The organism is Winogradskyella psychrotolerans (genome assembly GCF_018860545.1).
Taxonomy (GTDB): Bacteria; Bacteroidota; Bacteroidia; order Flavobacteriales; family Flavobacteriaceae; genus Winogradskyella; species Winogradskyella psychrotolerans_A.
This window is the reverse complement of the sequence record NZ_JAHKPN010000026.1, coordinates 115,343-173,013: the sequence shown is the minus strand read 5'-3', so window position 1 is coordinate 173,013 and position 57,671 is coordinate 115,343. Positions and strand designations below refer to the sequence as shown.

The 57,671-nt window shown below is 34.5% G+C and carries 47 protein-coding genes (2 of these 47 running past the window's edge); 22 read left to right on the top strand and 25 right to left on the bottom strand.

Going from position 1 to position 57,671, the window contains the following annotated elements; translation table 11 throughout:
* From KO515_RS10210 to KO515_RS10180, 7 genes are all read left to right on the top strand, one after another.
* A protein-coding gene (locus tag KO515_RS10210) for a TetR/AcrR family transcriptional regulator (protein WP_215936257.1) crosses the window boundary here: on the top strand, window positions 1-570 show its 3' portion. The gene continues 27 nt to the left of window position 1, outside the view; only the last 570 of its 597 coding nucleotides appear in the window; its start codon lies off the left edge, out of view; its stop codon occupies window positions 568-570.
* Window positions 571-597: 27 nt separating this feature from the next.
* Window positions 598-1,095 carry a hypothetical protein gene (locus KO515_RS10205; protein ID WP_215936256.1) on the top strand — a complete coding sequence of 166 codons (498 nt, stop codon included), beginning with the start codon at window positions 598-600 and terminating at the stop codon, window positions 1,093-1,095.
* A gap of 523 nt (window positions 1,096-1,618) precedes the next feature.
* Window positions 1,619-1,852 (top strand): hypothetical protein, encoded by a 234-nt coding sequence (locus KO515_RS10200; protein WP_215936255.1) that lies wholly within the window; start codon window positions 1,619-1,621, stop codon window positions 1,850-1,852.
* An 18-nt stretch (window positions 1,853-1,870) separates the two neighbouring features.
* Window positions 1,871-2,437, top strand: a complete 567-nt coding sequence (locus tag KO515_RS10195) for a helix-turn-helix domain-containing protein (protein ID WP_252723838.1) — start codon at window positions 1,871-1,873, stop codon at window positions 2,435-2,437.
* A gap of 497 nt (window positions 2,438-2,934) precedes the next feature.
* A complete protein-coding gene (locus KO515_RS10190) occupies window positions 2,935-4,842 on the top strand; it encodes a S9 family peptidase (RefSeq protein ID WP_215936253.1) in 1,908 nt (635 codons plus the stop codon).
* A gap of 57 nt (window positions 4,843-4,899) precedes the next feature.
* Window positions 4,900-5,325 (top strand): hypothetical protein, encoded by a 426-nt coding sequence (locus KO515_RS10185; RefSeq protein WP_215936252.1) that lies wholly within the window; start codon window positions 4,900-4,902, stop codon window positions 5,323-5,325.
* A 61-nt stretch (window positions 5,326-5,386) separates the two neighbouring features.
* The gene (locus KO515_RS10180; protein WP_215936251.1) at window positions 5,387-6,667 is read left to right on the top strand and encodes an APC family permease; all 1,281 of its coding nucleotides are present in this window, start codon (window positions 5,387-5,389) and stop codon (window positions 6,665-6,667) included.
* Here KO515_RS10180 and KO515_RS10175 read toward each other — a convergent pair.
* The 5 genes from KO515_RS10175 to KO515_RS10155 form a co-directional block, all read right to left on the bottom strand.
* Window positions 6,664-7,341: a peptidoglycan DD-metalloendopeptidase family protein gene (locus KO515_RS10175; protein ID WP_215936250.1), complete on the bottom strand. Its 678-nt coding sequence runs from the start codon at window positions 7,339-7,341 to the stop codon at window positions 6,664-6,666. The genes KO515_RS10180 and KO515_RS10175 overlap by 4 nt on opposite strands.
* Window positions 7,338-8,837: a serine hydrolase domain-containing protein gene (locus KO515_RS10170; protein WP_215936249.1), complete on the bottom strand. Its 1,500-nt coding sequence runs from the start codon at window positions 8,835-8,837 to the stop codon at window positions 7,338-7,340. The genes KO515_RS10175 and KO515_RS10170 overlap by 4 nt, the downstream gene beginning before the upstream one ends.
* 48 nt (window positions 8,838-8,885) lie before the next feature.
* Window positions 8,886-10,376 carry a hypothetical protein gene (locus KO515_RS10165; protein ID WP_215936248.1) on the bottom strand — a complete coding sequence of 497 codons (1,491 nt, stop codon included), beginning with the start codon at window positions 10,374-10,376 and terminating at the stop codon, window positions 8,886-8,888.
* A gap of 142 nt (window positions 10,377-10,518) precedes the next feature.
* Entirely contained in the window at window positions 10,519-11,088 is a 570-nt protein-coding gene (locus tag KO515_RS10160) for a hypothetical protein (RefSeq protein ID WP_215936247.1), read from the bottom strand.
* Window positions 11,072-11,569, bottom strand: coding sequence for a sigma-70 family RNA polymerase sigma factor (locus KO515_RS10155; protein ID WP_252723836.1), 498 nt, complete (start codon window positions 11,567-11,569; stop codon window positions 11,072-11,074). Before KO515_RS10155 ends, KO515_RS10160 begins: the two co-directional genes overlap by 17 nt.
* A gap of 270 nt (window positions 11,570-11,839) precedes the next feature.
* On the opposite strand from KO515_RS10155, the gene KO515_RS10150 reads away from it, so the two are divergent.
* The 5 genes from KO515_RS10150 (at window position 11,840) to KO515_RS10130 (ending at window position 16,522) form a co-directional block, all read left to right on the top strand.
* Window positions 11,840-12,409 carry a DUF2911 domain-containing protein gene (locus KO515_RS10150; RefSeq protein WP_215936246.1) on the top strand — a complete coding sequence of 190 codons (570 nt, stop codon included), beginning with the start codon at window positions 11,840-11,842 and terminating at the stop codon, window positions 12,407-12,409.
* A 467-nt stretch (window positions 12,410-12,876) separates the two neighbouring features.
* Window positions 12,877-13,467 (top strand): hypothetical protein, encoded by a 591-nt coding sequence (locus KO515_RS10145; RefSeq protein WP_215936245.1) that lies wholly within the window; start codon window positions 12,877-12,879, stop codon window positions 13,465-13,467.
* A gap of 101 nt (window positions 13,468-13,568) precedes the next feature.
* A complete protein-coding gene (locus tag KO515_RS10140; RefSeq protein ID WP_215936244.1) occupies window positions 13,569-14,294 on the top strand; it encodes a glycosyltransferase in 726 nt (241 codons plus the stop codon).
* A gap of 1 nt (window position 14,295) precedes the next feature.
* Window positions 14,296-14,919 (top strand): lipid-A-disaccharide synthase N-terminal domain-containing protein, encoded by a 624-nt coding sequence (locus tag KO515_RS10135; RefSeq protein ID WP_215936243.1) that lies wholly within the window; start codon window positions 14,296-14,298, stop codon window positions 14,917-14,919.
* Window positions 14,912-16,522, top strand: coding sequence for an ArnT family glycosyltransferase (locus KO515_RS10130; protein ID WP_215936242.1), 1,611 nt, complete (start codon window positions 14,912-14,914; stop codon window positions 16,520-16,522). The genes KO515_RS10135 and KO515_RS10130 overlap by 8 nt, the downstream gene beginning before the upstream one ends.
* Here the strand turns inward: KO515_RS10130 and KO515_RS10125 are convergent.
* From KO515_RS10125 to KO515_RS10085, 9 genes are all read right to left on the bottom strand, one after another.
* Window positions 16,509-17,078, bottom strand: coding sequence for a phosphatase PAP2 family protein (locus KO515_RS10125; RefSeq protein ID WP_215936241.1), 570 nt, complete (start codon window positions 17,076-17,078; stop codon window positions 16,509-16,511). The genes KO515_RS10130 and KO515_RS10125 overlap by 14 nt on opposite strands.
* Window positions 17,078-17,305: a hypothetical protein gene (locus KO515_RS10120; RefSeq protein WP_020896762.1), complete on the bottom strand. Its 228-nt coding sequence runs from the start codon at window positions 17,303-17,305 to the stop codon at window positions 17,078-17,080. The genes KO515_RS10125 and KO515_RS10120 overlap by 1 nt, the downstream gene beginning before the upstream one ends.
* 118 nt (window positions 17,306-17,423) lie before the next feature.
* Window positions 17,424-18,803: an MATE family efflux transporter gene (locus KO515_RS10115; protein WP_215936240.1), complete on the bottom strand. Its 1,380-nt coding sequence runs from the start codon at window positions 18,801-18,803 to the stop codon at window positions 17,424-17,426.
* A 108-nt stretch (window positions 18,804-18,911) separates the two neighbouring features.
* On the bottom strand, window positions 18,912-19,421 hold the full coding sequence (locus KO515_RS10110) for a DUF3124 domain-containing protein (RefSeq protein WP_215936239.1): 510 nt from the start codon (window positions 19,419-19,421) through the stop codon (window positions 18,912-18,914).
* A 132-nt stretch (window positions 19,422-19,553) separates the two neighbouring features.
* The gene (locus tag KO515_RS10105) at window positions 19,554-21,020 is read right to left on the bottom strand and encodes a potassium/proton antiporter (RefSeq protein WP_215936238.1); all 1,467 of its coding nucleotides are present in this window, start codon (window positions 21,018-21,020) and stop codon (window positions 19,554-19,556) included.
* A 182-nt stretch (window positions 21,021-21,202) separates the two neighbouring features.
* The gene (locus tag KO515_RS10100) at window positions 21,203-22,144 is read right to left on the bottom strand and encodes an NAD(P)H-dependent flavin oxidoreductase (protein WP_215936237.1); all 942 of its coding nucleotides are present in this window, start codon (window positions 22,142-22,144) and stop codon (window positions 21,203-21,205) included.
* Window positions 22,144-23,757 (bottom strand): S8 family serine peptidase, encoded by a 1,614-nt coding sequence (locus KO515_RS10095; RefSeq protein ID WP_215936236.1) that lies wholly within the window; start codon window positions 23,755-23,757, stop codon window positions 22,144-22,146. Before KO515_RS10095 ends, KO515_RS10100 begins: the two co-directional genes overlap by 1 nt.
* A 113-nt stretch (window positions 23,758-23,870) precedes the next feature.
* On the bottom strand, window positions 23,871-25,058 hold the full coding sequence (gene mnmA / locus KO515_RS10090; RefSeq protein ID WP_215936235.1) for a tRNA 2-thiouridine(34) synthase MnmA: 1,188 nt from the start codon (window positions 25,056-25,058) through the stop codon (window positions 23,871-23,873).
* A gap of 213 nt (window positions 25,059-25,271) precedes the next feature.
* Complete coding sequence (locus KO515_RS10085) at window positions 25,272-25,982, bottom strand: toxin-antitoxin system YwqK family antitoxin (RefSeq protein ID WP_215936234.1); 711 nt, start codon at window positions 25,980-25,982, stop codon at window positions 25,272-25,274.
* Window positions 25,983-26,046: 64 nt separating this feature from the next.
* Between KO515_RS10085 and KO515_RS10080 the strand changes: the two genes are divergently transcribed.
* Window positions 26,047-27,045, top strand: coding sequence for a fasciclin domain-containing protein (locus KO515_RS10080; protein WP_215936233.1), 999 nt, complete (start codon window positions 26,047-26,049; stop codon window positions 27,043-27,045).
* Between the two features lie 46 nt (window positions 27,046-27,091).
* On the opposite strand, the gene KO515_RS10075 is transcribed toward KO515_RS10080, so the two are convergent.
* The 10 genes from KO515_RS10075 to bshC all read right to left on the bottom strand — a co-directional run bounded on the left by KO515_RS10075 (window position 27,092) and on the right by bshC (window position 44,729).
* A complete protein-coding gene (locus KO515_RS10075) occupies window positions 27,092-27,535 on the bottom strand; it encodes a GNAT family N-acetyltransferase (RefSeq protein WP_215936232.1) in 444 nt (147 codons plus the stop codon).
* Between the two features lie 83 nt (window positions 27,536-27,618).
* Window positions 27,619-29,529, bottom strand: coding sequence for a membrane protein insertase YidC (gene yidC / locus KO515_RS10070; protein ID WP_215936231.1), 1,911 nt, complete (start codon window positions 29,527-29,529; stop codon window positions 27,619-27,621).
* A 121-nt stretch (window positions 29,530-29,650) separates the two neighbouring features.
* Window positions 29,651-31,270: a CTP synthase gene (locus KO515_RS10065; protein ID WP_215936230.1), complete on the bottom strand. Its 1,620-nt coding sequence runs from the start codon at window positions 31,268-31,270 to the stop codon at window positions 29,651-29,653.
* 374 nt (window positions 31,271-31,644) lie between these two features.
* Entirely contained in the window at window positions 31,645-31,872 is a 228-nt protein-coding gene (locus KO515_RS10060) for a DUF3820 family protein (RefSeq protein WP_179319423.1), read from the bottom strand.
* A gap of 74 nt (window positions 31,873-31,946) precedes the next feature.
* Window positions 31,947-32,489 (bottom strand): DUF922 domain-containing protein, encoded by a 543-nt coding sequence (locus KO515_RS10055; RefSeq protein ID WP_252723835.1) that lies wholly within the window; start codon window positions 32,487-32,489, stop codon window positions 31,947-31,949.
* Window positions 32,490-32,589: 100 nt separating this feature from the next.
* Complete coding sequence (locus tag KO515_RS10050) at window positions 32,590-34,497, bottom strand: LysM peptidoglycan-binding domain-containing protein (protein ID WP_215936229.1); 1,908 nt, start codon at window positions 34,495-34,497, stop codon at window positions 32,590-32,592.
* Between the two features lie 47 nt (window positions 34,498-34,544).
* Entirely contained in the window at window positions 34,545-36,080 is a 1,536-nt protein-coding gene (gene guaA, locus KO515_RS10045; protein WP_215936228.1) for a glutamine-hydrolyzing GMP synthase, read from the bottom strand.
* A gap of 269 nt (window positions 36,081-36,349) precedes the next feature.
* Window positions 36,350-41,482, bottom strand: a complete 5,133-nt coding sequence (locus tag KO515_RS10040) for an RICIN domain-containing protein (RefSeq protein ID WP_215936227.1) — start codon at window positions 41,480-41,482, stop codon at window positions 36,350-36,352.
* A gap of 262 nt (window positions 41,483-41,744) precedes the next feature.
* Window positions 41,745-43,115: a pyridoxal phosphate-dependent decarboxylase family protein gene (locus KO515_RS10035; RefSeq protein WP_215936226.1), complete on the bottom strand. Its 1,371-nt coding sequence runs from the start codon at window positions 43,113-43,115 to the stop codon at window positions 41,745-41,747.
* A 3-nt stretch (window positions 43,116-43,118) separates the two neighbouring features.
* Window positions 43,119-44,729, bottom strand: coding sequence for a bacillithiol biosynthesis cysteine-adding enzyme BshC (gene bshC, locus KO515_RS10030; RefSeq protein WP_215936225.1), 1,611 nt, complete (start codon window positions 44,727-44,729; stop codon window positions 43,119-43,121).
* Between the two features lie 277 nt (window positions 44,730-45,006).
* Between bshC and KO515_RS10025 the strand changes: the two genes are divergently transcribed.
* From KO515_RS10025 to KO515_RS10015, 3 genes are all read left to right on the top strand, one after another.
* On the top strand, window positions 45,007-47,490 hold the full coding sequence (locus tag KO515_RS10025; RefSeq protein ID WP_215936224.1) for a M14 family metallopeptidase: 2,484 nt from the start codon (window positions 45,007-45,009) through the stop codon (window positions 47,488-47,490).
* A 91-nt stretch (window positions 47,491-47,581) separates the two neighbouring features.
* Window positions 47,582-50,440 (top strand): M16 family metallopeptidase, encoded by a 2,859-nt coding sequence (locus tag KO515_RS10020; protein WP_215936223.1) that lies wholly within the window; start codon window positions 47,582-47,584, stop codon window positions 50,438-50,440.
* Window positions 50,441-50,511: 71 nt separating this feature from the next.
* Window positions 50,512-51,162, top strand: a complete 651-nt coding sequence (locus tag KO515_RS10015) for a peroxiredoxin-like family protein (protein WP_215936222.1) — start codon at window positions 50,512-50,514, stop codon at window positions 51,160-51,162.
* 122 nt (window positions 51,163-51,284) lie between these two features.
* On the opposite strand, the gene KO515_RS10010 is transcribed toward KO515_RS10015, so the two are convergent.
* Window positions 51,285-51,665: a Fur family transcriptional regulator gene (locus KO515_RS10010; protein WP_215936221.1), complete on the bottom strand. Its 381-nt coding sequence runs from the start codon at window positions 51,663-51,665 to the stop codon at window positions 51,285-51,287.
* 158 nt (window positions 51,666-51,823) lie between these two features.
* Between KO515_RS10010 and KO515_RS10005 the strand changes: the two genes are divergently transcribed.
* The 6 genes from KO515_RS10005 to KO515_RS09980 form a co-directional block, all read left to right on the top strand.
* Complete coding sequence (locus KO515_RS10005) at window positions 51,824-53,050, top strand: GTP-binding protein (protein WP_252723834.1); 1,227 nt, start codon at window positions 51,824-51,826, stop codon at window positions 53,048-53,050.
* Window positions 53,051-53,095: 45 nt separating this feature from the next.
* Window positions 53,096-53,446: a MerC domain-containing protein gene (locus KO515_RS10000; protein ID WP_215936220.1), complete on the top strand. Its 351-nt coding sequence runs from the start codon at window positions 53,096-53,098 to the stop codon at window positions 53,444-53,446.
* Window positions 53,447-53,456: 10 nt separating this feature from the next.
* Entirely contained in the window at window positions 53,457-54,125 is a 669-nt protein-coding gene (gene folE / locus KO515_RS09995; RefSeq protein WP_215936219.1) for a GTP cyclohydrolase I FolE, read from the top strand.
* Window positions 54,126-54,230: 105 nt separating this feature from the next.
* Window positions 54,231-54,605, top strand: a complete 375-nt coding sequence (locus KO515_RS09990; protein WP_215936218.1) for a VOC family protein — start codon at window positions 54,231-54,233, stop codon at window positions 54,603-54,605.
* Window positions 54,606-54,687: 82 nt separating this feature from the next.
* Window positions 54,688-56,979 (top strand): TonB-dependent receptor family protein, encoded by a 2,292-nt coding sequence (locus KO515_RS09985; protein WP_215936217.1) that lies wholly within the window; start codon window positions 54,688-54,690, stop codon window positions 56,977-56,979.
* A 54-nt stretch (window positions 56,980-57,033) separates the two neighbouring features.
* Window positions 57,034-57,671, top strand: the 5' portion of a protein-coding gene (locus tag KO515_RS09980) for an aldo/keto reductase (protein WP_215936216.1). The gene runs 205 nt beyond the window's last position; 638 of the gene's 843 nt are visible here — the first part of the coding sequence; it begins with the start codon at window positions 57,034-57,036; the stop codon falls past the right edge of the window.

The following is a 57,671-nucleotide window of genomic DNA, read 5'->3' as shown; positions in this document are numbered from 1 at the left end:
AGAGTAAAGCAAAAACAAGAAACCCGGGAAAAAATACTATCCAGCACCCAAGAGCTTATGAATTATGGTGAAAAATTCACACTTGAAGATGTGGCTGAAAAAGCAGGGGTTTCAAGGGCAACGATATATCGATATTACTCTAATATTGACCTATTGTCTGCCGAAGCAGGAATAGACATCAACACAAAAAGCCCGAAAACCATATATGAAAATTTACAGGGTTTGGAAATAAAGGATAAACTCTTGGGTGTACAAGAATACTATAATAATCTTGCTCTTGACAACGAAAATGCATTTAGGAATTACTTAAGTATTGTACTTACTTCTGATTCTCAACATAACAAAAGAGGCGCAAGAAGGAGTAAAACGCTTAAAATGGTGTTGGAAGAAACTAACCTAACAAAAACGGAAATCAAAAATATTCAAAACTTATTTACTGTTCTAATGGGGGTTGAACCACTTATTGTAACGAAAGATGTTTGCGGATTAAACAATGAGCAATCTAAAAAACTATTAAAATGGGGAATGGAACTTCTTCTAAAAGGAATTTCAATTGACCGAAGTGAATAAAGCCAGTTGACAACAACGTATAACATTTTGAAAAAAACTTTCGTAATCATATTGACCCTAATTGGATTTTTTGTTTTTGGACAAGATAACAAAATGACTGAAATTGATAAACAATCAAAATCAATCAATTCTGACACTGAATTAATCGAATCAAATTTTGACTTGACTAACGAAACTAAATTAAAAGTTTGGTATAAAGAAAATCGAATATTTAAAATAGTCCAAGAAATGAATGTTGATTATGGAGAAATAAAATCGGAAATCTATTTAGTCGCAAATAAGCCAATTAAAATAATTGAATATGAAAACACGTATTTCTTTCTTACTGATTCTATTGCAAAAATAAAAGGTTACAGTATTGACATCGAAGAGAATTTTCGAGCTGTTTCATACATAACCAACTGGAAAAAAAAACAAAGAGAATTAATAATTTCTGGAGAACCATCTGAGAAAAAAAATATCTCTTACGAACTGGAAAAATATGCTAGAATTATCAGAAAAGCTGAACAGTTAATCAATGAATAAAAAAACGTGCTACAACACCGCATATAACGTAGTGCTAGTCCTAGCCTACTTACCAAAATCCTCTCAGAAGTTCTATCTGTCAAATATTTACCAACACATATAAACCGAAACAACACCGTCATGTCGAGTGTGCCGACTTTTTTGTCGGCATGTATCGAGAAGCATCACAATCAAGCATCAATCTATTTACAATGATCGTATACAGCACTTAGAGAACTTCAAAAACCACCCAACGCCAACAACCACCATCTAAAATGCTCAGCAACCGCTTAGTTTTTTTTATAGCATTACGGAAAACAGTAACCATAAGTCTCATAACTACCTTATTTTTATCAAAATGTACGTAAAGTCACGTACTAAACTTTGCAAAGTATTGCGTAGTTTTATAAACTAAGAATGGAGTGCTATAGTTTTTGTTATCTGGAATTAAAAAAGGGATAACGTGAGTGGCTGTACTTTTATAACAAGTTGTGCGTCAGCAAATAAACAAAACTAAATAAAAAAAAGATTAAATTTTAATATTATGAAAACGATATTAGCCACATTGACTTTCACATTTTTAACAACTATTTCAATCGCTCAAAATACTTCAGAAACACCAATACAAAATATTTCTACAGATAGTAGTGTTGTTTATAGATTATTTTCAACTAAAAACATTTATAATTTCATCCTACTCGACCAAATAGACGGAAGAACTTGGCAAGTACAATGGTCAATCGATAAAGAAGATAGGATGGTTATTCGAATCTATTAAAATTAACAATTGGCAAATATGCCAATTATTAATTTATTTTTATATTTGCTTAATAATATTAAAAAGTGGCGGCAACACGATAAATACGGTAATATAATTATGATACAAGCAAAATTTGCAGATGACTTTACTATCGAAGTTACTGCTCAAGACGGAGAGAAGTTTATTTGGAAAACTCTTTTTTCAACACCTAAGCAAAATCAACAATACTATGCAGAAAGATTAGCTTATTATTTAGAAAAATATTTCAATGATAATATTGGAGATGATACAGGTATGGGAATGCAATATTGGATTTGGATACAAATGACTTATTACGAAGGACTAACAATTAATGGAGGAAAAGGAGATAGAGAAGATGAAAGAATTTTCCTAAACCAAGAAAGAATTAGAATTGGAGCTAGAATTCGGGAATTACGAAAAGAAAAAAATATTGAAGCAAAAAAGCTTTCTCAACTAGCTAATATCGATGCTGCAAACCTTAGCCGTATTGAACAAGGTCGTTATTCTGTTGGTATAGATGTACTTTCTAAAATTGCTCTTGCTCTTAATTCTAAAATTGAATTGATTGATTACATTGAATAACAAAAACAGGTATAAAAAATGCCGAACCGCTAACATCGTATAAAAATAATTGCGATTTAGTGCTTAATCAAAGGTCGTTGCGTGTTTGTAATGTTTGATTTTCCTTCGCAAAATCAAACATTACAAACTCGTAACAATTCTTATACATAAATGTGTGTGAGATAAGCTAAAAAAATAAGCTATATTCAATAACCTATCGCAGCAAATCCAAATAGCGTTACACCAAAACTCAACCCATGGTCATGCAAAAAACGCACATCCAAAAATACAGGTTATAGCGTGGTTATAGCGTGCTTATAATATGGTTAAAGCACGGTTAAAGCGAGTCATACCAAGGCCTAGAGGCATTTTACTCCAAATTACCAATAATCCACCGCAATTAAGACGGAAATACACCCCATCAACCTACTGCAAAAATACAGAAGACTGACACTACCGTTCCATGCAATGGAAAAATCTTCTTAACTTTACACTTGCAAATAATTGAATGAGCCATTATGAAAAACACCCTCTTTATTTTCACATTAATCCTGACAAGCAACCTAATGATCGCACAAAAAACAATGACCCCAGAATTATTATGGCAAGTAGAACGCCTTAGTGTTATGGGTTTAGATAGCGAAGGAACGACCCTATTTTTTAAGGTAAAAACACCAAACATTGAAGACAATAGTTACGATTCCAAGTACTTTAAAATGCCTGTAGATGGTGGTGCTAGCGTTGAAATAAAAGAGGAAGACGTCAAAGCAACCGACAAAAATACCTCTGCAGATGGCAACTTTCAGTTATTTAATAACGAGGTTCATATCGAAAACATAAAGGGAACTGACGCTTATAAGCATCTAGATAAGTCTGATGTGTATATATTTTCAGACTTAGACATTCGCCATTGGGATACTTGGAGCGATGGCAGTTTCAACCATTTATTTTATAAAAAAGTCGGTGCAGAGGATACCTCAGCCATAGACATTATGCCTAACGAACCTTATCACACCCCTCAAAAACCGTTTGGTGGTGATGAAGATTATATCTGGTCGCCAGACAGTAAAGCCATTTACTATGTCAGTAAAAAGCTAAAAGGCAAAGCCTATGCTACCAGCACCAATACAGACATTTACAAATACACCTTAGCCACAAAAACCACGGAGAACATTACAGAAGATAACAAAGGCTACGATACCAATCCGGCGTTTGCTTCAACGGGTGCATTGGCGTGGTTACAAATGAAAACCGATGGCTACGAAAGCGATAAAAACGACATCATCGTTTTAAACAATGGCATACAACAAAACCTAACCCAACAATGGGATGGCACCGTCAGAAGCTTTCTATGGAGTAACGATGGCAACACGGTCTATTTCACAGCACCTGTAGACGGCACCATTCAACTTTTCAAAGTGAATTATCCTGGTAAAAAACGTATCGCTCCGGTAGTAGAACAACTTTCGGAAGGACAGTTTGATGTGACTAGTATTATCGCTCAAAAAGACAAGACGTTATTGGTAACCAGAACCGACATGAACCATGCGGCTGATATTTATAATTTCAACCTAAAAAAGAAAAGCTTTACCCAACTCACCAACATCAACAAGGATTTATACAATAGTGTCGATTTACCCAAAGTCGAAAAACGTTACGTCACCACAACCGATGGCCAACAAATGTTGGTTTGGGTGATTCTACCTCCTAATTTTGATGCGACAAAAAAATACCCAACCTTATTATATGCGCAAGGTGGACCACAATCTCCCTTATCTCAGTTTTATTCGTACCGTTGGAATTTCCAACTCATGGCGTCACAAGGCTATATTGTCGTAGCACCTAACCGCCGTGGCATGCCAGGCCATGGTGTAAAATGGAATGAAGATATTAGTAAAGATTGGGGAGGCCAAGTGATGGACGATTACCTGTCTGCTATTGATGATATCGCCAAAGAACCCTATGTAGACAACGACCGATTGGGTGCTATTGGTGCTAGTTTTGGTGGCTATTCTGTGTTTTATTTAGCCGGAATTCACAACAACCGCTTTAAAACCTTTATTTCTCAAGATGGTGTTTTTGATACCAGATCGATGTATGGCACCACCGAAGAATTATTCTTCGTGAATCATGATTTTGGAGGAGCGTATTGGGACCAAGATAATAAAAAGGCACAAAAGGCTTATAATGAATTTAATCCGGTGAACAAGGTTGCAGAATGGAATACGCCAATGTTAATCATCCAAGGTGGAAAAGATTACAGAGTGCCAATTGAACAAGGCTTAAGCGCTTACCAAGCGGCACAACTATTAGGATTGAAAAGCAAATTATTATATTTCCCTGAAGAGAACCACTGGGTATTAAATCCTCAAAATGCACTCGTATGGCAACACGAATTTTTTAAGTGGTTAAAAGAAACCCTATAATAATTCATACCTTTAAATACACATAGCATTTATAATAACCACTAATCAATTGGAATAATGAGACATGTATTAGCCACCATTATTGGCTTTATCGCAGCATCACTAAGTGTTTACCTCATCGAAAATCTAATCGGTCATAACCTATTTCCACTACCAGATGGCGCAGACCCATTAAATATGGACTGGCTAAGCAACAACATGAATAAGATTCCTGTGGGCATGAAAATATGTGTCGTCATCGCCCATTTCGTTGGTGTGTATATTGGAATGCTTGTAGCGGCCAAAATATCTAAAACCAGTATGGTGCCAAGTTACATCGTTGGAGCGCTAATGCTTGCGGCTACATTCTTTAATATCGTGATGTTGCCAAAAGAACTATGGTTTACACTTTCAGATGGTGTATTTGCGATTGTGGGCTTCTATTTAGGGCATGTATTCGCCTCTAAAACGATAAACAAACCTAACGCCATTGATAAAACCTAAAGCCATTAGTGTATTCATAATTTTTAAATCCTCCTTCTAATAACGAATCAGTTTTATTACTATGGCAGACAAAATAAGTTTAAAAGACGCGATTTCTATTGGTATAGGTGGTATGGTTGGTGGTGGTATTTTTGCCGTTCTCGGATTAGCCGTTTCTATCGCACATGGCGGAACACCTGTCGCCTTTTTATGTGCTGGACTTCTAGCATTAATCACGTCGTATAGTTATGTGAAACTATCTCAAAAATATCCGGATCGTGGAGGCACTGTAAAGTTTATTAACCAAGGCTTTGGAGTGTCTATTTTTAGTGGAGCCATTAATAACTTGCTTTGGGTGAGTTATATTATTATGCTTTCGCTTTACGCTTCTGCTTTTGGGTCGTATGCACCTAATCTATTCGCCATTACCTCAAACACTACAATCGATTTTCATATTTATGCCAGTGCTATTATCATCCTCGCCACAGCGATAAATTATTATAGTATTGCGGTTGTTGGGAAAATAGAATCGTATGCCGTCATCATAAAACTAATTATTTTAATTGGGTTTATTGGTATTGGTGCTTACGGCCTTATTGGAAACCCTAACCTATCACAACTGGCCATTTCTAATTGGGAATCTCCCGTACAATTATTTGCAGCAGGCATGGTGATTTTTGTCGCTTATGAAGGTTTTGAACTCATTGCGAATGCAGCTCCAGATATTATAAATCCCGAAAAGAACATCCCAAAAGCCTACTATTACTCTGTAATCTTTGTCATTGTACTCTATATAATCATCGCTATTGTGACGGTGGGCTCATTGCCTTTTAACACCATTGCCACCGCAGAAGATTATGTTTTGGCCGAAGCCGCAAAACCTATGCTTGGTAAAATCGGTTTCACCATTATAACTATTGCGGCCTTAATCTCTACATTCTCCGCGATAAATGCCTCTTTATATGGAGGCAGTCGTGTGAATTTTGAAATTGCCGAAGATGATGAATTGCCACATCATTTTACCTCTAAACTCTGGAATCAGCCGATAGGTTTATTAATAACCGCAATCGCTACATTAGTGCTTGTCAATATCCTTGACTTAGAAAGTATTTCAACGGCTGGAAGCGTTGGGTTTATTCTCATTTTTGGAATTGTCAATTGGGTAGGTTTTAAGTGCACCAAAGACACAGGTAGTAATAAAATCATTCCGATAAGTGGCTGTATATTGTGCCTGATCGCCTTAGTGATTTTAATTAATCAACAATACCAATCGAATCTTACAGGAGTGTTGGTCTCTCTTGGAATTATTGGGTTGTGCTTTATTGTTGAATGGATTTATAAAACTTCTGAAAAGAAAGCTTAATATAGCTTCAATAGCAAATTAGGATCAGGACAGTTGTTTTTATAAAAGGCTAAATCGAGTTGATTACTCACTCCAGGATAATCACCACTAAAATCTTGAATATCATGTATGATCTGAAAGTGTAAATGCGGAGGATAATCTCCATTAACCTTAGCCATGCCGAGTGTTCCAATTTGCGCACCTTGGGTCACTTCTACTCCAACCTCTAAATCTTCAATGGATGCTATACTTAAATGGCCATACAAAGTATAAAACTCACCCCCTTCACTATGATGCTTTAAAATGATAGTCGGTCCATAATCACCATGATTCGTATTGTTTTTAAAACTGTGAATGGTTCCTGCTAAAGGTGCAAAAATGGGTGTATCAGCCTCAATCCATAAATCTAATCCTAAGTGAATATTGCGTTCGGTTTCTGGATTTGTTTGATTAAAATATGTACTCCGTTGGTAAATTCCTCGTTTTTCAAGATAACCACCATAAGCTATTTTAGCCTTATTAGCTATCATATACCTCCAAATATAACGTTCTAAATCTTCCGCATCTGAAACATTAACAGCTTGTAATTCTGAATTATCAACGGATAAATCCAAAGGCATATAGGATGCTTTTGGAATAGAAGGATCCACTAAAGGATGAGCTTCAAGTTGGGTTAGCAAATCTAATATGGTCATGGTTGTAATGCGGCTTCTAATTTTTCAGATTTATCCTTTGCATAGGTTAAGGTACTATCCATTTCGAAACATTTTTTGAAATTCTTCAACGCATGTATAGAGTCGCCTTTTAACAATAAGGCATCACCATAACTATCGTATGGATTTGCCGAAGTGGGATGTTCTTCAATATTTAATTTAAAAATAGCCAATGCTGCATCTAGTTCATCTTCGTTTAATAATTGATAGCCTAACACATTTAAATCTCCTTCAGACACCGAATAATTAAGGGTATCCATTTTATGAGCATGGTAGTAGCGCATTGCCGTGTTTGAATCCTCTGTTAAAATACGCTTTGCCATTCCTGCAGCTAGTGCTGTTTTTGGCATTTCGTAAGGTTGTCCGGCTCTAATATTTGAAATCCCATTTATAATGGTTCCAAAGTCATTGGTTGTATTGTTGGTTAATATTATAAAACCACTTTTTGTATCGAGTTCATTATATAAAAACGTTACAAAACCAACCCAACCACCAGAGTGAAAGACTGTTTTTGGTTTGGATGGATCCTGCTCTAAAAACCAACCAAAACCATAGTTGGTAAGATCTCCATTATTTAAAATACCTGGCGTCCAAGCGTCATCTAAATAGGCTTTTGGAATTATAGTATGGTTAGCTAAGGCCATATTCCATTTGTATAAATCTTCTAAGGTTGAATAAATTCCTCCATCACCTCTAACATCGTTTACAATATGGTAATCATTTGACACTAAATCGTTCTGGTTTAATGCCAATTGGTAACCAAATACACGATTAGGCATTGTGGAATCAGCTTCTATTTGATAGCTGTACAAGGTTGTGTTTGTCATGCCCACAGGATCTGTAATCTGTTCTTTTAAAAACGCTTTAAAGTGTTGACCCGATATTTTTTCTACAATCGATGCTAAAACCAAATAACCTGTATTACTGTACTCCCATTTATCTCCAGGTTGAAAATCTAACTCCGGATTCACACGGTAAAACTCAGTTAATATCTCATTATTACCTAAAATGTACTTTTTAGTCGAATCTTCCTTTACAAAATTCTCAGCAATCAAACGCTCGTAATCTGTAAGTCCTGAAGTATGATGCAATAATTGACGAACGGTAATATGATCATAAGGAAAGTCGGTTAATATAGTATTTACCTTTTGATCATACTCCAATTTACCTGCTTCTTTTAATTTCATAATAGCCATACCAGTAAATTGTTTGCTTACGGATGCCAGTCTAAACTGTGAGTTTAAATTCAACGAATCTATTGGGTCTATAGACCGTAATCCGTTAGAACTTTGATATATAATAGCACCATCTTTATACACTAGAATATTACCTATAGCAATGCCCTTCGCTTTTAATTTTGAAATAAATGCATCATAGTTATTGACTTCTGAGTTAACTTTAGTGTTAGAATCTGTTTTACAACAAAAAAAGCATGCTGTAAAAAAGCACACTATAGCAAATTGAGTGATGGATCTCATAATTTATGTTTAAAGTCGTTAGTTCTCTATAAAAATACGGATTTAAGATTAATTAATAATCACATTACTAAATTTAGCATTGACCACAATATTTCGATTAGAATTCTGACCATCAGGATAATGACGAATTGTTTTTTGTTCAGTCGTTTTGTTATTATACTTTGAACGGTTGCCTTTAAAGTACAGCGTATAATCTATAGCTTGTGGCAAGTTGATTAGTGCATCGCTATTTTCTAATACTAAATTAAGATTCTTAAAGGTGGCACTTAAATTAGAAATCGTTAAATCACCGAAACTGCCATCAATAATAGCAGTATCATTCAAATTCCCAACGGTTATATTAGACGATTTCGAATTGAGCACTAAATTTTGAGCGGTTTTAATCTGAGCTTTATCTACAAAATTGAGATTTAAAGTTCCTAGGTTCCAGGTATTCACCATGACTGGCGAATAAGAGACATTGATGGAAGTCTCGCTTCCATCAATGTGTTCTGCTACTAAAAATGAATGCGAAATATCGCCTTTCATATTGTGTATTGTAGAGGTTATTTTCAGTTCACCGTGTCTAATATTGGTTTTTAGTTGGGCTTTTTTAGGGATTTTAATTTTAATCACCTTTTTTGTTTTACTCTTGTTTCCCGATTCTAAACGCTTTACATAAACAGAAGAACTTCTATCCGCCATATGTTCGTATTGTTTGGCAAGCGCTTCTTGCCTTTTCTCTAAAGACTCACCTCTTTTTTCCATAGCTTCGGCCCGTTGTTCCATTTGTTTCTCTAAACGCTCTCCCCAAGCTTCCATTTTTTCTTCCCATTCCTTTCCAAATTTTTCACCAAATTCCTCTCCCCATTTTTCCATATCCTTACCGTAGGTCTCTCCAAATTTCTCTCCCCATTTTTCCATATCTTTTGCCCATTTGCCTTCAAAACGCTTCCCGTATTCTTCTCCCCATTTTTCCATTTTCTCCTGATATCCTGAGTCTCCAAACTTACGTGCCCAGTCTTCCATCTTTTTCTGAAATTCTTTACCACCTTGCTTTTCATACTTTTTGCTCCATTCAGCTAAATAGTCCTCACCATCCTTTTGATATGCTTCGTAATCAAAATCTATTGTTGTAATGTTTTTGGGCAACTTTGGCAGTTTTGGCATTACAGGCATGGCTGGCATTTCTGGCATGGCTGGCATTTCTACTAATGCCGGCATCATTGGTAGTTCTGGCATCACGGGCACTGCTGGTAATTCAATTAACTGGTACTCCAGTTCTTGTAATACGTCGGCATAATCTTCATGAGGATATGATACCGAATTCAGACCTCCTGTAGAGGAAATAACAACCTTATCATTAGAACCTTCAACTTTAAGTTGCCATACTTTTAATGCGTTTTTTAATTCCTCGTCAGATAATTTATCTCCCTCAATATAAGCTTCAACTTCAACGACATCTTTATTCCAGGTGTCTATCTCTATCTCTACATAGCTGGTGTATAATTCTACAACCACAGCCTTATTCACTTTGATGGATTGTGATGTTTTACTCATCTTTTTCTGTGCATAACAAAACGTGGTTATTAGACACATAACTAAAATTCTAATGGTGTTCATAATGTTTGATTTTTTTAGATGTACCCAGCAAAGCCGCGTAACATCTGTTCGTTTTTTGATTAATTGATTGATTGATTCTTTATAAAGTTTCTTGTGTCACGGAATCGTCTTTAAATTCCAATAATTTTTCTTTAAGGCGCATTACTAAATTGAGTCTAAACTTCAGATTATTGATAAGTGCATCTAAAGTGGCGGCATTGGGGCCGTTGTTGTTTAACTCTAACGTTAAGGTTTTATATTCATCATTTAACTCTTTCAGCCTTCCGACGTAGCCATCAAATAATTCTTTATTTTCTGGGGTGAGTTGCACTTTAGATAGCTCCAGATTAATACTTGCCAAATAGTAATCTTCCACCTTTTTTAAGTCTGGTGACACATCTCCCAAAGTTTTAATTGGGGCATCAACAACTTTAGTTGGCTCAACTGTTTCTGAAGGAGTTTGAAAATAGCGATACCCTCCGTAACTTAACCCTAACAATACAATGACACTCGCTGCTATATTTAAAAACCCGAATCTATTAGTTTGTTTTTTCTCTATAGGAAACTCATTTTCTAATTTTTCAAGAAAACGTGCTTCATGACCTTCAGACATTGTTGCTTGCTGATCCTTTGGGTCTTGTTTACATAAATTTCTAAGATCTTGTCCCATTTCTTTTCAGTTTTAATGCATCTTTTAATTTTTGCTTTCCTCGCGATAGTTGTGTTCGAGAAGCAATCTCTGTAATATTTAAAATTTCAGAAATCTCTTTATGATCGTAGCCTTCCATTAAATACAGCAACACAACAAACTTGTATTTTTCTGGCAGTGCCTCTATCGCTATTTTAACGTCATCCATTGAAATCCCTTCGTCAACTGTCCAGTCTTTATCATTGTTGTCTTCAATAACATTTAAATGATAGGCTTCTAATTCTACGATACGTTGTTTTTTCGACTTTACAACATCAATACATGTATTAATAACGATACGTTTCAGCCATGCTCCAAAGCTTACTTCCGCTTTGTATTGTTCTAATTTAGAAAACGCTTTAATAAACGCTTCTTGTACAACATCCTCGGCCTCCATCGTATCATTAACAAATCTGAGTGCTACGGTTAGCATGCCATTACAGTATTGATTGTACAATTGCATCTGCGCTTGTCTATCATTCTGCCTACATTTTTCAACAATATGAATTTGAAACGTGCTGATTTTGGTTTTAGTTTTTTGATTGGTTACACCTTAAAGACGACATAAAATTTGAAGTGTTGCAAGAATCTTCAAATTATTTTCAATTTTATAAGATTTCCATAAAATTCAACGTTTGACATCTATAAAGTTATGGATTTCAATTATCTTTAAATATGGAATGCATAAGTTTGCATTTTAATTTTAACCTATTTTATTTTAAGAGTCTCAACTATGTTAAAACGCCTCCTTATCATCTTATCTATTTTAGCTTTAGGCTTGCTATTATATTCCGTATTTGTTGAAGATATTTTTTCACCTCCGTTAAGTCCAAAAGATACTGCTGAAATATCTCTCAATGATTTAACGCTTAAAGTAGAATATAACAGACCTTCAAAACGAGATCGTGAAATTTTTGGTGCACTAGTCCCATTTGACAAAGTATGGCGAACAGGAGCTAACGAAGCAACGACTTTTGAAACCAACCAAGATTTATTAATTGACGGTATCGTATTAAAAAAAGGAAAATATACCATTTGGACAGTCCCAATGAAAGACTCATGGAAAGTGATGTTTAACTCCAAACAATATGATTGGGGTGTTAATGAAAAAATGGAACCTATGTGGGATCCAAATTACGATGCACTCGAATTTCAAGTACCTTCAGAGGAACTAGACGTTACCGTAGAACGCTTTACTATTGCTTTTGATAATAAAACCGGGCATTTAAAATTAACCATGGCTTGGGATAACACATTAATTGAAGTGCCTATTGACGTAAAAGAAGCAAAATCACAGACATAAATTGACTGTATTATAGTGTAGAGACATCAACCGTACAACGCTGCTTTGCATAAAAAAGGCGTAGAATTTCCAAATCATTTTAGTTTTAATGTCGCCAAAACCATCTATAAAAATTGCAAAAACAGCCCACCTTGAGGGTTTCGTTTTTGGTATCACCTCGGGACATATAACAGATTTGAGTAACGCTATATGTTTATAGAACGTAATTATAAGATCTAGACTAGGATTGAAGATTACAACAAAACCCAAAAAGCCAATCATATTATGATAGAGACTGAACTAAGGAAAATAAATTCGGGGTATTACAAAACACAGAAACCATTTAAAATCCAATACCTAAAGTGCTTCAAGCATTAAAACAGAATGAACTCGACAAATTAAATGAGTTGAAGCAGGAAATACAAGTTCAAATGCAGTGGCTGAATTCTTATTTTATCTTTAGCATAGAACATCTAAATCACTAAAAAATGAAACAAACAGAACTAATTATTGGAGTAGGAATTTTATTATTAATGACTCTAAGACTATTGGTTATATACCCGTATGCTTCCCTGTTAATTACGCAACTCACTTTAGTATTGTCGATTCTGTATTTTTTTTTCAGCGTTGGGCTATTAAATCAAATTGGATTTAGAAATTTATTTAAAACAGAATCCTATAAAGGCATTAGCACGTTACGAATCATAGGAACCGTAGGGACAGGGTTGGTTTTATCAATAATGACGATTAGTATTTTATTTAAGTTTCAAAGATGGCCTTATGGTAGCATCAATTTATTGATAGGATTAATTAGCCTTTTTCCTATAGTTGGAGTTGTTTTAATTAAATTTATTAATACTAAAACCAAGCTTTACAAATCACTTTTAATACGGCTTACTCTAATTTTTGGTATAGGTTTGCTATTATTCTTGACAAAATCTGAAACTATTTTAGAGATGACCTATAGCGATTTCCCTGACTATGTAGAGGCCATGAAGAATGAGATGAAAGATCCAGAGAATATAGAATTGCAGCGAATTGCTAATGAAGAACGACTTAAGATGGAATCGGAGAATTAGACTTCATTCTTTAAGAATTACCAAACCATACACATTACATCACAATACCTTGTTGTCGTTTAAAAAAACAATACTTTTGTATCGCTAAAGTAATTAACCTCATGACGTACCAATTTACCATTATAGTTCCCGTTTATAATGAAGAGGATAACTTAGAACGTGTTGAATCGGAACTATTAAAATATCTTAAAATCGCTAAGGTTACAACCTCTATACTCTTTGTAAATGATGGTTCTAGTGACAATAGTCAATCTTTAATTGAAACTATTTGTAATCGTAATGACGCTTTTGAATATATCTTATTTAAAGAAAACAGAGGGTTAAGCGCCGCTATAAAAGCTGGTTTTGATCATGTAGATTCAGAATTAGTTGGATATATCGATTCCGATTTACAAACTGCACCTGAAGATTTTAATAGTCTTTTAGAGCATATTGATTCTTATGAATTGGTGACTGGTGTACGCTCTAACAGAAAAGATTCATTTGTTAAAAATATGTCCTCAAAAATTGCAAATGGTATACGACGTGCCTTTACTCATGACGGTATGGATGATACGGGCTGTCCACTTAAAGTGATTAAAACGGACTATGCTAAACGCATTCCTATGTTTAGAGGATTACATCGGTTTTTACCTGCAATGATTATGTTGCAAAATGGAAGCGTTACACAAATACCAGTTCAACATTTTCCGAGGATCGCTGGCACGGCAAAATTTGGTCTATGGAATCGGCTGCTTGGTCCTTTAATGGATTGTTTTGCGTATTTATGGATGAAGAAAAAATACATCAACTACGACATAGAAAAATCTAGTAAACAACATCTATAATTTGAAAGACTGGATTATTTATAGTATCGGATTTTTAGCTCAGATCTTGTTTTCTTCTCGGCTCATTATTCAATGGATAACTTCCGAAAAGCAACGCAAAGTTATCACTCCTAAAACATTCTGGACACTGAGCTTAATTGCTTCTTTTCTATTATTTATTTATGGTTATTTGCGTCTAGACTTTGCTATAATGTTAGGTCAGAGTTTAACATATTTCATTTACATCAGAAACTTGCAATTACAAGGACAATGGCAAAAATTCCCGAAAATTGTACAGTATTTGCTATTTATTGCACCCATTTTAATTGTTGTATTTTATTATAACAATAATAAGATAGACCTAGAATTGCTCTTTAAAAATGCAGATATCCCTTCTTGGTTATTAATCTTAGGCATTGTAGCTCAAGTAATTTTTACGTTGCGATTTGTATACCAATGGATACATTCTGAGCGTAACAAAGAGTCAACGTTACCCCTAGGTTTTTGGGTGTTGAGTTTAATTGGAGCCGGTTTAATCTTAACGTATGCCATAATCAGAGAAGATCCGGTATTGTTTGTTGGGCATTTATTTGGATTAATTATATACGCTCGTAATGCTTATTTAATTCGACAGACTAATGATTAAAATTCTTGAGAAATATCCTATAATTAGCCTTTTACTTTTTGTAATTGTAATGCTCGGTTTTACCATTGATGCTATACCAGTAACCATTATGGAAGCACGAAATTTTATTTCGGCTAGAGAAATGCTTACCGATGACCATTGGATTTTAACCACTATGAATGGTGAAGCTCGCTATCAAAAACCTCCTTTACCGACATGGATAACCGCTATTTTTGGGTATGTATTTGGTATGACATCTGTTTTGGCTTTACGTTGGCCTACGCTCCTTTTTGTGGCAAGCATTGGTATTTTAATCTACCTTTTTTCTAAAAAATTAGAGCTCACTAAATCCCATAGTCTTATAAATGGATTTATTGCATTAAGCTCTTTTTATATCATTGGCATTACCTTTGAAGCACCTTGGGATATTTATGCACATGGCTTTATGCTTATGGCGCTTTACCAATTGTATTTAATGTTTCAGATTAAAAAAACAGCTGTATTCCAAAGTTTATTATTTGTGTTGTTTTTAGCCGCTTCTGTATTATCAAAAGGTCCAGTTTCACTATACGTCCTATTCTTACCATTTGTACTCGCCTATGGCTTCACGTTTAAATTTAAAGGTGGAACGCTTCACTTTTTAAAATTATTCAGTCTTTTAGTTTTCGGAATTATTTTAGGAGGCTGGTGGTACTTCCATGTTCGTATTGCAGACCCTGAAACATTTACAGCTATTGCAGAACGTGAAACTTCTAACTGGCATAGTTATAATGTAAGGCCTTTTTACTATTACTGGAGTTTCTTTATTCAAACTGGCCTGTGGACAATTCCTGCATTTATTAGTTTATTGTATCCGTATCTAAAAACAAGAGTAATCCATCTCAAAGCCTATCGTTTCAGCTTATTTTGGACCTTATTTGCGGTCATCTTATTATCGCTAATTCCTGAAAAAAAATCGCGCTATTTGATGCCTGTATTAATTCCTTTGGCATTAAATATTGGCTTTTATATTGAATATTTAGTTCGTGAATTCAAAAATTTAAAAGCTAAGAAAGAAACCTTACCAGTATATTTTCAATTTGGTTTAATAGGAACAATTGCCTTATTGTTTTGGATTGTAGGCTTTTTCTTAGCTCCTTCGTTTACCACAAGTTCTTGGTTACGATTTATAATTGCCAGCATTGTATTGGCAGGTATTGGTTTCTATATCTATAAGAATTTGAAAGCCAAAAACATTAAAACGGCGTTTTACTTAGTGATTGCATTCATGCTTAGTATTGGTCTTTTAGTCTTGCCACTGGCTCAGTTACAATCACAAGAGAATTATAAGCCGCTTTCAGAATTGGCCTCCGATTCCCTTCCACTCTACTCCTTAGATGGTATTGCTCCCGAATCTATTTATAATTATGGTCATAAAATTCCACGCATTACAACTGATGACGGCATCATAATTCCTGAAGAAAAACAATTTAGATTATTAACTATATCATCAAAACCTGAAGATATTGCCGAGTTAGCAAAGCTGTATAATATTGAGTTTATTGCGACTTACGATATGAATTTTTCAGATCGCGATCACAAATCGAGATTAGTTAATCAACTCTATAAGCTTACTTTGAAATAAACCTTTTAATGAGATAGCGGTTTAGTTTATAAAATCCGAAGCCTGCAATAGCTCCAAAGGTTAAGCCACAAATAATATCTAATGGATAGTGGACGCCAATATAAATGCGACTGTAAGCAACAATTAAGCTCCATATAATTAGAACATAGATCAAATTCTTAAAATAAGGTCTTAATAGTAAGCCTGCAAAAATTGCGGTAGACATTGAGTTTGAGGCATGGCCTGAGAAGAAGCCATATTTACCACAGCGTGGCGCTACATATCGCGCTATTTCCCTAATCCCTTCTGCCCTACAAGGTCGAGGACGTTGAAACGTGTCTTTAAAAAGGTTGGTCATTTGATCAGTAAACGCTATCATTCCAGCAATTACAAATACCATTAACAGCAACGCTTTCCACCCAAATTTCTTATAAATGATAAATAACAGAGCAGCATATAGCGGTATGGATGATAACTTATTGGTGATGACTAACCACAACCCATCCCACGTTTCGGATCCTAAATTATTAAGGTATAAAAAAAGATTTTTATCGTACTCTATAAGGTGTTCTAGCATTAATCGTCGTATCTCGCAATTTCTCTATCGTAAAAATCTGTAGCCTGCTGAATGTAATTTTCAGTTTCTGTTTCTAGTTCCTTTTCATCGTGCTGATCAAACTCTTCAAACCATTCTACTTCATCATCTTCTAGATTAATGATAAAACGCGGAAATTCTGTATGAATTATAAATATAGCATTAGGGTAGTCTGTATTATCTCCTAGTATGAATTTTGGTAATTCCATTTGTATTGAATTTTGTATTTGAAAATGAAAAGCTTTTCAACTAAGTTGCAAATATATAGATTTTGACTAAGTTCTTCGACTAATTTTGTATATCAAAACAAGCTACAAAAGCTAATAACTAATTCGTTGATTTTGCAATTAACTGCTTCGTCAGTAAATGAAACCTAATAAAAAGTAAAATTGCTGCAACAGTTAATCCTGCAATAAGTCCGATCCAAATACCTAAGCTTCCATAAACCTCTTCTTTACCTAAATAATAACTCATAGGAAATCCAACAACCCAATATGAAATGAAGGTAATTAGCGTCGGCATTTTAACGTCTTGTAAACCACGTAAAGCACCTAAAGCGATTACTTGAAGACTATCACTAATCTGAAAAACAGCTGCTGCTAAAAGCAAGGTTGCAGCAATACTTACCACTTCAGCGGTATCAATAGCATTTTCAGGGTCATCTAAATCCACATATAAATCGGGCAAAAACTGATGAAACACCACAAAAAATAAAGCGAAAATTACAGCAAAAATAAAGCCGACAAAAAATATAGATTCTGCAATACGCCTTAAAGCCTTAAAATCTTTTAAACCTTTCTGATTACCGACTCTTACCATAGCGGCAACACTTAATCCTGTGGCCACCATAAACGTCATTGACGATAAATTAAGTGCTATTTGATTTGCTGCTTGTGCATTGGCTCCTAAAGTACCACTCAACCAAATGGCTGCCGTAAAAATACCAACCTCAAAAAACATTTGCATCGCACTAGGTAATCCCAAATTACTTAACTTTTTTATGGGGTATTTTTTGAGTTGAAAGAATTTTATATTAGTGACATAAGCTTTCGATGATTCACGCTTTGCCAATAGCCACCATAAATAGCCAACCATCACAAAACGAGATACCAACGTACCAACTGCAGCACCTACAATTCCCATTTCGGGAAACCCAAACTTTCCAAAAATCAATACATAGTTAATGGCTACATTAAGTAAATTGGCAACAATTGTAGCATACATTGGATATTTGGTTAACGATAACCCATCACTAAACTGCTTAAAGGCCTGAAAAACAATCAACGGAACTAAAGAAAATGCTACCAAATCTAAATAAGGAATCGCTAAATCCACCACTTCTTCCGGCTGGTCCATTATATACATTAAAGGCTTCGCAAATAATAAAATACCAAATAATACCAAGCCCAAAACTGTACAAAGAAAAAGACCGTGCTTAAAAACCGATTTCCCCTTTTCAAAATTTCTCTCAGTATCTGCTTCTGCTACTAAGGGTGTAATGGCTGTAGAAAAACCAATACCTATAGACATCGCAATAAAAATAAAACTATTGCCTAGAGAGACTGCGGCTAATTCTGCAGCCCCTAATTGCCCCACCATAATATTATCTACAAAACTTACAAAAGTATGACCAAGCATACCCAACATCACTGGAGATGCAAGCTTCAGATTGTATCTAAATTCTTTAGTATAATTGCTTAAAACCATAGCGCAAAAGTACTACTTCCTTTTAGTTTTAAGAATGAAATGTTTATTAATAATATTAGAATTTAGAGCTTAAAATAAACCTGTTTAAACCCCTAAAATTGAAGGCACTTAATCAATCCGTTTCGCATGTGTTAAAAACGATAACCCTTGCTGACCAGATGTAGACGTCATCACCCCTTCAAAAATAGGCTCAGGAGAGTCTTGAGGTGTTTCCCAATTGAATATAAAATTACCACCTGTACCGCCTGCAATATCCACCTCATTTATAACAATGTCTATGGTTTCCATAGGAGTTAAATATACCGGATTATTAATATAAGCTTTTAATAAGGATCCATGCGTGTCATAATAATTGACTTGTGATAAATACATACTGTCTTTATCACTTGTGTTTCTTATACTTATCATAGCCGTAAGATTATACGTTTTATGCTGCGAGTAACTGTATATTTGAGAATAAACAGATAAATATGATTTCCCTGAGACTAGAGAATCGGTCGATTTAACCGTTGTTTTCCTTGCATTCCAGTTAACTTTCTCATGCTCGTCGTTACCTACAGTTTCGTTACATGAGTAAAAACCAAAAAGCACTATAAATAAAACTACTATTCTTTTCATGATGTCTTAATTTGATTTGTGATTTATTTTAAACAATATAATGAAACCGTTAAACTCTTAATATTAGTGATAAATTTTAGAACTACAATAAAAATTAAACACTATTATTTATGGATCCAAGTCATTAATTTATTATGTAGGATTACCCAATATCGCATTCACTTCAGATAAGCTATCTTCATGATCTAAAAGTAGTACTAAAATATCATTCGCTTCAATAAGAGTAGATCCGCCTGGCCGCACAAATTTATTATTTCGTTTAATCATAACAATAAACGCTGACGTAGGAAAATGTAAATCAATAATTCGTTTATCGACCGCAAAACTATGGGCTGGTATTAAAATTTCTTCCATTGCAGATTTGGGAAGATTAAGAATATAACGATCATTTTCTGCAATAGGTTTTACCTTTTCTGGCAAGGCAACATTTAACCATTTTGCAAATAGAGATAGTGTCGTTCCTTGGATTAAAACAGAGGTTACCGAAATAAAAAATACGATGTTGAATATTATATTTGCTTTTTCTATTCCAGCCAATAAAGGGTACGTTGCAAACACAATCGGAACCGCACCGCGTAAACCAACCCACGAAATATAAAATCGCCTTTTCATTTTCATTTTAAAGAAGACGAGACTTATAAAAACTGCAGCCGGTCGTGCGACAAGAATAAGAAATACAGAGATGAGTAAGCCAATACCCATATAAGGAATGATTTGAGAAGGAAAAACTAACAATCCTAATGTGAGGAAAAGAACAATTTGCATTAACCATGCTATTCCATCAAACATTTTTAGAATGGTTGATTTGTGTATTAAATCTTGATTACCTAAATAAACCGCGCAGATATAAATAGCCAAAAAACCATTGCCTCCAACAAAATCCGTTGCCGAAAACGTAATGAACATTAACGCTATAACAAGAACTGGGTAAAGTCCTTCGAAACCCAATTTAATTCTATTGATAATAATTTTACTCAACTTACCAAAAGCAAAGCCAGCCAAACCTCCTAAGATCATTTGCTGAAAAAACATTAGAATCATGTTTACGACACTCTGGTCTTGATTGATAACCAAACTTAAACACGCCAACGTTAGCACGTATGCCATGGGATCATTACTCCCACTTTCTAACTCTAACGTGGGTCTTAAATTCGTTTTTAACGCGAGATTTTTTGAACGTAAAATAGAAAATACGGCGGCCGCATCTGTAGATGACACAATGGAACCTAACAATAAACTTTCATAAATTGTAAAATCTGTCACGTACCAAACAAACAGACCTAATGTTGCTGCTGTTAGAAAAACTCCTAAAGTAGATAAAACCAGTCCTTCTTTAAGAATGGGTTTTATAGCTTTAAAATTAGTATCTAAACCACCAGAGAACAATATAAAATTAAGAGAAACAATACCAATAAACTGAGCTAAATGAGGATCGTCAAAACGAATACCTCCAATACCATCGGAGCCTGCCAACATGCCTATAGCCAAAAAGAGTATTAATGTGGGAACACCAAATTTATAAGATGTCTTACCAACTACAATACTTATAAAAAGTAATAGGGAGCCTATTAAGAGGATATTCTCAGTGGTTAAATTCATACATTCCTAGCTAAAATTAGCAAGCACAAATTTAAGTGTTTTATTAAAAAAAGCAGTAAATAAACGTTTTAAAACGTAGTCATTCAATAAATTATAAACATATAACAAAAGACTTGTCATTTATAAGTTTAGACAAAACAGAAACAGTTTAATTACCACATTCACAGTTTTTTAATTAATATTTATAACGAACTGATCGTATTTTTAGCCTCCTCAAACTCACGCACCATATCCGCTACAATTTCAGCAACTGGTTTTACATCGTGAATCAAACCTGCGATTTGACCAATCTCAAGTTCTCCGTCATCTAAATCTCCTTCAAACATCCCACGTTTGGCTCTGGCTCTACCTAGTAATTCTTTGAGTTGTTCTGGAGTTGGACTTGTTTTATAAAGTTCTAGTAAGTCGTTATAAAATTTATTCTTTACTAATCGTACAGGTGCCAATTCCTTTAACGTTAATTGCGTATCACCTTCTTTAGCATCCACAACCACTTGTTTAAAGGCTTGGTGCGCTGAAGATTCCTCACTAGCTACAAATCGACTACCCACTTGTACTCCGTCGGCTCCTAAAATCATACATGCCAACATCGCTTTTCCAGTGGCAATACCTCCTGCTGCGATTAATGGAATTTCAAGTTGTTCTTTAACCATTGGAATTAAGGTTAAGGTGGTCGTTTCATCGCGTCCATTATGTCCTCCGGCTTCAAAACCTTCGGCTACAATCGCATCGACTCCAGCAGCTTGTGCTTTTAAGGCGAACTTTACACTACTGACTACATGTACCACCGTAATCCCTTTATCTTGTAACCATTTGGTCCACGTTTTCGGATTTCCAGCCGACGTAAACACCACCTTTACACCTTCTTCAACAATGATATCCATAATTTCTTGAACATTGGGATACAACATTGGAACATTAACACCAAAGGGTTGATCGGTCGCTGCTTTACATTTCTGAATATGTTCTCGCAGAACATCTGGATACATAGAGCCAGCACCAATTAATCCTAATATTCCTGAATTACTTGCGGCAGAAGCTAACTTCCAACCACTATTCCATATCATTCCTGCTTGGATAATTGGATATTTTATATTGAAAAGTGAAGTGATTCTATTTGCCATTATTGTTTTATAATTTTAAAGGTTTTTGAGATACCTGACGTTGAAAATTGAATTAGATAAATGCCTGAAGCTAAATTAGAAACATCTATAGATGTCGAAGTTTCATTTATCGATTGATTCAAAATTACTTGGCCTAATTGATTATACATTGAAACGTCTATTTGATTAACGCTTGAAGGCATTTCGATATTTAAATTAGAAGTTACTGGATTTGGATAAAATTTAAAATCTTCAAGCTGTTCTTCATTTAAAGACAACACTGTAGTTCTTGCCAAATCTAAATCTGGAATGCCATATCCTAAAAAATCATCTGGCGCATTAAATTGTGACGCTGATTGCCTCACGTAATCCATAACTTCAATGGGTAATGCATCTGGAATAGCTTGCCACAAAGAAGCAATACCTCCACAAAGAATGGGGCCACTAAACGAAGTTCCATTATTTTGAACAACGGTATTATTTTCATCAATCACAAAAGCCAAACCAGCTCTAGCAACCACATCTGGTTTTTGGTAGCCCACTTGGGCATCACTTCCTTGCGAGCTGAATGAAACGTAATCACCATCAGCATCTACACCACCAATAGATAATACATTTGGAGAATCTGCAGGAGCACCAACCGTTTGCCAATCCGTTGCACCTGAATTACCAGCGCTTACTACGACCAATATCCCTTTTTCTGCAGCAATGGAAGCTCCTTTAGAAATAAAGGTTGTTTGCCCATTCATATCTGCTGGTGTATAATCGTAATTTGAATTATCATAGGTTTGATAACCTAAAGACGTATTAATCATATCTACACCTAAACTATCGGCACGCTCAGCAGCTTCAACCCAATAACTTTCTTCTACCGGATTTTCGCTTCCTGCATCTTCTGTTCTAAAGACATAGTAAGTCGCATCTGGAGCAGTGCCGACATACTGATCTTGAATGAATCCTGCCATAGTGCTCAATACTTTAGTCCCATGATTGCTTGCTGTATAATTATAAACATCCGACGTTCGATCTACAAAATCATAACCGTCTAATAATCCTCCATTATCTCGTAAACGTTGAAAGGCTCCCATCATACTCACACCGGGAAATCCGGCATCCATCACGGCAATCGTAATGCCTTCTCCTGTAAAATCTGCAGAGTGAAGATTATCAGCATTAATCATTTCTACTTGGTTTTGTGTATCACCATATGTAAAAGCAATTGTTTCGTCTTCAGTGTCTGTTTTACTTACCATTAAAGAAGATCTTGATAGGCTATTTAAATTTTTATTAGCAAAATCAATACTTTCCACAAAAGTTAAATTACTCAAGGCATTTATATCATCTTCAGAACCTCTAACATGAACCGCATTAAACCATTTAGATTTGGCCAAAACGCTTATGCCAGTTTGAGACTTTAAGTCTGTAATATACGCTTCATTCACTGGTACATCGCGTACATCAATAGCGATGTTATGATTCTGCTTTCTATCAATTGCCTTTTGTGTAAGAATGCTAATTGGGTTTTCTACTAAAGCTGAAGCATTTGGCTTGTCTGTTAGGTAGATCCATGCGTCTTCTTGAGCGAAGCTATTAGTAATGAATATTAAAAGAAGTATTGTAATAATATTTTTCATAGGATTTTAAATCTAACGTGTTCTCGATACAATTTTCAACTATAAAAAAGTTACAAATCACTCGAACTGATGATTTCTACGTAATCTATCAGAAAAATTAATCTAAATGCAAGTTAAGAAATAACACCCGAACCTAACAATTCGTCTTCTAAATACCATGCTACAAACTGACCTTCGGTAATTGCAGATTGTTTATTTTCAAATTCTACGTACATACCTGAAGCCACTTTGTGTAAGGTTGCTTTTTCTAAAGTTTGTCTGTAACGAATTCTTGCCATAACTGACATAGTTTCGCCTTCTTTTATAGCTAAATCTTCTCTAACCCAATGCAATTCTTCGTTAGTCACAAACAATACGTTTCGGTATAAACCAGGATGTTGTTTTCCTTGACCTGTGTAAATAATATTATCATTTACGTCTGTATCAATAACAAATAAAGGTTCTACAGTACCTCCTACTCCTAAACCTTTCCGTTGCCCTTTAGTAAAATAATGTGCACCTTGATGTTTCCCAACAACTTTACCGTCTGTTAATTTGTACACTGGTTTTTTAGCCAAGAATTCCAATTCGTCTTCTTTAGTATCAAAAGAAGGAGACGCTTGATTATAAATTTCAAAACGCTCATCAACCTCAACGATATCACCTTCTTTTGGTTTTAATTGTTGTTGTAAGAATTCTGGCAATCTTACTTTCCCAATAAAACATAAGCCTTGAGAATCTTTCTTTTCAGCGGTGATTAAATCTTGTGCCTTTGCAATTTCTCTAACTTCAGGCTTTAGCAATTCTCCTATAGGGAATATTGCTTTTGCCAATTGAGATTGTGATAATTGACAAAGAAAATACGACTGATCTTTATTCGGATCTGCTCCTGCTAATAATTGATGAATTTCTTCACCATCTTTTTCAATAGTACTTTTTCTGCAATAATGACCTGTAGCCACATAATCTGCACCTAATTCTAAAGCGATATCCATAAAGACATCAAACTTTATTTCACGATTGCAAAGTACATCAGGATTTGGTGTTCTCCCTTTTTCATATTCGTTAAACATATAATCTACAATACGCTCTTTGTATTGTACACTTAAATCTACCGTTTGAAAAGGAATGCCTAATTTGTCCGCCACCAACATGGCATCATTACTATCTTCTAACCAAGGACATTCGTCTGAAATGGTCACAGAATCATCGTGCCAATTTTTCATAAACAACCCAATAACCTCGTAACCTTGTTCTTTTAAAAGATAAGCTGCTACACTAGAATCTACTCCACCTGAAAGTCCTACGATGACTCTTTTCATATTAATTACCTGCGAAAGCAGGTATCTCTTTTAATTAATAACTAGATGCTTTTTGAAAAACACCCCTAAAGTCCCCTCAAGGGAACAATTTAAACATGAATATGTAATATTCATAACGTTTTTGTTCGAAAAACTTCGGCAAAATTACAAAATAAAAAAGGCAATCCTATTAAGATTGCCATTCTGAAATTCTATGCGTTGTATAGCCTTAAACTATTCCTTTTTAGATATGACTTCTTGTGTGGTATGGTCTATTTCTTTTGTTAGCTTACCATCTTTATAATATTTCCAAATCCCCTTTTTCTGACTATTATTATAGTCACCCTCAGAGGTTATGTTTCCATTAGCATCATAGTTAATGGTTTTACCCTCTAATTCGCCTTCCTTGTAATGTGTATGCCTCAATAAGATATTTTTTTCAGAAAACCATTTAGATTCACCATCTAGTTTACCATTTTTATAGCGAGCACTTTCTGCTACATTTCCATTTTTGAAATACACGAAACGCTCTCCTTCAAGTAGACCATCATCATTATAATTTTCTTCAATCATCTTCACGTCTGCATTTTTATGGTAAAACGTCCAAGGTCCAATAAATCGTTTACCATTCATTTTACCTTCACTAATCACCTTTTTAGTAGAGGCTATAAAAGTAACCTCTGCAATGCTATCGGTTTCATTAAAGACTTTTATGGCACTTAAAACACTCTTACCACCAGACAACGTATAAAACTTGAATGAATCAATTTCTTTGCCATGCTTAAAAACTCCTTCGTAACGTTTCTCTTTGGTTTTATGGTAATTTTTAGTCCAAAACCCGTGTCGTAGTCCGTCTTTATCAAATTGATTTACCGGATTTTGCGCAAATGCAGATGTTAAAAATAGTGTTAAAATGAAAAGCGTATAAAACTTTTGTTTAATCATTATGTAAATTTGTTAAACAAACTAGTAAAAGTTTGAATGTTAAACAATATAAAAACTCAAAACAATGAAAATTATTTTAAAAAACTTCACATTACTTGCAGTATTTCTATTAACTATAGTAACAACGTCTTGTAGTGATGATGACGACAATGTAACAACACCTTCTACAACAACCGTTATAGACGTTGCGTTAGAAAACAATTTAACCTCTTTAGCTGCTGCTCTACAAGCAACTGATTTGGTAACTACATTACAAGGAGATGGACCATTTACTGTTTTTGCTCCAACAAATGAAGCTTTTGCACAATTACTCGCTGACACCGGTTTAGATCTAGACAATTTGTCTACAACTGAAGAGAATTTAGTGAGAAACATTTTATTAAACCATGTTATAATTGGTGCTACGGTAAGTTCTACAGATTTAGTCAACGCTGGATCAGGTTATACAACCACTGCTGCGACAGGTCCGAACGACGAAAATTTAAGCTTATACTATACAACGTCAAATGGAGTGATGTTGAATGGTGCATCAACCGTTACAAATGCAGACAATACAGCAACTAATGGTATTGTACATATCGTTGACGAAGTTATAGGTCTACCAACAATTGCGACGTTTGCAACAACGAATCCTGCATTATCAAATTTGGTTGCCGCTTTACAATTAGCGGACAGTGGAACACCAACAGTACCTTATATTGCTACTGTTTCAGATGCTTCAACAGGACCATTTACTGTCTTTGCACCAACTAACGATGCTTTTGCAAATTTATTGATAGAATTAGACCCTTCAGGAAATACAGCTTTAGGAGATTTAGATCCAGCAACAGTGGACGCTGTTTTAACTTATCATATTGTTAGTGGAAATGTGCAATCTAGTGGTTTACCAAACGGAACTGTTGGTACATTAGGTGGAGATATTACTGCTGATAATTCAGCATACACACTTACAGATCCAAACGGTCGTGTGAGTACTATTGTAACTAGCTTAGTAGATATTCAATCTATGAATGGTGTGGTTCATGTTATTGACACTGTTCTTCTACCATTGCAAGATAATTAATATAATGCTCATTTAATTTAGGTTGATTAATTTGTGAGGTAAAGGCTCAAACTGTAAAAGGTTTGGGCCTTTTTGATTCTAATATTTTAGTAAAATAAATACGTCGGTGGCCTTTTGGGAAATTTTTAATTTCTCCAATCACGTCGTAATTATTTTTTATATAAAAACCTTCGGCTTGAAAATCAAAAGTATCTACCATTGCAATGCTTGCTCCTCTCCTTGTAGCTTCATTTTCAAGATGATTTAATAGCTTTCTTCCTAAACCTTGATTTCTATAGTCTTCTTCTATCCAAAGTATTTTAATCTCTAAACCATTCCAGTAATTCAATCCTGCCAAAACACCACCAACAACAGCATCATCTTCATTTTTTAAACTATACTCTAAGGGAGTCCAAATGTTTGATAATGCAGCTACCTTGTCTAAATTATAAGTATTAAGACCGTCTACAATTGTTTTAATATCTGCTTTGTTACATACTTCAATTTTCATACTTTCAAATTATTGAATAAAAATAGCCTCAACAAAAATGTTGAGGCTATAGTTTACTTATTAATAATTAAGGCGAAGCTAAATTATTTCTTCTTACCTTTTTGTTGCGCTTGCTTTTGTGCCTCAGCTTGCTCCATCATTTCAGCCATTTTCTTCTGAAATTTATTTTGCTTTTTAGGTTTTGTTTTGCTGACTTCTATTTTAGCTAACACTTTATCTTCATCAATAATATAGTTTTTGATGACTAACATAATACCAATACTAATTAAGTTAGAAATAAAGTAATACAAACTTAATCCTGATGCATAATTATTGAAGAAAATCAACATTAATAAAGGTGAGAAATAAATCATATATTTCATCATTTTTTGCATATCAGGCATACCTTCTTGTGTTGGCTGTGTTGCCATTTGCTGTCCTGTTGTCATTTTCATATAAAAGAAAATAGCGATAGCTGCCAAAATTGGAAACAAAGCCACGTGATCTCCATATAGAGGGATGTGGAATGGCAAGTCTAACACAGAATCATAAGAACTTAAATCGTCTGCCCAAAGGAATCCTTTTTGTCTTAACTCAAAAGCTGTTGGGAAAAACATAAATAAGGCATAGAAGACCGGAATTTGCATTAAGCCTGGTAAACATCCACTCAATGGACTCGCTCCTGCTCGACTTTGAATAGCCATCGTTTCCTGCTGTGCCTTTAACTTATTGTCTTTGTACTTTTCTCTAACAGCATCTAATTCTGGTTTTAAGATTTTCATCTTAGCCTGAGATAAGAATTGCTTATACTGTACAAATGATAATACGATTTTTACTAGAATCGTCATTACAATAATGGCAATACCATATGGTAAAAAGCCACTAAGGAAGCCAAATAAAGGAATAAATAATACTTTATTTATCCATCCAAAAATTCCCCAACCAAATGGTATACTTTCCTCTAAACCTTTATCATATTGTTTTAGAGTAGCATTATCTGTTGGGCCATAATACAACCCAAGATTTTGATTTAACTCACCACCATTAAATGCCAATGGCATTTTTGATGTATATAATTTAGTATATAACGTATCTATTTCTTCATCCTCAACTAAATCTGACGAGGTTAACGCCACTTTCTTAAACGGACTATCGTTTGCAACAAGAATAGAACTAAAGAAATGCTGTCTGTATGATAGCCACTCCACGTCATCTGCTGATTCATCATCATCACTAGCTTGAGATAATTTATCAACTTTACCATCATCATACATATAGGTTAACCTAGTATAACGATTCTCGTAACTAATACTTTTTGAATGGCGAATACTTTTTTGCTTCCAATCTAATTCAATAGGTTGTGAGGTATTAAACACTCCGCTCAAACCTTGAGATTTAATTGAAAAATCAATCATATAATCTTTAGGTTTCAACTCGTAACGGTATTCTAGAAATGCCGTTTCAGAAACCTTAAGCTTCATAGAAACCACAGTATTCTCACCGCTTTTAGACACTGATGGTTCAAACGGAAAATCTTGTGTATTTAAAGTTCTATTATCCGATGTTCCAAATTGGATATTAAAAGCACTATTATTATCCTTTACCATATATACTGGCACAGAATCATAATCTACAAAATTTCTTAATTTCACTTCTGCTAAGTGCCCCCCTTTAGTATTGAATTTTAATTCAAAAACATCTGTTTCAACCGTAGTTAGCTTATCTGCTGCCGATGGCAAGGTTAAGGCATAAGCAAAAGAACCTACTTTATTTTGAAGTGCTGCTTTTTGTGTAGAATCTAAAACCTGTGTGTTGCTAGTATAATCTGAAGACGACGTTACTACAGTTTCATTCTGTTTACTAATTTTTTCTGCTTCAACTTGTTCTTGCTCTGCTAGTTTTTGAGCTTCAAGTTCCTCTGGACTTGGTTGGTTTTGGTACATGATGTATAACAAAATACCAAATATGAGGATAAACCCTATTATAGATTTAACGTCGAATTTCTTTTCTTCCATGTTTAATTTTCAGTTTGAGACCTGTCATGTGTATTCAACTTGACAGGTCTTGAGTGGCTACATTTGAATAACTCAAATAGTTATCCAAAATTCCATTTACGCCAAAGTGACATATTATTTATTACTTTTTCTTCTTCTTATATTTTAGAGTTGCTGCTACAAATGCCACAAATAAAGGATGTGGATTTTTTACTGTACTCTTATATTCTGGATGGTATTGCACACCAACAAACCAGTCATTTTTAGGAATTTCTACAATTTCCACTAATCCTGTTTCAGGATTAAGACCTGTAGCTTTCATACCTGCTTTCTCGAACTGCGCTTTATAAGCGTTATTAAATTCAAAACGGTGTCTGTGACGTTCAGTAATGGTTTCAGTATTGTAAACTTTATTAGCTATACTGTCTTTTTCGATGTTACAATCCCATGTTCCTAAACGCATTGTTCCGCCTTTATTAACGATACCTTTTTGCGATTCCATTAAATTAATAACAGGGTCTGGAGTCTGCTCATCCATTTCTACTGAATTCGCATCTTTAAGATTTAGTACGTTTCTTGCATATTCTATAACCGCCATTTGCATTCCTAAACAAATTCCTAAAAATGGGATATTTTGTTCACGTACAAATCGTACAGCATCAATCTTACCTTCAATACCACGCTCACCAAAACCTGGTGCTACTAGAACTCCATCTAAATGACCAAGTTTAAATTCGATATTACTTTCTGATAAGTATTCCGAATGAATGGGTTCAACATTAACTTTTACTTCATTTTCTGCTCCGGCATGAATGAACGCCTCTAATATAGACTTATAGGAATCTTGAAGCTCTACATACTTACCAATTAAACCTATTGTGACTTCACTTTTAGGATTTTTATGACGGCTTAAAAACGCGTTCCATCGTTTTAAATCGGGTACATCGCTTTTAAGTTGCAACTGATTTAAAACCACTTTATCTAAGCCCTCTTCAAGCATTAAATTTGGAACATCATATATAGTAGAAGCGTCAATAGATTCTATAACAGCTTCTTTTTTCACATTACAAAAACGCGCTAATTTAGTTTTTATACCATCATTAAGTGGATGTTCTGTTCTACATACCAAAATATCGGCTTGTACTCCACTCTCCATCAAGGTTTTTACACTGTGTTGCGTTGGTTTCGTTTTTAATTCCCCTGCCGCAGATAAGTAAGGTACTAATGTTAAATGAATAACACAGGTATTGTGTTCTCCTAAGTCCCACTCCAACTGTCTTACAGCTTCAATGTATGGTAGCGATTCGATATCACCTACGGTTCCACCAATTTCTGTAATGACGATGTCGTAATCACCAGAATTTCCTAAAATCTGAATTCTACGTTTAATTTCGTCAGTAATATGTGGAATAACTTGAACCGTTTTTCCTAAAAACTCACCACGTCTTTCCTTATCGATAACGCTTTGGTAAATTCGTCCTGTTGTGACGTTATTCGCTTGAGATGTTGGAACGTTTAAAAAACGTTCGTAATGTCCTAAATCTAAATCGGTTTCTGCACCGTCATCCGTTACATAGCATTCGCCATGCTCGTATGGATTTAAAGTTCCAGGATCAATGTTAATGTATGGATCTAATTTCTGAATGGTTGCTCTGTAACCTTGTGATTGTAGGAGTTTAGCCAAAGATGCAGCTATAATGCCTTTTCCGAGAGAAGAAGACACGCCTCCTGTTACAAAAATATACTTAGGGTTTGTGGTCATGATACGCTTTTAAACGCAGGCAAAATTACGAAATTTAATGAGTTATTCCCCATTTGTTTATCGTTTGTTAATATGTTATTATTTCTTGAGGAACTTAAAAAAGGCACACACCCTTAACCAATGATTGCCAAAGTATTATAAATAAAGCGTTCAATAATCTTATAGTTGTGAAGCGCGCGCTCAATGCTTTTGAAGGCTCATGTATATTTACACATCTCATAATTTAACCAAATACTAATGTGATAGACTTAATAAAATAAGTTTTATGATTTAATCTGATCCAAAATAACCGTAGAGGAAAACGGTATTTTACGTTTATAATATGCCTTCATTTTACCTCTTAAAAGACTTAAGAATAAAATAGATTTAAAACATCACTTCCTAAAATCTCTACGTATCGTATAAATCAATTCTTCTAAACCATTGATTTTTATTTCGCACATCTGAGCCATCATGCGTCCAAGCTTTCCTTCGGGAAACCCTTTTTGTTGATACCAGATATAATAATATTCTGGTATATCTATTAAATATTGATTTTTGTATTTGCCAAATGGCATTTTATAATGTGCCAATTCAATTAAAACTGTACCGTCTAATTCCATTTTAAATGAATTTTAATGTAGATAAAAAGTAGATTGTGATGTGTAAATAATAGTAAGAATTCAAATTTATTAAACTACAAGGACTTGTAATCATCAAATTTACTAAGCTCTTTTCGTATTGTGACCTCCCATTGTTTTTGCATTTCTTTATTCATGGAATGCTCTGTTTCCTCATCATAACGTCGTTGCATATCATTTACTGCTTCATTTATTTTAGCATGCAATCTATTCATCTGCTCCTTCACATTTTGATTCACGACCAACTTTTTTATTTGCTGCCTAAATTGACGAGCATAAAGTTCTGTAATATCAAAATGTAACTGCTCATGGGCTAAAATATAAGTGTTCGCTTTATCTTTTAAATACCACGATTTATTTGGATAAAAATGAGCCTCAACTGTAGTAGTAAAATCAACTATTCGTTCTCCAGATGTTTTAACAGAATACCCAAAAGTAATACCAGAAGCCGTTAAAGCAACAGCATCAGATTCTGAATTCGGCGTACCTTTAAAGTCCGCCCATGTAAGTTTGGCGGTTTCATTCCAAGTTACAGATCCCTCTTCCGTTGGAGTACTACCTAAAAAAAATAAGGTTAAAATTATAAGTAGGTTTTTCAAGAGTAATTATTTCTAATTAAAAGTAACATCTTTTTCATTAGTAAAATACTAAATAGGATGTAAAACTAAGAAATGACTATTAAGAGTCGTTTTTCAAAAATTATTCTGCCTTTACAACTCTAAGGTCTTCATACTTTACGATATATACAGCCTCGTTTATATAACCACCAGACAGTGATTTATTATATCTAAACTTGTTTTCTATATATTCCGTTTCTATTGATTCCGTTGATGCGTCATATAAATTTTCAGCAGAAGCTAAACGCATCAAAAGATCTAAAGTAATATCAAAACCACGCGCAACATACTTACTTGGTAACACACCATATTCGTTTCGGTAAGCCTCAACAAACCCATTTGATTTTGTTTCATCAAAATCTTTATGTACCGATGGGTAATGAAATTTAAGATGCGACAAATTATTGTTATCAATATCTTTACCTTCAAATGCTTTTCCTTTATTTAACGTGGCAAGTACAATTTCAGTTTTATCTACTGCAAACGCATTTAGCATACTAATAACGCTAGATGCCAAGGATGAATTCTCAGTTTCTAAAAATACAATTGTTCTCCCAGCAGAAAACACATTCTGTAGGTTAGCATGGTAAACATAATAAGCATCTTTTGTTTTATCCTTTTTATCTTTTTGTGTTAAGATTAATTTAGAATTAGGAAATTCCTTCTGTAAAGCTTCACTACTCGTTTTATGTGCATGATCTGAAATGATAACCACTTTAGTCTTCAGACTATCGGCTTTCACAAAATCTATCATCACTTTACTCAACAACTTTTCATCTGGTAACGTCTGAAATACATTAGTGTAACTTTGCTTTGGTTTATTCATCGCGGCAATTACAGGAATATTATAGGCTTTTAAAGTCATAGCAACACGGTTAAAACTCTTTTCCTCCATGGGTCCAATAACCGCATCATAATCAGAGAAGTCATTCTCAGCTAATATTTCTGCTGTTTTAGAAATATGGTAACGCGTATCAAAAACCTTTAAATCTGTAGAAATCCCTAATAGCTTTGCAGAATCTAATGCCATCTTAACTCCAACATGGAAATCCAATACTGTAGATAATAACCGATTATCTTTAATCATATTTTTGGTTTCTTCCACGGCATCTACATCAATCTTATCTAGACGATAAGGCATCATTAAAGCAATTTTTTTAGGCTTAAAATTAACTAAACTACTTTTTAGATTTGTAGTAGCCACAGCTTCTAATGCACTCGTCGTATCAACTCCTGCCGGTACTTTTAAAATCATACCCGCTTTTAAACCAGATTCTTCTAATTCTGGATTTAAGTCTTCGAGCTGTTCTTTTGTTAAGTTGAGTTTTATTTTTAATCTAAAAAATCCTTCTTTAGGTAAAACTTCATAATACCCAAAAGAAGACTCAATATCTTTTTCTTCCTTATCGTGTATATTAGGCACATTTAGTTCATCACCTGGCTGAATAGTTTCATTCATAAATGGATTTAGTGCTTCTAAATCCGCTACTGTAATTCCGAATTTATAGGCTATTCCCCACTTTCCGTCTTTAGGTTGAACCGTATATTTTTTAACGGTATTTGTTAAAGTTTGTTTGGATACTACTGTTTTAAATCGTGGAATTCTAATCTTATCACCTTTCTTCAGATTTTCAGAATACAACGAGCGGTTTGCTTTTTTAATTTCTTCTTCAGAGACATTATATTCTTGCGCTAAGCCGTACAAGGTTTCTTTTCGTTTTACTTTATGGTCTTTATAACCTATTAACTCTCTACTATCTTCTACAATAGAGTCATTCTTAACTTTAGAATTAGGAATAATTAAAACTGTATTAGGCTGAAACTTACGCTTAGCATCAGGATTAAGTGCATAAATATCAAAAGGAGTTACTAAATAACCTTTAGCTATACTTTCAATTGTTTCACCTGGTTTTACCGTATGCTCAATATAATCTTGAGCACTAAGTACAATTGAAAACGCAATTAATAAGATGGCTAAAATGTTTTTCATGTAATCTATTTTACTTTTTTATAATGATACTGAATTGTGTAAGGTTTTTACTCCCATTCAATAGTAGCAGGCGGTTTAGAGCTGATATCATATACAACTCGATTCACGCCTTTCACTTTATTTATAATTTCATTTGATGTTTTTTGTAAAAACTCATACGGTAAATTTACCCAGTCTGCTGTCATTCCGTCTGTACTTTCTACAGCTCTTAAAGCTACACATTTTTCATATGTACGCTCATCCCCCATCACACCAACACTATTAACTGGTAATAACATCGCTCCTGCTTGCCATACTTTATCGTACAAATTCCAAGAGCGTAAATTATTTATAAAAATAGCATCTACTTCTTGTAATATACGTACTTTTTCAGCGGTTAGATCTCCAAGAATCCTAATTGCCAATCCTGGACCAGGGAATGGATGACGGCCTAACAACTGTTTATCCATATTCATGGAAGCACCTACACGCCTAACTTCATCCTTAAACAAAGCTCTTAGTGGCTCTACAACTTTCAATTTCATATAGTCTGGCAATCCACCAACATTATGATGACTTTTTATAGTTGCACTTGGACCGCCTGTTGCTGACACACTTTCTATCACATCTGGATAAATAGTACCTTGTGCCAACCATTTTACATCTTGAATTAAATGGGCTTCCGCATCAAAAACATCGATAAATGCAGATCCAATTGCTTTTCTTTTAAGCTCTGGATCACTTAATCCTTTAAGGGCATCCAAAAAGCGTGCCGAAGCATCTACACCTTTAACATTTAATCCCATGCCTTCGTATTGATGTAAAACATCTTCGAATTCATTTTTTCGTAATAAACCATTATTCACAAAGATACAATAGAGGTTTTCCCCAATGGCTTTATGCAATAACATTGCAGCTACAGACGAATCTACTCCACCAGATAAGCCTAAGACCACTTTATCATCTCCTAATTGCTCCTTAAGACTATCAACGGTTTCTTCAACAAAAGATTGTGGTGTCCAATCTTGTTCAACCTCTGCAATCTTAATTAAGAAGTTACTTAACAGCTGATGACCATCTGTAGTATGATACACTTCTGGGTGAAATTGAATAGCGTAAGTTTGCTCACCTTCAATTTTGTAAGCTGCATTCTCAACATCACTTGTACTTGCTAAAAGTACTCCATTAGATGGTAATTGCTTAATTGTATCACTATGGCTCATCCAAACTTGGCTGCCTTCATGTATATTTTCAAAGAAATCCTCATCTGGCTTTACAAAACTTAAATTTGCTCTTCCATATTCTCGTGTGTTGGATTCCGCAACCTCACCACCAGAAAAATGGGCTAAATATTGAGCTCCATAACAAACGGCTAGCATTGGTTTTGTTCCTCTGATGCCATCTAAGTTGGGATGAAGCACGTCTTCTCCTCTCACTGAATTAGGGCTACCAGATAAGATAACAGCTTTAAAACTATCTGAATCTGAAGGAATTTTATTGAATGGATGAATCTCGCAATAGATGTTTAACTCTCTAACTCTGCGCGCAATAAGCTGTGTGTATTGCGATCCGAAATCTAATATTAGGACTTTGTTGTGTTGCATGCGCAAAAATAAGGATTGATTTGGAATTTACGATTTATGACTTATGATTTTTTAGATTAATTTTATTTAGCTTGGTTTTTTATTTCAGTGTGACTTGATTTTCATTATTGAGCCATAGTATTTAATAAAAGTAGATCCTTGAAAAGCAAATTATTACATATCCTATAACCCTAGATTAAAACAATTAACAGACGCTTATCTTTTTGTACAAAAAAAACTGCCTTTAATAAAGACAGCCTTTTTTAATATTGCAATAAATTAATTATAATCTATCTAATAATGAGCTTTTGTGTTTTAACTTGACTTTCGTTAAATACTTTAACAAAATACACTCCTGTACCTATTCTTGATACGTCAATAGTATTTATCAAATCTAAGTGATCTATAGATTGTTTTAATACTAAACGACCATGAATATCATATAGATTGACTTCTGTTGCAGCATTTAACGCTCCTTTAATAACTAAAGTTTTTGGATGCGTTGTAGTATAAATTTGTAAATAATCCAAATCATTGTCAACTACTGATAACACCGTGGTTGAAAAATGAAGATAAAAACGCCCCGTACCATTTAAATCTGTATTTGGTGTAAGTGTATAATCTCCTGAATTCAGTAACGTGACAGTATTGGTGACATTGTCTTCCAAATAAACCTCTACTTCAGTTGGTAACGTAGTTTCACTTATACTAAATGTCAATTGCTCCCCTTGATTTGCATTAACACCTAACGGAATGATTGTATTTGCTAAGTCTGTAGGATTTAAAGCTTGTAAAGCCATAGGAAGTCCTGTATTATCTTCGACTAAATGGGAGTAGATTGCAAAGCTAGGTGCGATATCTCCTAAAATTTTACCATCGTATCCAAGGTCTGCACCTCGACTCGCATTTGCATTAAAATAAAACTCCGTACCATAACTGTTCGCATCTGTACTGGCATTCAACTTTAAAAACGTTAACACTTCTGAACTACGACCAGCTATAAAATCATCATCGTTACCTATGGTTCGCATTGAAGGGTCAAAAGTAATATCGTAAGTATCCTGATACGCTGCGTTGGCTGCAACAAAGAATCCTTGACCAGGTGCCATTAATTTTTCTGAAGCATTAGCCAGTGTAATAACTCCCCAAATGTTTGAAACTCCATTACCCAAATATCCATATATACCAGAGACATCTTCTAAGATACCTAAGTTAGTTGTGGCTGGATTTGTGCCATTATCTAAAACATGACTTAAAAATAGCTCCATATCTAAATAAGATGGGTACGGATTCCCTACTAAATTCCAATCGGCATAAGTTGCCCCTGTATTTCTGATATCTACTGTGACTGCTGCTGTTGGGACAGTACCTGTAAAAGTTAAATTGGTCCCGGCAACTGTAGCTGCTCTGTAACCTGTTCCACTTTCTAAAGTTGTTGTAACGGCATCGGTATAGGTGAGATAGCTATCTGTAGTTTTATCAAAAGGTCCAAATAAATATGTTCTTGGATTATTGTTTCCGTCATTTAATATATCAGTTGCATTATCATCAGATAATAAAAAGTTTTCCCAAGTTTCTCCTGAAAGCGGTGGAGAAATAAGATCATTCCCTCCTGAATTAGCATTAACAAAACGCTCATAGTGTACCGTTCCTTCAATAGTACCATCAACAATTAGACTAGAATATGATTGTGAAGTCGAAGTTAAAGTGGTTGTACTAGTTGTTAATGTCACCCCATTATTAATGGTTAGTGCAGCACCAGGATTAACAATTATAGTATCGCATGTTGTATTAGAAGATATGATTGCATTGCCTGACTCAACTATAATCTCATCATATAAAGTAGCGACTCCCATAGGGTTACTTGGGAACCAACCAGTGTTATCATCAAATGTATAGGTTGTACTTAAATCTGTAAATTCCCACTTAAAAAAATCAGTACCATCATTTGGATAGGTCTTAATACTAGCACCATTAGCTAAAGAATTATTCTCTACCCCAGCATAAAGATTGTTCACTTTACTTTGTATAGCATACATATCATTACCAAGATATATTAATGAAAACAATTGGGCATTCGTTCCATTATCATCATATTGTATCAAATTGGTACCAGAAATTTGACCTCCACCTTGTACATCTATATTTTTGTTACTATGAACGGCTTTTATCGTATAATAACCATTTCCATCAGACGTAACTATAAATTTCTGATTATCACCTAAGGCACCTGGCTCTTGGATAACATCGGTAAAATTAGCTTGAGATTGATTAGCAATATCCATTACTAAACTACTGCCTACATTGGAAATAGTGTAAATAGAGGTGCTAATTGGGACATTATTATAAACTTCTATAAGTGTAGAATCTGTAAAACCTCCTTCAACCGCAGTTGCTGTAATAGTAGCAACCCCTTCAGCTACTCCTGTTACATTTCCTGTAGTATCAACTAAAGCTATTGTTTCATCACTAGAAGACCATATTATATTTTGGTCACAAGCATTATTAGGCAATACGGAAGCTGTTAAATCAAGATTTTCACCTGTAGGAACTATTATCGATTCCTCTAATATATCCACTCCAGTTACAGGAATTTCTAACGCCGTAAATGTCCACTTGAAAAAATCAGTACCATCATCTACATAGGTTTTAACACTGCCACCATTATTAAGTGAGCCATTCTCTATTCCTAAATAGAGATTGTTCACTTTACTTTTTATGGCATACTGATTATTTCCTAGGTATTCGAATGAATATAATTGGGCATTTGTACCATTCCCTTGATATTGTATCACATTGGTTCCTGGATCTTGACCTGCTGCTTGTACGTCTAAATTTTTACCACTGTGAACTGCTTTAATCGTATAATACCCGTTGCCATCAGGTTCAACCATGAACTGTTGATTGAATTGATTTCCACCGGCTATAAAAGTCCATTGCTGGACATCCGCACCATTAGCTTGAGACACACCAGCGATATCCATAACCAATCCACTTCCTACATTAGTAATCGTATAGGTACAAGCATCAATTGTAGGATCCTCATAATTAGGGTCAAGTTGATCAATCCATGCTTCAATAAGATCTACTCCTGCCTGATCTACTTCATTTTTAGCCACAGGTGGCATTGCTACCGTTTGATCAACACTTTCAATTCTATGAAAAAGAATGGAGTTTTCTGCATCTCCAGCGATAACTATTCTGTCTAATCCATCAACAGGCTCATTGGTTCCTGCATACATAAGGCCTGTATCGAATAAGGAGTTAAATAATCTTAAATCGAATTGCGCTCTTTCACCTGTTCCTCCTGGTCTATGACAATAAGCACAGTTGTTATCTAAATAAGATCTTGCCCTTTCATCTAAACTCGCATTAAGATCATCTATTGCCTTATGCGTTTGATAGCCTAAAACTGTAGTGTCATCAATAGTTTCATCTAAAATACCTAAATGACTTAAAGTTACCAATTGATTTGCATTAACTGATGTTTGTGGGTACGTAATATTTGAATTTAAAAATCGAGTTCTAGGACCTATTGAACCATTTGTAGCAGGATTATGACAAGCAATACAATCTTGAGTACTTGGATACGTCCATGTTTGATATCTTGACGTTCCCCCAGTTGTAGTGATTTCAATAGCTTCATCTAAACCAGACTCTAATAAAACGGCATCTGTTTGATTAGTGTTCCATTTATACGTTAAAAAATAAAAATCACCAGTACTCGCCTTAATCGAAAAACGCGTTTCTAAACGTTTTGTTATACTAGGGTTTGAGTCATCTATAGGCAATTCAAAATGCTTGATAAGAACGGAACCGACAGGAAATTCCCAATCTCCATCTTCAGAGAAGCTGATTTTTTCGTCTGGAGTATTATGTGTTCCATCATTTGGAATTACCATCCATCGTTTTTTCTCAGCACCATCAGACCAAAATGATTCTACTAACTCATATGGTAGCACCCCTGAACTTGGAGTTAAAGTTGCTAAATCTTGAAATGCTCCTGTCTCTGAAAGTAATTCAGGGACATTATCAAGTGGTGAGCCATTGACTTGAGTCATTTTGTAAAGTGAAACATTATTCCCTTGACTTAGCAAGTAAAGTTCTCCTTGATTATCCTCACCAAAAGATATGATGTTGGTTGGTGAAAATGCTGTTATAAGTTCATAAGTTCCTGTATTGATATCAACAACCCAAATTTCTTCACCAATTCCGTAATCTGCACATATATATTTACCATAATATTCTGGCATAGCGGTTCCTCTATAGACAAACCCACCCATTAAGGCATTAGCTTCAGCACGCGGAAAGGCCACTAAAGGACCTTCATGTGCCATATCATTATACATACCATCATCTGGCGCTCCACAATTTACACCTGGTCCTGCTACATTTCCTTCATAAATAGGCCATCCGTAATTTTTACCTTTACTAAGAATGTTAACTTCTTCATGTGTACCAGCACCAACTTCGCCAATATACATTGTACCCGTTAATGCATCTTTGCTAATTCTATGGGGATTTCTATGCCCAATAGAGTAATATTCCTCAAAATTATCACCCAAAGGACTTAAAAATGGATTGTCATTAGGAATTCCATAACCAACACCAGATATTTCGTCATTAAATCGGCCTGAATTTAAGGTTCTAATAGGATTATGACTTTTTGTTGGGTCTTGATCAACATCCAAACGTAAAACACCACCATCTAAATTCGTTGTAATATTTTGCGATTTTGTATAGGCAGACTGCTCGCCCGTTGTTAGATATAAAAATCCATCATCACCGAACTCTAAGGCTCCACCACGATGACTACTACTGAACATTCTAATCTTAATCATAGTTAGTTCTGACCCTGGAACAACTGTAAATGTTACTGGATCTACTTCATAGCGTCTTAAATATGAAAACCCACCCCAATAATCCTCTCTATAGCAGCCAAAACCACTCACAAAGGCATCTGGATAATCATTACCATTTTCATCTTTGGACGTATAATAGGTGTAAATATAATTTTTCCCAGGTGTTCCAAATTCAGGATGAATTTCTAAGCCTAAAAATCCACCATCCCAAACAACTCCAACTTCGTTAGATAAATCTGCGACGAGGTTTTTTGTAGTCACTGCATTATCATTCTCAAATGAATAAATTTCACCATTTTGCTGACCAATAATCAACGTATTACTATTTGGAACCGTAGTAAATGTTAAAGGTGAATTAAATGTTAGATTTGGAAAGACTGGTTGATATGGATTCGCAGACGCGGTCACATCTGGAAAATTTCCATTTAAAAATGTCCCAACAGCTTCCGGTTGCGTAAGTCCTGGTCCAAAAAAATAAGGTGAAACACCAAAAATTGTAAAAATTGAGAGTCCAAAAAACAAAATAGAAATTTTGCTTTTCTTGATTGAAAAGAAATTCATATGGTATAAAGTTTTCATTAATAGCGCTATAAATAAAAGCGTTTAAAATGTAATTCAAACTTTATTGAGTTCAACTGCTATTTTTTTCGACGAAACATCTAATCATCAGACAAATAGCAATTTTTATCAATTAAAAAACATAAATAAATAATCACCTATTTTAAGCTAATAATACCTTGCTTTTTAATACCAAATGTGTTACCAATTATAAGAGCAGCGTTATGATTATATTTCATGTTAATCATCCAATTTCTAAATGTACTTATTCCATAGTCGCCAAAATCATTGCAATATCCTTCTCCGTTGTATCTGGATTTATAAAACAAAAACGCGAACACGTTTCGTAAGTATCACCATTTTTCCATTTGGTAGGTGTGACTAAAGCAAATCCTTTTTCATGATTTTCATAAGTCCAATGTGTATAATCTTCCGGCTTCCAACCTATTCTTCGGTATAATACACAAGATAAGCTTGGCTCTCTAACCAATTCTAATTTTGGATGCGCTTCAATGAGTCTTCCTGCAATTTGTGCTAATTCTAAACCACGTTCTACAGCTTCCTTATAACGGTCGGTACCATGAGTTGCTAATGAGAACCATAATGGTAAGCCTCTCACTCTTCGTGTTAATTGAATTTGATAATCGGTTGGATTAAAACCGTGAGCGCCTTCATCTTTAAAGATTTCGAGATATGATCCTTGTTGCGAATGGGCATTTTTTGCCAATTCCATATTCTTGTAAATAACCGCACCACAATCGTAAGGTGAAAACATCCATTTATGGGGATCTATGGTAATACTATCTGCTTTTTCGATACCTTTAAATAAATGTCGAACCGAATCAGCCACCAAAGCCCCTCCTCCATAAGCTGCATCGACATGAAACCATAAATTCTCAGCTTCGCAAACCGCAGCAATGCTATCTAACTCATCAATAATACCTGCATTTGTTGTTCCACCAGTTGCCACAACAGCAAATAAACATTTACGTTGATGTTCTGTTAAAGTTGCAATAGTTTCTTTTAGTGCATCACCTGTTAAATGTTCTTCAGAATCTACCAAAAGTATATCAACATCGGCCACTTTAGCCATAGATTTTATGGAAGAATGTGCACCTAAGGATGTTATTATTAAACCCTTTTCTCTTTTAAATTCCGGATTTTCTCGCCAATGCTCTCTAGCAGTTACTATCGCTGATAAATTGGCTGCTGTACCTCCACTTGTAAACACACCAAAAGCACCTTCTGGTAAACCTGTTAAGGACACAATCCATTTCATAGCTTCATTTTCACAAAAAATACCTCCGGCACCTTCCATCCAATACGCACCATGTATACTTGATGCCGACGTTATTAAGTCGAACATAATAGCAGCCTTCGTTGGCGACGCTGGTACAAATGCTAAATTCCTAGGATGGTCTACTGGTACATTTGTTTTTGCTAAATGTGCTTTCCACAGATTAAAAGCATATTCTCCACCCACACCTTTTGGCGTTACGGTTTCGCCTACTATTGCTTTTAATTCTTCAGCTTTTTTAGGTTTGCCTATTTCATGTTCTGTTGCAGAAACTCTACCGATGACATATTTCATGACATCTAATGTCATTTCAATTAACTCAATATCAATATGATGCATTGACTATTTTAAATTTAATATTAGGAATTCACCTTTTAAAGGTTCTAAGGCTTTTAGTATTTCAGGAATTAATTGGTCTCCAAATTCTAAATATAATTCCGAAAAATTAGTATTTCTTTCTTGTAAACTTTGATTAGGAAACAATTGCTCTTGTAATTCTGTACAACGGCTAATTTGATCTGCTAATTTTCGCTTTTGTGCTTGTAGTAATCGTTTTTCAAGATGTTTTAAGCCATTCAATTGTTTGACTTCTTGTGCTTTTACGGCACCAAAAAATGATTTATCGGTTTGTTCTGCTAAATCATAAAGGGATTTAAACTGAGCTTCTAAATGTGCTATTTGATCTGAAAAATCAATATCTATATTCGAAATTTTTCTAACTTTTTTGTTAATAAACGAGTGTCTATTTAAAAATAAATCTTGGTCAGAAATATTTAAACTTTCTAGCTTTTCGGCTTGCTTCGTTGTTTTTATTAACGCTGAATTTCTCAATAGCAACATCGGAAATGTGACATTCTGCGCTTCAAAATTAGATTTTAATTGTAACCAATAAATCATTTCACCTCCACCACCAATGTAGCAAAGGTTCGGTAGAATAACTTCTTGATATAACGGTCTCATAATTACGTTTGGAGAAAATCGTTCTGGCTCCTCATCGAGGTGTTCTAGTAGCTCACTCTTGCTCCAAGACATATCAGTATCAAGCACTGAAAACACTCCATCCATTTCAACAATACGTTCGCGCAAACCATCTTTTATATAGAATAGATTTATTTCTCTTGGATTCACCTGAATTTTTAAATCTAAGGCTTCTAATTTCTTATTGGTTTCAGATACCGTTTTAAATGCTCTTTGTTCTAGCATTTCTTTTTGCATCTGTGGAATAAACAAACGTTTTAATGCCCTATCGTCAGCATCTAAAATCACTAATCCGTGTTCGCCAAACAATTCGTTGGCTAAATAGCGTGTCGCATCTGCTAAATTATGATGTTTTAAATACGCTTCCTTGAACCATGTTTTTAATTGTTCTGCGTTTTTACCTTCTCCAAATTCTAAAGAAATAATATTAAAAACATCGTCTAATCCTTCCGTATTAAAATGACCGACAGCTCCTGTTTGGTTAGAGTTCCACTGAATCTTTTTTCCTTTAAAATTGAAGTAATTGATTTCTTCAAAATCATGGTCTTCTGAGGCCATCCAATAGATGGGCACAAAATTATAGTTTGGATATGCGGCTTTTAATTGCTTTGTTAAATTTATAGTTGAAATAATTTTGTACAAGAAATACAATGGTCCAGTAAACAGGTTTAATTGATGCCCTGTGGTAATGGTGAAGGTATTTTCTAGATGTAAATTTTCAATATTTTTTGACGTTACATCTGAAAGATTAAGGTTTTTGTATTGCAGTTTTAAAACTTCCGTTAATACAGTTCTCGTTTCAGTTTTGAACGATGCAGACTTCTCTTTTATCTGAGCTTCAAAATTTTCAAGCTTTGGAAAACGATGGTAAAAGGCTTCTAATTCCGGTTTTTCTGCGAGATAATCACATATAAAATCTGAGAAATAATTGGTATCCTTAAACGGAATATAGTGGATGGTTGGTTTGGAATTCATTTATAAAATCAAAATTTCTATTCGACGTCAGTTCGAGTAATATTCTTTTAAAATCGTACCGAGAACTTATCTCTAATTGAAATTAAAGTTCTCGAGACAAATTCTATTCATTGCAATCATAGTATTCACTCGAACAGACGTTATTTTTATAATTGTAAAATAACAAATCATAAATTCGGCATAAATATAAGGCTCTTCAATTTTTTATCTGCTAATTTTTAGTTAATTCAGTTGCACTACCTATCTTTACTAGCTTACAACCTTAATTTTAAATTAAATGCAAAAATTAGTCTTCGTTCTATTGGTCGTTTTTGGTAGTCTATCCTTAACATCAGCACAAACTATTCCATCTCCTAATGACGTTTTAGGTTACGACATTGGAACACAATTTAGTAGAAATCATCAGGTTATTGATTATTTTAAGGCTGTTGAAACTGCTGTTCCCAATCAAGTAAAATTGGTTAACTACGGAAAAACCAATGAACGTAGAAACATGTATTTAGCTTTTGTAACTAGTGAAGCTAACATGAAAAATCTTGAGACCATAAGAGAAAACAACCTAAAAAACGCCGGCTTATTAGATGGCGAACCAACAGCTACAGATACGGCTATAGTTTGGCTGAGTTATAATGTACATGGCAACGAAGCGTCTAGTTCTGAAGCTGCAATGCTTACTCTTTACAAATTGCTATCTGAAGAACAAGATTTACTAAATAATACGATTGTAATTATTGACCCCAGTGTAAATCCGGATGGTAGAGACCGTTATATCAATTGGTATAATGAAACTGCAAGTACACCTTATGACATAGACAAACAAGCTAGTGAACACAACGAACCTTGGCCAGGCGGACGACCAAACCATTACCTTTTTGATTTAAATAGAGACTGGGTTTGGGCCACACAAGTTGAGACAGAACAGCGTTTAGAGGTTTATAACAAATGGATGCCGCATGTGCATGTCGATTTTCATGAGCAAGGTATTAACGAACCGTATTATTTTGCTCCTGCTGCAGAACCGTTTCATGAAATTATAACAGATTGGCAACGTGATTTTCAGACGCAAATAGGACAAAATCATGCCAAATATTTTGATGCTGAAGGCTGGTTATTTTTTACTAGAGAACGTTTTGATTTATTGTATCCGAGTTATGGTGATACCTACCCAACTTTTATGGGCGCTATGGGCATGACTTACGAACAAGGTGGTCATGGTATGGCAGGTTTGGGAATTTTAAATGACGAAGGCCATGTTTTGACTTTGGTAGAACGCTTAACACATCATACCACCACAGGAATTTCTACAGTGGAAATGGCTTCAAAAAACGCCAAACAATTAAATACTGAGTTTAAAAAGTTTTTTAATAATGCCAATCTAAAATATAAAAGCTACGTTTTAAAAGGTAATGAAGACAAACTGAGCAGCTTGAAAACGTTATTAAACAAACATCAAATTGCATTTGAAAATGCGACAAGTTCAAAAGTATCTGGCTACCATTATGCGACGGGTGAACAAGGTAGTTTCAATGTAGACAGTAATGCTTTGGTGGTACATTCTAACCAACCAAAAGGCAAAATGGTTAAGGTTCTGTTTGAACCCAACACATTACTTTCGGACTCATTGACCTATGATATTACAGCTTGGTCACTGCCTTATGCTTATGGATTGGATGCTATTGCTACCACATCTAAAGTGAGCAGTAATACAATGGCGAGTAAAAAATCGCTTCAGGTTTTAAACGATGCTTACGGTTATGTGAGTAAATGGGACTCTATGGAAGATGCTCAGTTTTTAGCAGCATTATTAAAACAAGATTTTAAGGTGCGTTTTACAGAAAAGCCATTTTCTTCTAATGATAAAACCTTTGGTCGTGGTTCTTTAATTATCACTAAAGGCGACAATAAGCATATTGAAAAAATGGTTTCAAAATTAAATGGTATTGCACAAGAGCATGCGCATCCATTAACAGAAATTACTTCTGGATTTTCTCAAAAAACACCAGATATTGGCTCACCAGACATTAAACTAGTTAACCAACAAAAAATTGCTGTGCTCTCAGGTGATGGTACATCATCGTTAAATTATGGTGAGATTTGGCATTTCTTTGAGCAACAATTACATTACCCAGTCACCTCAATTAACACAGATGATTTTAGTAATACCAACTTAAATAAATACAACGTTTTAATTCTACCAAATGGTAATTATAGAAAAGTACTATCGGAAGACAACATGACCAAACTTAAAGAATGGGTGCGTGCAGGAGGAAAAGTCATTGCTATAGATGGAGCATTAAGAAGTTTTGCAGGGAAAGATGGCTTTAGTTTAAGCTATAAAGATTCTGAAGATGATGATGACCAAAAAGATAACCTCACTCCTTATGCCGATCGCGAACGCGAATACAGTAATAATTTAATTACTGGAGCTATTTTTAATGCCAAAGTAGATAACACACATCCAATGGCTTTTGGTTATGAAGACAACTATTTTACATTGAAGTTAGGCAGTTCTGCATACAACTTATTAGATAGTGGCTATAATGTAGCTTACTTAAATGACACCAAAGTCTATTCTGGTTTTGCTGGCCAAAATGCCGTAAAAAACTTAGACCAGACTTTAGTTTTTGGCGAAGAAACCATGGGAAATGGTAGTTTTATTTATATGGTCGACAATCCTCTTTTTAGAAGCTTTTGGGAAAACGGTAAATTGTTTTTTGTCAATTCAATATTTATGGTGAACAACAACGCTTATGAATTATAATTCAAACTATTGCTAAAACTAAAATTTAACAAGATTAAGCTTCGGTTGAAGCCAACAGATCATATATACATTATCACTCAAATACTTAATTATGAAATACATCAAATCAATATTTCTAGCCTTATTAGTGCTTTTTACAATATGGTCTTGCAAACAAAACGAGATCAAAGCAACGGAACCTGAATTTAAAGTAGCGTTCGAAAAATTTACTTTAGATAACGGCTTACAAGTTATTCTTCATGTCGATAAATCTGACCCTGTTGCTGCTGTAGCTTTAACTGCTCATGTGGGTTCCGCAAGAGAAAAAGAAGGAAGAACAGGATTTGCACATTTATTTGAGCACCTTCTATTCTTAGAATCTGAAAACCTTGGAAAAGGTGGCTTAGACCAAATGAGCGCACGTATTGGCGGTTCTGGTGCTAATGGTTCTACAAGTCGTGATCGTACCAATTACTTTCAAACCGTACCAAAAGATGCTTTAGAAAAAATGATTTGGGCCGAAGCCGACAAACTCGGTTATTTTATAAATACAGTTACAGAACCTGTTCTGGCAAAAGAAAAACAAGTGGTTAAAAATGAAAAACGTCAGCGTGTAGACAACCAACCTTATGGTTTTAATGCAGGTGTAATTAATAGCAATTTATACCCTGAAGGTCATCCCTACAGCTGGGAAGTTATCGGATCTTTAGAGGATTTACAAAATGCGACATTAGATGATGTTAAAGAGTTTTACAAACGTTGGTATGTGCCAAATAACGTCACCTTAACCATTGCTGGAGATATTGATGTCACGCAAACCAAAGCCTGGGTAAAAAAGTATTTTGATGAAATTCCAAAAGGAGAAGCTATTCCTGCTATGGAAAAGCAACCTGTGACTTTAAAATGGTCTAAACGCTTGTTTTACGAAGATAATTTTGCGCGAGCTCCTAGATTAACAATGACTTGGCCAACGGTATATGAATATCATCCAGACACCTATGCACTAACCGTATTATCGCAATATTTAACTGAAGGTAAAAAAGCACCATTATATAAAGTTTTGGTTGAAAATCAACAATTGACAAGCAATGTTAGAATGTATCAATATTCTTCTGAAATTGCCGGACAATTAATGCTTAATATTACAGCATTCGACCAAACCAATTTAAACACCGTAGCTAATGGTATCAATGAAGGCTTTAAAGAATTTGAATTGAATGGTATTTCCGAAACCGATCTAAATCGAATTAAAGCCGGACAAGAAACAGAGTTTTACAGCGGATTATCTAGTGTTTTAGGCAAAGGCTTTCAGTTGGCACAATATGAAATTTTTGCAGGAGATCCTGGATTTATAAATCAAGATGTGAAAAATATTTTGGCGGTAACTCCTGAAGATGTGATGCGCGTTTACAATACTTATATTAAAGATCAGAATTTTATTGCGACTAGCTTTGTCCCAAAAGGTCAAACAGATTTAATATTAGAGGATTCCCAATTAGCGACGGTTGTGGAAGAGGAAATTATAGAAGGAGCAGAAGATACGTTTGATGCTAGTCTTGCAGCAGAATACGAAAAAACACCAAGTAGTTTTGATAGATCTGTAGAACCAGCATATGGTAAAAGTCCAGATTTGGTAATTCCTACAGTATGGAAACGCGACTTAGATTCTGGTATTAAAGTGTTAGGTATTGAAAATACAGAGGTTCCCTTAGTAGAGTTTGAAATAGAAATAAAAGGAGGTTTACTTTTAGAAGATATTGATAACGTTGGAGTGTCAAATCTTATGGCTAATTTAATGACCAAAGGCACTAAAAACAAAACACCAGAAGCCTTAGAAAATGCAATTGAAAGTTTAGGGGCTCAAATTTACAGTTATGCGACTGATAATAGTGTTACGATTTCAGGAACTACCCTAGCCAAACACTTTGATGACACTATGGCTTTAGTCACTGAAATCCTTTTAGAACCACGTTGGGATGAAGACGAATTCAACTTATTAAAGCAAAGCACTATAAGTAGAATTCAACGTCAAAAAGCAAACCCAAACAGCATTGCTGATAACGAATTTTCAAAATTAATATATGGTGAAAATAACATTTTAGCGTACGACAATAATGGTACGGAGGCTTCAGTAAATGCAATCACGATTTCAGATTTACAAGATTTCTATGCGACTAAATTAACACCAAAACTGACGAATGTACACGTTGTAGGTTCCATTTCAGAAAACCAAGTTATAACCGCTTTAGAAACTATAAATACAACTTGGGCATCTAAACCAGTTGAAATACCAGAAGTACCACAAGCAATAACACCAGAAACCTCAAAAGTTTATTTTTATGATGTACCAGGTGCAAAACAATCCGTTATCACATTTGGACATCCGTCGTTAAAAGCTACCGATGCTGATTATTATGCAGCTACCGTAATGAATTACAGATTAGGAGGTGGTAGTTTTGCTTCGCAATTAACCCAAGAATTACGTGAAGCCAAAGGCTATACCTATGGAATTCGTTCTAGATTTGATGGTGACTCTAATGCAGGTGAATTCTCAATTAGCAGTTCTGTTCGCACGAATGTTACCTATGAGTCTACGGCTTTAGTAAAAGAAATTCTAGAAAATTACGGCACAAATTATAATGAAAGTGACTTAGAAATCACAAAAGGATTCACTTTAAAAAGTAGTGCTCGAGCGTTTGAAACCTTAGGTTCTAAATTAAACATGTTGAGTAACATTAGTAATTATGGTTATGCAGACGATTATGCCAAACAACGCCAAAAAGTTGTAAAGGATTTAAGCGTAGACGCCATTAAAGCACTAGCTGAAAAATATATAAAACCTCATCAAATGATTTATGTAATTGTTGGTGATGCTGAAACACAATTAGATAAATTGAAGGCCTTAGGATTTGGAGATGCTGTGTTGTTGAATGCTGACAATACGGAGTTAAATAAGATTAAGGACGAATAATAGGTAATCGATTATGGCTAAATTGAATTTTAGTCGATAATTTAAAAATTACTATATATTAAAAACATAAAATGAAAACACTAAAAGAACAAACCGACGCTAAAATTGCAGCAGGACGAAACGCAAAACCTGAATTTATGCAAGGTGTTGATGCTGTTATAGAGAAAGCTAAAGCCTTTGAAGAAGGAAAAGATGCCTTAAAAATTGGAGATAAGGCAATCGATTTTGAATTACCAAACCCAAAAGGACAACTCATTTCTTTGTCTGGTTTACTAAAAAAAGGCCCTGTTGTAGTCACTTTTTATCGTGGTAGCTGGTGTCCATATTGCAACTTACAATTAAGAGCATTGCAAGCGAAACTAAGTGATATTGAAGATTTAGGTACTACATTAGTGGCTATTAGTCCAGAAGTGCCGGATGATTCTTTAACGGAAAATGAAATCAACACCATGGCATTTACAGTGTTATCTGACCAAGACGCAAAGATAGCTTCACAATATGGTGTGGCTTGGGAAGTTCCAGAATTTTTAATGGAGCATATGCGCGTTGATCGAGGACTCGATTTAAAGAAAATTAATAATGGCAATGCTAATGTTTTACCGATTCCTGCTACATTTATTGTAGATACGGATGGTATTATAAAATGGAATTACGTTAATGTAGATTATAGGACACGCTCTGAACCAGATGAAATTATTGATGCGCTTAAAAAATTAGGCTAATCTATGCTTTACACTAAAAAGCATAAATTATAAAAAGAACTTTAGGATTTAGTCTTATTAACTTATCATAGAATCATCATAAATAATGAGCCGATAGTATACCGAAGAGATTTCAACTACACTCAGACACTGCAAACCTCACAGCGTCCGGTCAATAGAATATCAGTAGACTCTACTTTATGATTTTTTATCGTCGGAATTTTAATATCTACAGATAAACATTCAACTTTATCACATTCCGTACACTGAAAATGTGGATGTTTATCTGTATGATGTTCAGCAGAACAGCCTTTACACTTCGCATACCATTTTAAACCATCTTTTCCATTAAAGGAATGAATAATTCCATCTTGCTCAAGCCTATCTAAAATACGATACACAGTTGTTTTATTCATCTTATCCTTAACAAGTTCGATAAGATTTACAACCGATTTAGCCTCTTGATTTTCTTCAAAAATTTGTAATACTGTGGTTACAGATTTAGTTTTTCTTACAATTCCCATAAAACAAATTTAATGCAATTAAGTTGCAATTACAAAACAAATATTATAGTTTCGCAACTTAGTTGCATTAACAACAGTAATTTGATGATACAAACACAAGATGTTAGTAAGTCATTTAAAAGAGAACGTTCTGCACAAACACAACATCACACTTTATAATGAATACTATAAAAAAACTTCCAGTAACCGTATTGAGCGGCTTTTTAGGCGCTGGCAAAACCACCTTATTAAATCATATTTTATACAATAAAGAAGGCCTAAAAGTTGCCGTTATTGTCAATGACATGAGCGAAGTTAATGTTGACGCCAATTTGGTTAACAGTGAAAATGTATTGTCTAGAACTGAAGAAACACTCGTAGAAATGAGCAATGGTTGCATTTGCTGTACGTTGCGTGAAGATTTAATGATTGAAGTTGAAAAACTTGCCAAAGAAAACCGCTTTGATTATTTGCTCATTGAAAGTACAGGTATTAGCGAACCCGTACCTGTGGCGCAAACCTTCTCATTTATAGACGAAGAAAACAATATAGACTTATCTAGATTTAGCTATGTAGATACGATGGTTACCGTAGTAGACGCCTTTAATTTCTTTAAGGATTTCGGAAGTCCAGAACGTTTAGTAGATCGCGAACTTACAGATATAGATAATGATTTTAGAACCATTGTAAATTTATTGACCGACCAAATTGAGTTTTGTAATGTCATTATACTTAATAAGACCGATTTAGTTTCAAAAGAACATTTAGGCATTTTAAAAGCTACGATTCAGAAGTTAAATCCTACTGCTAAAATTATAGAATCTTCTTTCAGTAAAGTGAATCCAGGTGAAATTTTAAATACCAAACTCTTCAATTTTGAAGACGCCGAAGAAAGTGCTGGTTGGATTGAAGAATTAAAGAAAGATGCACACACACCAGAAACGGAAGAATACGGTATTGGCTCATTTGTTTTTAGAACCAAAAGACCCTTTCATCCAGAGCGTTTTTGGAAGTATGCTCAGCACCAATTTCCTCAAAACATATTACGAAGTAAAGGATTGTTTTGGATAGCCTCTAGACCAGACCAAGCATTGGTTTGGGGACAAGCTGGTGGATCGCTAAGAGCAGACAGTGCAGGCGTTTGGTGGATCAGCATGACATTTCAAGAGCGGATAGACCAAATTGCATTTCTTGAAAACCAACAAATTATTGAAGCCGATTGGCACAGCGTATTTGGCGACCGCAAAAATGAGATTGTCTTTATTGGTCAAGATTTAGACGAATCATTAATTAGAAAACAATTAGAAAGTTGCCTACTAACTGCAGCAGAACTTGAGTCTATAGATTGGGAAAAAGGGTTTCAAGATAATTGGCCTGTAGAAAGAGCCTATCCTTTAGGAGTTTAAGGATACTTAAAATTAAAACACTTAGAATAAAAAATTACAAACAAAATGATTCAAACAAAAAAAATATATTGGGCAGATAAATTAGGAGCAATTAGTGCTATTTTATGCATTATACATTGTTTGGCTGTGCCTGCATTGCTCAGCTTAGGTATGGGATTTATAAGCAATCCTATTATAGCTTACTTATTTATTGCCATTGCTTTTGTTTCCATATATAAAGCCACTAACGGCCGTTTTTTAAAACCTATTAGCATCTTTTTATGGCTAGCTTTTATAGGCTTTTTTATTTCCATGCTATTAGAAAACCAAGCCGAAGTTTTTGAATACACGATGTTTCTTTTTTCAGGTTTAATTATTCTTGGGCATTTATATAATATGCGGTATTGCAATAAATAATAAAGAAATTATGGAAAAGCATTTAACTAAAAATCAAATTGAAATAGAAGGCGACCATCATTTTTCTTCAAGTATAAAAAAACCATTACGCGAAGATGCTTTTGAAAAATCTGATGAGGAAAAAATAATAAACATTCAACATCATTTCAAAATGATAATGCATGAAATGGGATTAGATTTAACAGATGATAGCTTATCGGGCACACCATATCGTGTAGCAAAAATGTATGTAAAGGAACTCTTTTACGGCTTAAATCCTGAGAATAAACCTAAACTTTCCACCTTTGAAAATAAATATGGCTACAAAAAAATGTTGGTGGAGCAGAATATCACCATAGATTCTGCTTGCGAACATCATTTTCTTCCCATTGTAGGACATGCCAATGTAGCTTACATCCCTAAAGATAAAGTTATTGGCTTATCTAAAATTAATCGTTTAGTCGATTATTATTCACGACGACCACAAGTGCAAGAACGACTAGTGCTACAAGTTTTAAATGATTTGCAAGACGTCTTAGACACCAAAGATGTCATTGTTTCTGTAACAGCCAAACACCTTTGCGTCTCTTCAAGAGGCATAAAAGACCAAAGTAGTTTCACGACAACTTATGAGTATGGTGGCCGCTTTTCAGAACCCGAAATTCGAAATGAATTTTTAAGTATAATCTCACCAAAATAATAGAACGATTGTTACAATAAGGAATTAACATTTATAGAGAAGATACTAACAATGACCTAGACACAAATTTTCACTATCTTTAATTTGCATTTAAAGATAAACTACATGAAATTAGGAGCATTTTCCATTAGCCTTGCCGTTAAAGATATTAATGCCTCAAAAACATTTTACGAAACTTTAGGATTTTCAGTTTTTGGAGGAGATATAGAACAGAACTACCTTATTATGAAAAACGAATCCACACTTATAGGATTGTTTCAAGGGATGTTTGAAAATAATATACTTACGTTTAATCCTGGTTGGGACCAAGATGCCAAAACACTCAAAAACTTTGATGATGTCCGCGATATTCAAAAGCATTTAAAAACAAAAGACCTAAATTTTGCAAACACTATAGATGAAACGGCAACATCAGGTCCTGCAAGTTTTGTGGTATTGGATCCTGATGGTAATGCTATTTTAGTAGATCAACATATTTAAAGCCTATATGATTTCTGAATACCGTCAGGCTATTTATGAAAATTCTACGAACCTATTAAAATCAACTATCATAACCACCAGCATGAAATCTACCTTTTTAAAACTATTGATTCTAATACTTTTAGGTAGTTTTATAAACGCTTTACATTCTCAAAATATCAGCGGTCGTGTGAATAATTTCTCAAATGTCGCCATATCTGGTGTTGACATAATTATTAATAACAAGGTGATTTCTAACACCAATAGTCAAGGGGTTTTTATTTTACCTAAAACCTATCAACTACCTTTAAAAATCACCTTAAATCACCCCAACTATTATATTAAGACCGTGAGCTTATCGAAAAATAATAGCGTAATCCAACTCTATATTTTAGATAACACCTTAAATCTTGAGGAAGTGACCATCTCTTCAACGTATCAAAAAGAAAGTCAGGTTATAATTCCAACAGCGAAAATTTCGTCACAAAAATTTGCTGAGTATAGTCCCGTAGATTTGTTTTCAGCTCTAAACGAAACTCCTGGAGTTTATATTCAGAATGGTGCCCTAAACACCAACAGAATTGTGATTAGAGGTGTGGGCTCTCGAACACTTTATGGCACCAATAAAATACGCGCGTATTTCAATGGCATACCCATTACAAATGGTATTGGTGAAACAGCCATTGAAGCTTTTGACCCTGAAGATATTGGCAGTTTAGAAATTGTAAAAGGGCCAAAAGCAACGCCATACGGTACCAATTTGGGAGGTACTTTATTACTTAATTCAAAACAAGCTTCAGAAGGAGAAACCTTTATAAGGAGCAATCTTACTGTAGGGAGTTTTGGACTGATTAAAAACAATGTATCTGTCGCTACTGCAAATGAAAAATTAGCAATAAACTTGAATTATGATCATTTAAAAACAGACGGATTTCGTGACAACAGCAATTATAATCGAAAAGCCGTTTTGCTGACTTCAACTTATAAATTTAATGCTAAAAATGACATCGGAGTGCTGATCAACTTTACAGATTATAATGCTCAAATACCGAGTTCCATAGGAGAAGCTGCATTTAATGAAGATCCTTCTCAAGCTGCCTTTACATGGAATGCCGCACAAGGTTTTGAAGATAACAAACAGGTCTTAATAGGACTTTATTATACACATCGGTTTTCGGATCAATTTAGTAATACCACAGCCATTTTTTACAACTATCTCGATCATTACGAACCGCGACCGTTTAATATTTTAGATGAATATACTAATGGTTATGGTGCGCGAACACTCTTTGCTAAAGATTTTAAATTCTTAAATCAAACCGCTCAACTTAGTTTTGGTGGAGAACTTTATAAAGACGATTATAATTGGAAAACCATTGAAAATCTCTACGAGAGTAATGCTAACAATGGCAGCTTAGAAGGTGCATTACTTAGCGATAATATAGAACACAGAACGAACCTTAATGCCTTTGCTACCGTAACACTACCTTTTACAAAAAAATTAAAAGCCCAATTAGGCATTAATGTCAACACCACTAAATACGAATTTAAAGATGACTTTAACATTGGTGAAAACAATAAGAATGCGGATCGTAACTTTAATCCCATAATTGCACCTAATTTGAATGTCTTATACCAATTTACATCAAACATAAACGCTTTTACAAATATCAGTAGAGGCTTTAATTATCCTTCTATTGAGGAAACATTGACGCCTGAAGGGCTTGTTAATCCAGACCTAGGGCCTGAAACAGGTTTTAATTATGAAATTGGAAGTGTACTATTTTTATTTAAAAGAAAACTGCGATTTCAGCTTACTGCATACTTATTAGATATTGATAATTTATTGGTGGCAGACCGCGTTGGAGATGATCAATATATTGGTCGTAATGCAGGTAAAACAGAACATAAAGGTATTGAATTATCTGCTTCATATACACAGAAATTTAAAAATGGATTTTTATTCTCTCCTTATTTAAATGCGGAAATTACAAACCATCGTTTTATAGATTTTGTAGATGACCTAACTGATTATTCTGGCCATCAATTAACAGGTGTTCCCGATATCAAAGTCAATGGCGGTATTCAATTTGGTTATAAAAATTTCGTTTTAAACACTAATTTTCTACATGTTGGAGACATGCCGCTAAACGATGCCAACACTTTATACGCTGATGACTATACCGTGTTCAACACAAAATTATCCTATAGAAGTGGTCTTTCTAATCATTTTTCCATTGAAATAAACACCGGAATCAATAATTTTACAGATGAACATTATGCATCGTCTGTGCTTATAAATGCCATTGGATTTGGCAATTCTGAACCGCGATATTATTATCCTGGCATGCCACGAAATTGGTTTAGTGGTTTTAAAATTGCATATTCGATTTAGATTTGGTATCCTATAACATACAGAACGATAAATAAAAACACTAAAGCTTATTTTATGAAAAACATTAAATTAAATGATGGTAATTATATGCCTATTGTAGGTTTTGGAACTTTTAAAGCCACAGAACAAGAAGGTATTGACGCAGTGAAACATGCCCTATTAAAAGGTTATAGATCAATTGATACTGCGGCAATTTATGGAAATGAAGTAGCTGTTGGAAAAGGCATAAAAGCTAGTGGTATTGCGCGCGATAAAATTTTTGTGACCACGAAATTATGGCGTGAACACTTAAGTTATGACGAAGCTAAACAGGAGTTTGAAAATTCCCTAAACAGATTGGATTTAGATTATATAGATCTTTATCTAATCCATTGGCCAGCTAACGCTAAAAATTATGACCATTGGCAAAAAGCAAATGCTAACGCTTGGAAAGCTATGGAAGAATTACAAGCAGAAGGAAAAATAAAATCTATAGGTGTCAGCAATTTTTTTAAAGAACACCTAGAAGCATTATTTAAAACTGCCAACGTAAAACCAGCCGTAAATCAAATTGAGTTTCATCCAGGTTACTGGCAAGAAGATTTAGTTAACTATTGTAAAAAGCAAAATATTGTTGTTGAATCGTGGTCTCCTTTAGCTAGAGGAAAGGTTTTTGAAAACGAAACCTTAAAGAAAATTGCTAATACACACAA

Coding starts and splice junctions, on each gene's coding strand:
- KO515_RS10200 (WP_215936255.1), top strand. CDS start 1,619: ATGAAAACGATATTAGCCACATTGACTTTCACATTTTTAACAACTATT.
- KO515_RS10195 (WP_252723838.1), top strand. CDS start 1,871: ATGCCAATTATTAATTTATTTTTATATTTGCTTAATAATATTAAAAAG.
- KO515_RS10190 (WP_215936253.1), top strand. CDS start 2,935: ATGAAAAACACCCTCTTTATTTTCACATTAATCCTGACAAGCAACCTA.
- KO515_RS10185 (WP_215936252.1), top strand. CDS start 4,900: ATGAGACATGTATTAGCCACCATTATTGGCTTTATCGCAGCATCACTA.
- KO515_RS10180 (WP_215936251.1), top strand. CDS start 5,387: ATGGCAGACAAAATAAGTTTAAAAGACGCGATTTCTATTGGTATAGGT.
- KO515_RS10175 (WP_215936250.1), bottom strand. CDS start 7,341: ATGACCATATTAGATTTGCTAACCCAACTTGAAGCTCATCCTTTAGTG.
- KO515_RS10170 (WP_215936249.1), bottom strand. CDS start 8,837: ATGAGATCCATCACTCAATTTGCTATAGTGTGCTTTTTTACAGCATGC.
- KO515_RS10165 (WP_215936248.1), bottom strand. CDS start 10,376: ATGAGTAAAACATCACAATCCATCAAAGTGAATAAGGCTGTGGTTGTA.
- KO515_RS10160 (WP_215936247.1), bottom strand. CDS start 11,088: ATGGGACAAGATCTTAGAAATTTATGTAAACAAGACCCAAAGGATCAG.
- KO515_RS10155 (WP_252723836.1), bottom strand. CDS start 11,569: ATGCAATTGTACAATCAATACTGTAATGGCATGCTAACCGTAGCACTC.
- KO515_RS10150 (WP_215936246.1), top strand. CDS start 11,840: ATGTTAAAACGCCTCCTTATCATCTTATCTATTTTAGCTTTAGGCTTG.
- KO515_RS10145 (WP_215936245.1), top strand. CDS start 12,877: ATGAAACAAACAGAACTAATTATTGGAGTAGGAATTTTATTATTAATG.
- KO515_RS10140 (WP_215936244.1), top strand. CDS start 13,569: ATGACGTACCAATTTACCATTATAGTTCCCGTTTATAATGAAGAGGAT.
- KO515_RS10130 (WP_215936242.1), top strand. CDS start 14,912: ATGATTAAAATTCTTGAGAAATATCCTATAATTAGCCTTTTACTTTTT.
- KO515_RS10125 (WP_215936241.1), bottom strand. CDS start 17,078: ATGCTAGAACACCTTATAGAGTACGATAAAAATCTTTTTTTATACCTT.
- KO515_RS10120 (WP_020896762.1), bottom strand. CDS start 17,305: ATGGAATTACCAAAATTCATACTAGGAGATAATACAGACTACCCTAAT.
- KO515_RS10115 (WP_215936240.1), bottom strand. CDS start 18,803: ATGGTTTTAAGCAATTATACTAAAGAATTTAGATACAATCTGAAGCTT.
- KO515_RS10110 (WP_215936239.1), bottom strand. CDS start 19,421: ATGAAAAGAATAGTAGTTTTATTTATAGTGCTTTTTGGTTTTTACTCA.
- KO515_RS10105 (WP_215936238.1), bottom strand. CDS start 21,020: ATGAATTTAACCACTGAGAATATCCTCTTAATAGGCTCCCTATTACTT.
- KO515_RS10100 (WP_215936237.1), bottom strand. CDS start 22,144: ATGGCAAATAGAATCACTTCACTTTTCAATATAAAATATCCAATTATC.
- KO515_RS10095 (WP_215936236.1), bottom strand. CDS start 23,757: ATGAAAAATATTATTACAATACTTCTTTTAATATTCATTACTAATAGC.
- mnmA (WP_215936235.1), bottom strand. CDS start 25,058: ATGAAAAGAGTCATCGTAGGACTTTCAGGTGGAGTAGATTCTAGTGTA.
- KO515_RS10085 (WP_215936234.1), bottom strand. CDS start 25,982: ATGATTAAACAAAAGTTTTATACGCTTTTCATTTTAACACTATTTTTA.
- KO515_RS10080 (WP_215936233.1), top strand. CDS start 26,047: ATGAAAATTATTTTAAAAAACTTCACATTACTTGCAGTATTTCTATTA.
- KO515_RS10075 (WP_215936232.1), bottom strand. CDS start 27,535: ATGAAAATTGAAGTATGTAACAAAGCAGATATTAAAACAATTGTAGAC.
- yidC (WP_215936231.1), bottom strand. CDS start 29,529: ATGGAAGAAAAGAAATTCGACGTTAAATCTATAATAGGGTTTATCCTC.
- KO515_RS10065 (WP_215936230.1), bottom strand. CDS start 31,270: ATGACCACAAACCCTAAGTATATTTTTGTAACAGGAGGCGTGTCTTCT.
- KO515_RS10060 (WP_179319423.1), bottom strand. CDS start 31,872: ATGGAATTAGACGGTACAGTTTTAATTGAATTGGCACATTATAAAATG.
- KO515_RS10050 (WP_215936229.1), bottom strand. CDS start 34,497: ATGAAAAACATTTTAGCCATCTTATTAATTGCGTTTTCAATTGTACTT.
- guaA (WP_215936228.1), bottom strand. CDS start 36,080: ATGCAACACAACAAAGTCCTAATATTAGATTTCGGATCGCAATACACA.
- KO515_RS10040 (WP_215936227.1), bottom strand. CDS start 41,482: ATGAATTTCTTTTCAATCAAGAAAAGCAAAATTTCTATTTTGTTTTTT.
- KO515_RS10035 (WP_215936226.1), bottom strand. CDS start 43,115: ATGCATCATATTGATATTGAGTTAATTGAAATGACATTAGATGTCATG.
- bshC (WP_215936225.1), bottom strand. CDS start 44,729: ATGAATTCCAAACCAACCATCCACTATATTCCGTTTAAGGATACCAAT.
- KO515_RS10025 (WP_215936224.1), top strand. CDS start 45,007: ATGCAAAAATTAGTCTTCGTTCTATTGGTCGTTTTTGGTAGTCTATCC.
- KO515_RS10020 (WP_215936223.1), top strand. CDS start 47,582: ATGAAATACATCAAATCAATATTTCTAGCCTTATTAGTGCTTTTTACA.
- KO515_RS10015 (WP_215936222.1), top strand. CDS start 50,512: ATGAAAACACTAAAAGAACAAACCGACGCTAAAATTGCAGCAGGACGA.
- KO515_RS10010 (WP_215936221.1), bottom strand. CDS start 51,665: ATGGGAATTGTAAGAAAAACTAAATCTGTAACCACAGTATTACAAATT.
- KO515_RS10005 (WP_252723834.1), top strand. CDS start 51,824: ATGAATACTATAAAAAAACTTCCAGTAACCGTATTGAGCGGCTTTTTA.
- KO515_RS10000 (WP_215936220.1), top strand. CDS start 53,096: ATGATTCAAACAAAAAAAATATATTGGGCAGATAAATTAGGAGCAATT.
- folE (WP_215936219.1), top strand. CDS start 53,457: ATGGAAAAGCATTTAACTAAAAATCAAATTGAAATAGAAGGCGACCAT.
- KO515_RS09990 (WP_215936218.1), top strand. CDS start 54,231: ATGAAATTAGGAGCATTTTCCATTAGCCTTGCCGTTAAAGATATTAAT.
- KO515_RS09985 (WP_215936217.1), top strand. CDS start 54,688: ATGAAATCTACCTTTTTAAAACTATTGATTCTAATACTTTTAGGTAGT.